The 57465-nt window shown below is 71.1% G+C and carries 50 protein-coding genes and 2 pseudogenes (1 of these 52 only partly in view); 21 read left to right on the forward strand and 31 right to left on the reverse strand.

Annotated features, from left to right (window positions below; genetic code table 11):
* The 11 genes from EJK16_RS03170 to EJK16_RS03220 form a co-directional block, all read right to left on the reverse strand.
* Positions 1 to 209 (reverse strand): CoA-transferase (locus tag EJK16_RS03170; RefSeq protein WP_304999936.1); only part of this gene is annotated, 209 nt, incomplete at its 3' end.
* 1 nt (position 210) lies between these two features.
* Complete coding sequence (locus tag EJK16_RS03175; RefSeq protein WP_127126281.1) at positions 211 to 1077, reverse strand: CoA transferase subunit A; 867 nt, start codon at positions 1075 to 1077, stop codon at positions 211 to 213.
* 92 nt (positions 1078 to 1169) lie between these two features.
* Positions 1170 to 2156 carry an ABC transporter substrate-binding protein gene (locus EJK16_RS03180; RefSeq protein WP_127126283.1) on the reverse strand — a complete coding sequence of 329 codons (987 nt, stop codon included), beginning with the start codon at positions 2154 to 2156 and terminating at the stop codon, positions 1170 to 1172.
* A gap of 71 nt (positions 2157 to 2227) precedes the next feature.
* Positions 2228 to 3172 carry a 3-keto-5-aminohexanoate cleavage protein gene (locus tag EJK16_RS03185; RefSeq protein ID WP_127126285.1) on the reverse strand — a complete coding sequence of 315 codons (945 nt, stop codon included), beginning with the start codon at positions 3170 to 3172 and terminating at the stop codon, positions 2228 to 2230.
* Between the two features lie 21 nt (positions 3173 to 3193).
* Positions 3194 to 5452 (reverse strand): hydantoinase B/oxoprolinase family protein, encoded by a 2259-nt coding sequence (locus EJK16_RS03190; RefSeq protein WP_127126287.1) that lies wholly within the window; start codon positions 5450 to 5452, stop codon positions 3194 to 3196.
* Complete coding sequence (locus EJK16_RS03195) at positions 5449 to 7578, reverse strand: hydantoinase/oxoprolinase family protein (protein ID WP_127126289.1); 2130 nt, start codon at positions 7576 to 7578, stop codon at positions 5449 to 5451. The genes EJK16_RS03190 and EJK16_RS03195 overlap by 4 nt, the downstream gene beginning before the upstream one ends.
* Before the next feature lie 150 nt (positions 7579 to 7728).
* Positions 7729 to 8655 (reverse strand): LysR family transcriptional regulator, encoded by a 927-nt coding sequence (locus EJK16_RS03200; RefSeq protein WP_127126291.1) that lies wholly within the window; start codon positions 8653 to 8655, stop codon positions 7729 to 7731.
* Between the two features lie 94 nt (positions 8656 to 8749).
* Positions 8750 to 9748, reverse strand: coding sequence for a VOC family protein (locus EJK16_RS03205; RefSeq protein ID WP_127126293.1), 999 nt, complete (start codon positions 9746 to 9748; stop codon positions 8750 to 8752).
* A gap of 160 nt (positions 9749 to 9908) precedes the next feature.
* Positions 9909 to 10922 carry an ABC transporter substrate-binding protein gene (locus EJK16_RS03210; RefSeq protein WP_164737183.1) on the reverse strand — a complete coding sequence of 338 codons (1014 nt, stop codon included), beginning with the start codon at positions 10920 to 10922 and terminating at the stop codon, positions 9909 to 9911.
* Between the two features lie 88 nt (positions 10923 to 11010).
* Positions 11011 to 12153 (reverse strand): S9 family peptidase, encoded by a 1143-nt coding sequence (locus EJK16_RS03215; RefSeq protein ID WP_127126297.1) that lies wholly within the window; start codon positions 12151 to 12153, stop codon positions 11011 to 11013.
* Between the two features lie 130 nt (positions 12154 to 12283).
* Positions 12284 to 13216, reverse strand: a complete 933-nt coding sequence (locus EJK16_RS03220) for a LysR family transcriptional regulator (protein ID WP_205739577.1) — start codon at positions 13214 to 13216, stop codon at positions 12284 to 12286.
* A 115-nt stretch (positions 13217 to 13331) separates the two neighbouring features.
* Between EJK16_RS03220 and EJK16_RS03225 the strand changes: the two genes are divergently transcribed.
* From EJK16_RS03225 to EJK16_RS03250, 6 genes are all read left to right on the forward strand, one after another.
* Positions 13332 to 14504 (forward strand): FAD-dependent monooxygenase, encoded by a 1173-nt coding sequence (locus EJK16_RS03225; protein WP_164737184.1) that lies wholly within the window; start codon positions 13332 to 13334, stop codon positions 14502 to 14504.
* Between the two features lie 198 nt (positions 14505 to 14702).
* Entirely contained in the window at positions 14703 to 16100 is a 1398-nt protein-coding gene (locus EJK16_RS03230) for a Rieske 2Fe-2S domain-containing protein (protein ID WP_127126301.1), read from the forward strand.
* 2 nt (positions 16101 to 16102) lie between these two features.
* Positions 16103 to 16696, forward strand: a complete 594-nt coding sequence (locus tag EJK16_RS03235) for an aromatic-ring-hydroxylating dioxygenase subunit beta (RefSeq protein WP_127126303.1) — start codon at positions 16103 to 16105, stop codon at positions 16694 to 16696.
* Positions 16693 to 16935, forward strand: coding sequence for a ferredoxin (locus EJK16_RS03240; protein WP_205739578.1), 243 nt, complete (start codon positions 16693 to 16695; stop codon positions 16933 to 16935). Before EJK16_RS03235 ends, EJK16_RS03240 begins: the two co-directional genes overlap by 4 nt.
* Entirely contained in the window at positions 16932 to 18146 is a 1215-nt protein-coding gene (locus tag EJK16_RS03245; protein WP_127126305.1) for an NAD(P)/FAD-dependent oxidoreductase, read from the forward strand. The genes EJK16_RS03240 and EJK16_RS03245 overlap by 4 nt, the downstream gene beginning before the upstream one ends.
* 69 nt (positions 18147 to 18215) lie before the next feature.
* On the forward strand, positions 18216 to 19064 hold the full coding sequence (locus tag EJK16_RS03250; protein WP_127126307.1) for an SDR family oxidoreductase: 849 nt from the start codon (positions 18216 to 18218) through the stop codon (positions 19062 to 19064).
* 72 nt (positions 19065 to 19136) lie between these two features.
* Here EJK16_RS03250 and EJK16_RS03255 read toward each other — a convergent pair whose 3' ends face one another.
* The 6 genes from EJK16_RS03255 to EJK16_RS03280 form a co-directional block, all read right to left on the reverse strand.
* On the reverse strand, positions 19137 to 20873 hold the full coding sequence (locus EJK16_RS03255) for a CocE/NonD family hydrolase (protein WP_127126309.1): 1737 nt from the start codon (positions 20871 to 20873) through the stop codon (positions 19137 to 19139).
* 13 nt (positions 20874 to 20886) lie between these two features.
* Positions 20887 to 21846: an MBL fold metallo-hydrolase gene (locus EJK16_RS03260; RefSeq protein ID WP_127126311.1), complete on the reverse strand. Its 960-nt coding sequence runs from the start codon at positions 21844 to 21846 to the stop codon at positions 20887 to 20889.
* A 29-nt stretch (positions 21847 to 21875) separates the two neighbouring features.
* Positions 21876 to 22799: an alpha/beta hydrolase gene (locus tag EJK16_RS03265; RefSeq protein ID WP_127126313.1), complete on the reverse strand. Its 924-nt coding sequence runs from the start codon at positions 22797 to 22799 to the stop codon at positions 21876 to 21878.
* A gap of 4 nt (positions 22800 to 22803) precedes the next feature.
* On the reverse strand, positions 22804 to 23913 hold the full coding sequence (locus EJK16_RS03270) for an FAD-dependent monooxygenase (RefSeq protein WP_127126315.1): 1110 nt from the start codon (positions 23911 to 23913) through the stop codon (positions 22804 to 22806).
* A gap of 64 nt (positions 23914 to 23977) precedes the next feature.
* Positions 23978 to 24928: a phosphotriesterase gene (locus EJK16_RS03275; protein ID WP_127126317.1), complete on the reverse strand. Its 951-nt coding sequence runs from the start codon at positions 24926 to 24928 to the stop codon at positions 23978 to 23980.
* Between the two features lie 44 nt (positions 24929 to 24972).
* Positions 24973 to 25962, reverse strand: coding sequence for a phosphotriesterase (locus EJK16_RS03280; RefSeq protein WP_127126319.1), 990 nt, complete (start codon positions 25960 to 25962; stop codon positions 24973 to 24975).
* Between the two features lie 337 nt (positions 25963 to 26299).
* Between EJK16_RS03280 and EJK16_RS03285 the strand changes: the two genes are divergently transcribed.
* Positions 26300 to 27658 (forward strand): deoxyribodipyrimidine photo-lyase, encoded by a 1359-nt coding sequence (locus EJK16_RS03285; RefSeq protein WP_127126321.1) that lies wholly within the window; start codon positions 26300 to 26302, stop codon positions 27656 to 27658.
* 140 nt (positions 27659 to 27798) lie between these two features.
* On the opposite strand, the gene EJK16_RS03290 is transcribed toward EJK16_RS03285, so the two are convergent.
* Both EJK16_RS03290 and EJK16_RS20395 read right to left on the reverse strand, forming a co-directional pair.
* The gene (locus EJK16_RS03290; RefSeq protein WP_205739579.1) at positions 27799 to 29034 is read right to left on the reverse strand and encodes an alpha/beta fold hydrolase; all 1236 of its coding nucleotides are present in this window, start codon (positions 29032 to 29034) and stop codon (positions 27799 to 27801) included.
* 245 nt (positions 29035 to 29279) lie between these two features.
* The gene (locus tag EJK16_RS20395; protein ID WP_255411463.1) at positions 29280 to 29414 is read right to left on the reverse strand and encodes a hypothetical protein; all 135 of its coding nucleotides are present in this window, start codon (positions 29412 to 29414) and stop codon (positions 29280 to 29282) included.
* A 97-nt stretch (positions 29415 to 29511) separates the two neighbouring features.
* Between EJK16_RS20395 and EJK16_RS03295 the strand changes: the two genes are divergently transcribed.
* Together EJK16_RS03295 and EJK16_RS03300 are read left to right on the forward strand one after the other, a co-directional pair.
* A complete protein-coding gene (locus EJK16_RS03295; RefSeq protein ID WP_127126325.1) occupies positions 29512 to 30525 on the forward strand; it encodes a GlxA family transcriptional regulator in 1014 nt (337 codons plus the stop codon).
* A gap of 496 nt (positions 30526 to 31021) precedes the next feature.
* Positions 31022 to 31489, forward strand: coding sequence for a hypothetical protein (locus EJK16_RS03300; protein WP_127126327.1), 468 nt, complete (start codon positions 31022 to 31024; stop codon positions 31487 to 31489).
* A 150-nt stretch (positions 31490 to 31639) separates the two neighbouring features.
* Here EJK16_RS03300 and EJK16_RS03305 read toward each other — a convergent pair whose 3' ends face one another.
* From EJK16_RS03305 to EJK16_RS03315, 3 genes are all read right to left on the reverse strand, one after another.
* Complete coding sequence (locus EJK16_RS03305; protein WP_127126406.1) at positions 31640 to 33649, reverse strand: cation-translocating P-type ATPase; 2010 nt, start codon at positions 33647 to 33649, stop codon at positions 31640 to 31642.
* An 11-nt stretch (positions 33650 to 33660) separates the two neighbouring features.
* On the reverse strand, positions 33661 to 34095 hold the full coding sequence (locus EJK16_RS03310) for a helix-turn-helix transcriptional regulator (protein ID WP_127126408.1): 435 nt from the start codon (positions 34093 to 34095) through the stop codon (positions 33661 to 33663).
* 409 nt (positions 34096 to 34504) lie between these two features.
* The gene (locus EJK16_RS03315) at positions 34505 to 35248 is read right to left on the reverse strand and encodes an aquaporin (protein WP_127126329.1); all 744 of its coding nucleotides are present in this window, start codon (positions 35246 to 35248) and stop codon (positions 34505 to 34507) included.
* A 46-nt stretch (positions 35249 to 35294) separates the two neighbouring features.
* Here EJK16_RS03315 and EJK16_RS03320 point away from each other — a divergent pair, with 46 nt between their 5' ends.
* From EJK16_RS03320 to EJK16_RS03330, 3 genes and pseudogenes are all read left to right on the forward strand, one after another.
* Positions 35295 to 36005, forward strand: coding sequence for an ArsR family transcriptional regulator (locus EJK16_RS03320; protein ID WP_127126331.1), 711 nt, complete (start codon positions 35295 to 35297; stop codon positions 36003 to 36005).
* A 16-nt stretch (positions 36006 to 36021) separates the two neighbouring features.
* Positions 36022 to 36432: an arsenate reductase ArsC gene (locus EJK16_RS03325; RefSeq protein ID WP_127126333.1), complete on the forward strand. Its 411-nt coding sequence runs from the start codon at positions 36022 to 36024 to the stop codon at positions 36430 to 36432.
* 14 nt (positions 36433 to 36446) lie between these two features.
* Positions 36447 to 36866, forward strand: a pseudogene (locus EJK16_RS03330) (NAD(P)/FAD-dependent oxidoreductase); the annotation flags it as partial.
* A gap of 104 nt (positions 36867 to 36970) precedes the next feature.
* On the opposite strand, the gene EJK16_RS03335 reads toward EJK16_RS03330, so the two are convergent.
* On the reverse strand, positions 36971 to 37624 hold the full coding sequence (locus EJK16_RS03335) for a TetR/AcrR family transcriptional regulator C-terminal domain-containing protein (RefSeq protein WP_240645746.1): 654 nt from the start codon (positions 37622 to 37624) through the stop codon (positions 36971 to 36973).
* Between the two features lie 340 nt (positions 37625 to 37964).
* On the opposite strand from EJK16_RS03335, the gene EJK16_RS03340 reads away from it, so the two are divergent.
* From EJK16_RS03340 to EJK16_RS03355, 4 genes are all read left to right on the forward strand, one after another.
* Positions 37965 to 38429 carry an STAS domain-containing protein gene (locus tag EJK16_RS03340; RefSeq protein ID WP_127126337.1) on the forward strand — a complete coding sequence of 155 codons (465 nt, stop codon included), beginning with the start codon at positions 37965 to 37967 and terminating at the stop codon, positions 38427 to 38429.
* 534 nt (positions 38430 to 38963) lie between these two features.
* On the forward strand, positions 38964 to 39938 hold the full coding sequence (locus tag EJK16_RS03345; RefSeq protein ID WP_127126339.1) for a diacylglycerol kinase family protein: 975 nt from the start codon (positions 38964 to 38966) through the stop codon (positions 39936 to 39938).
* Between the two features lie 402 nt (positions 39939 to 40340).
* Positions 40341 to 41219, forward strand: coding sequence for a hypothetical protein (locus EJK16_RS03350; protein ID WP_127126341.1), 879 nt, complete (start codon positions 40341 to 40343; stop codon positions 41217 to 41219).
* Positions 41216 to 41590, forward strand: a complete 375-nt coding sequence (locus tag EJK16_RS03355) for a GntR family transcriptional regulator (protein ID WP_127126343.1) — start codon at positions 41216 to 41218, stop codon at positions 41588 to 41590. Before EJK16_RS03350 ends, EJK16_RS03355 begins: the two co-directional genes overlap by 4 nt.
* A 191-nt stretch (positions 41591 to 41781) precedes the next feature.
* Here the strand turns inward: EJK16_RS03355 and EJK16_RS03360 are convergent, their stop codons facing one another.
* The gene (locus EJK16_RS03360; RefSeq protein ID WP_205739580.1) at positions 41782 to 42741 is read right to left on the reverse strand and encodes an EcsC family protein; all 960 of its coding nucleotides are present in this window, start codon (positions 42739 to 42741) and stop codon (positions 41782 to 41784) included.
* A 220-nt stretch (positions 42742 to 42961) separates the two neighbouring features.
* Between EJK16_RS03360 and EJK16_RS03365 the strand changes: the two are divergent.
* A pseudogene (locus EJK16_RS03365) lies at positions 42962 to 44157 on the forward strand (IS3 family transposase).
* A 191-nt stretch (positions 44158 to 44348) separates the two neighbouring features.
* Here the strand turns inward: EJK16_RS03365 and dnaB are convergent.
* Complete coding sequence (gene dnaB, locus EJK16_RS03370; RefSeq protein ID WP_205739581.1) at positions 44349 to 45704, reverse strand: replicative DNA helicase; 1356 nt, start codon at positions 45702 to 45704, stop codon at positions 44349 to 44351.
* 422 nt (positions 45705 to 46126) lie between these two features.
* On the opposite strand from dnaB, the gene EJK16_RS03375 reads away from it, so the two are divergent.
* Positions 46127 to 47437 carry an MATE family efflux transporter gene (locus EJK16_RS03375; protein ID WP_240645750.1) on the forward strand — a complete coding sequence of 437 codons (1311 nt, stop codon included), beginning with the start codon at positions 46127 to 46129 and terminating at the stop codon, positions 47435 to 47437.
* Positions 47438 to 47667: 230 nt separating this feature from the next.
* Positions 47668 to 48156, forward strand: a complete 489-nt coding sequence (locus EJK16_RS03380; RefSeq protein WP_127126350.1) for a VOC family protein — start codon at positions 47668 to 47670, stop codon at positions 48154 to 48156.
* 111 nt (positions 48157 to 48267) lie between these two features.
* Here the strand turns inward: EJK16_RS03380 and rplI are convergent, their stop codons facing one another.
* The 5 genes from rplI to EJK16_RS03405 form a co-directional block, all read right to left on the reverse strand.
* A complete protein-coding gene (rplI, locus tag EJK16_RS03385; protein ID WP_127126352.1) occupies positions 48268 to 48720 on the reverse strand; it encodes a 50S ribosomal protein L9 in 453 nt (150 codons plus the stop codon).
* Positions 48721 to 48735: 15 nt separating this feature from the next.
* Positions 48736 to 48972: a 30S ribosomal protein S18 gene (gene rpsR, locus EJK16_RS03390; RefSeq protein WP_127126354.1), complete on the reverse strand. Its 237-nt coding sequence runs from the start codon at positions 48970 to 48972 to the stop codon at positions 48736 to 48738.
* Between the two features lie 56 nt (positions 48973 to 49028).
* Positions 49029 to 49577 carry a single-stranded DNA-binding protein gene (locus EJK16_RS03395; protein WP_127126356.1) on the reverse strand — a complete coding sequence of 183 codons (549 nt, stop codon included), beginning with the start codon at positions 49575 to 49577 and terminating at the stop codon, positions 49029 to 49031.
* Positions 49578 to 49622: 45 nt separating this feature from the next.
* A complete protein-coding gene (gene rpsF, locus EJK16_RS03400) occupies positions 49623 to 49913 on the reverse strand; it encodes a 30S ribosomal protein S6 (RefSeq protein ID WP_127126358.1) in 291 nt (96 codons plus the stop codon).
* 328 nt (positions 49914 to 50241) lie between these two features.
* Positions 50242 to 52599, reverse strand: coding sequence for a transglycosylase domain-containing protein (locus EJK16_RS03405; protein WP_127126360.1), 2358 nt, complete (start codon positions 52597 to 52599; stop codon positions 50242 to 50244).
* A 402-nt stretch (positions 52600 to 53001) separates the two neighbouring features.
* On the opposite strand from EJK16_RS03405, the gene EJK16_RS20570 reads away from it, so the two are divergent.
* Positions 53002 to 53871: a PadR family transcriptional regulator gene (locus EJK16_RS20570; RefSeq protein WP_205739582.1), complete on the forward strand. Its 870-nt coding sequence runs from the start codon at positions 53002 to 53004 to the stop codon at positions 53869 to 53871.
* Positions 53868 to 54947: an inositol-3-phosphate synthase gene (locus EJK16_RS03415; RefSeq protein WP_127126362.1), complete on the forward strand. Its 1080-nt coding sequence runs from the start codon at positions 53868 to 53870 to the stop codon at positions 54945 to 54947. Before EJK16_RS20570 ends, EJK16_RS03415 begins: the two co-directional genes overlap by 4 nt.
* Positions 54948 to 54983: 36 nt before the next feature.
* Here the strand turns inward: EJK16_RS03415 and EJK16_RS03420 are convergent, their stop codons facing one another.
* Positions 54984 to 57465, reverse strand: the 3' portion of a protein-coding gene (locus EJK16_RS03420; RefSeq protein WP_127126364.1) for a cation-translocating P-type ATPase. The gene runs 452 nt beyond the window's last position; only the last 2482 of its 2934 coding nucleotides appear in the window; its start codon lies off the right edge, out of view — the gene reads right to left on this strand; it ends in the stop codon at positions 54984 to 54986.

Genomic DNA, 57465 nt, shown 5'->3' on the forward strand with positions numbered 1-57465 from the left:
CCCGCGTTGATCAGGTCCGGGTCCACGTCCGCGTCGGCCGGGTAGGGCCCCACGCCCAGGATCCCGTTCTCGGACTGGAGCACCACCGCCCGGCCCGCCGGGACATGGTTGGGCACCAGGGTCGGCAACCCGATCCCCAGGTTCACATAGCTCCCGTCGGCCAGCTCCAGGGCCGCCCGGGCGGCCATCTCCTGCCGGGACAGTGCCATCTCACGCCCCCCTCGTCGTCGTCGCGGCGCCGCCGCCGGCCGTGTCGGCCGGGCGGACGGTGCGCTTCTCGATCCGCTTCTCCACGTCCGGGCCCACGACCACGACCCGGTGGACGTACACCCCGGGCAGGTGGACCTCGTCCGGGTCCAGCGCGCCGGGCTCGACGAGCTCCTCGACCTGCGCGACGCACACCCGGGCCGCCATCGCGGCCAGCGGGGAGAAGTTCCGCGCCGCCTTGTTGAACACCAGGTTCCCGTGCCGGTCCCCCCGGACCGCGTGGACCAGGGCGAAGTCGCACGTGATCGCCTCTTCCAGGACGAACTCCCGCACCCGCCCGCCCAGGTCGAACGAGCGCACCTCCTTCGGCGCCGACGCCACCGCCACCCCACCCGCGCCGTCGTACCGGCGGGGCAGCCCACCCTCGGCCACCTGCGTGCCCACCCCGGTGGGGGTGAAGAACGCCGCGATCCCCGACCCGCCCGCCCGCAGCTTCTCCGCCAGCGTGCCCTGCGGGGTCAGCTCCACCTCGAGCTCCCCGGCCAGGAACTGCCGCTCGAACTCCTTGTTCTCCCCCACATACGACGCCGTCATCTTCGCCAACCGCCCCGCCCCCAGCAGCCGGCCCAGCCCCCAGTCATCCACCCCGCAGTTGTTCGACACCACCCGCAACCCACCCGTCCCCTGCGCGAGCAGCGCCTCGATCAGCGCCACCGGGTTGCCCGACAGGCCAAACCCGCCCACCGCCACCGACGCCCCGTCGAACACATCCGCCACCGCCTCCGCGGCCGAACCCACCACCTTGTCGAGCCCGGGGCCCGCACTCGACCCGTCCGTGGACCCCGTCGCCCTGTGATCTGCATCTGTCATGGCATTCATTCGTCGCTCCTGCGTGTGGCCAGTAGGTGACGCGGGTCGTGCCGCGCAGTTCGTGAGAGGTGAGTGGGGAGCCGTCGAATCGGTCAGGGCAGCAGGGATCCGACGTCGGCCTTGTTCTCGGTGATGCCCTGGCGCTGGGCGAGGTCGACGAGGAACTCGACGTCCTTGCGGTCGACGGTGTCCGGGAAGCGCGGCAGGACGAGCTTCTCGGCGACCGTCGGGTCCACCTTCATGTAGCTGCCGAGGATCGCCCGGACCTTCTCCGGGTTGTCCTGCGCGAAGGCCTGCGCCTCGCCCATCGCGGTGGAGAACCGCTCGACGAGGTCGGGATCGGACTTCATCAGGGCGGCCGAGGTGAAGTAGGCGGCGATGAGGAGCGTGGGGCTCGTCTCGACGTAGTTGGACGCCAGGACCTTGTTGCCCTGCCCCTGCGCGATGGTGGAGAACGGCTCGACGACCCAGGCCGCGTCGACCTGCCCCTCCGCGAGCGCGGCGAGCATGTCCGGGAAGGCGATCTCCACGAACTTGATCGCGTCGGGATCCCCGCCGGCCTTGGCCACGGTCTCGCGCACCGTGCTGTCGCCCACGCTCTTCATCGTGTTGACGGCCACCGTGCGGCCGGCCAGGTCGGCCGGCCCGGCGAGGTCGCTGTCGGCGGGCACGACGATGGCGGCCGTGTCCTCGCCGGCCACGCCGGTGGAGGCCGCGCCGGGGGCGACGATCGGGAGCTCGAGACCCCGGGAGTGGGCGCTGATGAGTGCGGGCGTGTTGGAGAAGCCAATCTGGAACTGGCCGCTGACCACGCCGGGGATCGTGGCGGCGCCGCCCTGACCGGAGTCGGTCAGCTCGAGCGTGAGCCCGTGCTCGGCGAAGATGCCCTCCTCGACACCCAGCCGGATCGGGGCGGTGTCGACGATCGGGATGACGCCGACGGTGACGGTTTGAAGCTCCCCCGAGGCGCCGGTCGTCGTCTCGGCCGGGGACGTTACGGCCGGGGCCTCGGTGCCGGAGGAGCAGGCCGCGAGCAGGAGGGCGGCGGCGCCGGCCAGGGCCGCGAGGGTCTTACGCATGGGGGTCCTTTCGTCCGCAACGCTGCGGAGCGGGCGCCGGGCTGGACCCGGCCGGGAGGGAGGACGAACGGTCATCGGGCGGAGGCCTCGGCCGCGGGGACGAGGCTCGTGAGTCCGAGGATCTGCCGGGCCTCCTCGGGCGTGGCCACCTCATGACCGAGCTCGTGGATGAGGCGCACCGCCCGCTCGACGAGCTGGACGTTGGTGGCCAGCTCGCCGCGCCGGTAGTAGAGGTTGTCCTCGAGCCCGACCCGCACGTGTCCGCCGAGCAGGACGGCGTGGGTGATGGCGGGCAGCTGGTTCGCCGCGACGGCGGAGACGCACAGCTCGGCGCCCTCGGGGAGCTCGTCGACCATCTGGTGCAGGATGCGCGGGGTGTAGGGCAGCGCGCCCTGGAAGTTCCGGTCGAGGCCGAGGACGACGTTGACCCAGTACGGCTGGGCGTCGAAGCCCGCGTTGATGAGGCGGGTGGGTTCCTGCCGGATGTGGGCGGTGCTCATGACCTCCCACTCCGGCTTGATGCCGAGCTCCGTCATCCTGGCCGCGAGCTCGTCGCACTGGGCCGGGGTGGTGAGGTTGACGATCTCGCGCCCGCCGGCGGTGATGACGAAGGACTCGGCGTCGAAGGTCGCCATCTCCACGTGCGGGGCCTCGAGCCCGCGCAGCCGCTCGGTGAAGTCGATGCGGAGCTCGCCGCGCTCGTTCTCCTTGATCATGTCGCCGGAGATGCCGCCGCCGGTGGAGATGTTGATGACGACGTCGGTGCGCGCGCGCACGGCCTCGTTGATCGCGCCGTAGACGTCGGCGCTGCAGGTGGCCAGGTCGTCCTCGGGGCGGCGCGCGTGGATGGCCGCCACCGAGGCGCCGGCCGCCACGCACGCGGCGATGTCGTCGGCGATCTCTTCGGGCTGCGTGGGCAGGTGCGGGTTCTGGGCCTTCGCGGCCATGCCCCCGGTCGGGGCGATGGTGACGATGACCTTGCGGGGCTTGACGTCCGCGGTCGTGGTGCGTGCCATGGGTGTGCCTCTCTTCGTTGGTCAGGCGTGCAGCGCGAGCTCGGCAGCCCGGCCGTCGAGGGACAGGTCCAGGTCGTCCAGCGGCTCCGTCCCCGCCAGGTGGACGTCCACCGCGAGGAGGTGACCGGTCACCGGACACAGCCAGCCCGTCACCGTGAGGTCCTCGTGGAGGGTCGCGCCCGCCCGCTCGGGCAGGTCGAGGGCGAGGCGCCGGGCGCCGCGCCGCCACCGGGTCGACCCGGTCGCCAGGACCGCGCCGTCGACGGTCTCCACCCGCCAGGTGCCGTCGGTCCCCCGGATGGCGCGGAGCCGGTCGGAGAACGGCAGCCACCGCTCCCCCGCCCGCAGGCCCGCCGGCGGCAGGGCCGGGTCGAGGTCACGTCCCGTCTCCGGCACCTGGTCGGCGCCGATCCCCAGCCGGTCCGCCCGCGCCTGTCGCCGCAGCCGCGCGGTGGCCGCCCGGTCCCAGCCGGTCGCGCGCCCGCCCTCGGCGAGCGTGAGCACGACGCCGTAGCTGTCCCGTGCGGCCGCCGCGCTGACGACGCCCCGGCGCGCGTCCGCCAGCACGGCGTCGGGGTCGCGGTCGAGCGGGTCGCCGATGCCGCCGCCGCCCTGCCAGGTCACGGCGAAGACGTCCTGACCGGTGATCGGGAAGGCCCCCGGCTTCGGGCCGAGGTTCGCGAAGCGGGGATCGGCCTCGGTGCGCCCGCGGAGCAGGTCGGCCACGTGGGCGGACTCGGAGGAGTCCCGCATGATCCCCGTCGCGAGGGACTGCCTGATGAGCCCGCCGGGCAGCCCGCCGGAGAGCCCGGCGGAGTTGGGCACCTCGGCGCCGTGGGTCATGACGAGCGCCTCGGCCTGCGGCACGGAGATGGTCAGCGCCACCTCGGCCCCCAGGCCGCCGCGCTGCCGGCCGGCGCCGCCGGTGTCCTGCGCGAGCCGGCGGTAGAGATAAACCAGCGGCGTGCCGAGCTCGTTGACCTCGACGTCCGCGATGGAGGGGCAGGGCGCGTTGATGGGGCCCGCGGCGTCCTGGCCGTCGTGGCTCGCGAACGCACCGAAGCCGCCCGCGAGGGGGTCCATGAGGTGCAGCCCGAAGACCTCGCCGAACTGGTTGCGGCCGCTGAGGTTGAAGGTCGCCATCGTGCCGCTGCTGACCGCCTGGGCGCGGTGGGCGTAGGCCGGGGTCGCGGCGAGGAGCCGGTTGAGCGCGCCGGAGACGACGTTGCTGACCACCCAGACCGTCTCCACGGTGGCGCTGCCCACCGGGGCGGGCGGCACCGCCGTGCAGATCAGCCCGTCGGGGGCGACGATCTCCACCGGCCGCAGCAGCCCGTCGTTCCACGGGATCTCGAAGCCGAGCGTGGGGATGAGCGCCCCGGCGACCCCGCCGGTGAGGCCCGCCCGGGAGCAGTTGACGAAGCCGGGGGCCTGCCCGGAGGAGCCGGAGAAGTCCATGGTGAGCCGGTCACCATGCTTCGTCAGCACGAGGTCGACGGCGTAGAGCTTGTCCGTGTGGCCGTCGTGCTCGAGGAAGTCGCGGGTGCGCACCACGCCGTCGGGGATCTCGAGCAGGCGACGGCGCAACCTGGTCTCGGCGTCGTCGACCATGGCCGCCATGGCCGTCTGCACGACGTCGGTGCCGTACCGGCGGCACAGCTCGACGAGCCGCTCGGCCGCGACGTTGAGGGTGGCGATGAACGCGCGGATGTCCAGGCCGAGCTGGGCGGGCAGCCGTGAGGCGGACAGGATCATCTCAAGGACGTCCTCGCGCAGCTCCCCGCCGGAGACCAGGGTGACGGCGGGGATGCGCAGGCCCTCCTGCCAGATCTCCGTGGCCTTGGGCGACCAGGAGGCGAAGTCCATGCCGCCGATGTCCGTCTCGTGGGCCATGACGCCGGCCCAGGCGACGAGCTTGCCGTCGACGAACAACGGGGCGCACATCTGCAGGTCGTTCTGGTGCAGCGCCCCGACGAACGGGTCGTTGCCGACGATGCGGTCGCCGTCGCGCAGGGCGCGGCCGCTGCCGAGCAGGTGCCGGATCAGCGCCCCGACCGGCGGGGCCTCGAAGGTGACCTGGTGGCCCATGGTCGCGAAGGACCCGTCGGGCAGGTACAGGCCGGTGAAGAAGTCGCTGGCCTCGGTCACCGTGGGGCTGCCGCTGACGGACTGCAGCGCCAGGCGCATCTGGTCGGTGATGGCCACCAGCCGGCTGCGGACCACCTGGGCGATGACCGGGTCGGTCGTCGTGGCCTGGGCCGAGAGGTCGAGGGTGCTCATGCCTGTCCTACCTTCACGTGGATGGTGCCGGCGTCGTCAGTGGTGGCGGTGCCGCCGGGCGGGACGACGACGACGCACCCGGGGAGCTGGATGAGGGCGGGGCCGGCGATCTCCTGGCCCGCGGCGGGCCAGTCGCAGCCGTAGACCACTGTCTCCTCCGGCGCGTGGGGATCGTCGAACACGACCGGGCGGACGTCGCGGACCTCGAGCGGCTGGCCCGAGGAGGACGACGTCGACGTCGTCGAGCGCACGGCCGCCACGGCCCGCACCGACAGCACCTCGAAGCCGGCCTCGCGGAACCCGGCGCCCTCGCCGAAGAGCTTCTCGTACTCGCCCTCGAAGCGGCCCAGGAGCGAGGCCAGCGCAGCGACGTCGGGCGCGGCCTCGACCGCGATGTCGAGGTGGTGCGTCTGGCCTCGGTAGCGGACGGCCGCGGTCTGGGTGACGTCGGCGTGCGCCGCGTCGGGGAGGGCGCCCAGGGCACGCTGCTGGGCGTCCTCGAGGGCCGCCGCGAGCACGGCGACGTGCGCCGCCTCCGGCTCGGTGCCCGGCGAGAGCCGGAGGTAGCCCGTCCGTGAGGCGGTGGTCCGCAGGTCCGACGTCCCGGCGCCGAAGGCGGACTGCGCCGTGGCGGTGGCGGGCACGACGAAGCCGTCAAGGCCGAGCTCCCGGCACAGCTTCCACGCGTGCGACGGGCCGCTGCCGCCGCCCGCGACGAGGGTGAACTCGCGCGGGTCGTGGCCCCGCTCGATCGTCACGGCACGCAGCAGGTCGGCCATGGCGGCGTCGAAGACCTCCCGCACGGCGCGCGCGGCCTCGATGGCGGTCAGGCCCAGGGGATCGCCGATCTTCTTGGCGAGCGTGGCGCGGGCCGCCTCGACGTCGAGGCGGATGCCGCCGCTGCCGAAGCGGTCGGGGTCGAGCACGCCGAGGACGAGGTCGGCGTCGGTCGTGGTGGGCTCGGTGCCGCCCTTGCCGTAGCAGACCGGGCCGGGGTCGGCCCCGGCGCTGCGCGGCCCGACGGTGAGGAGGCCGTTGGCCACGGCCGCGATCGAGCCGCCACCGGCGCCGATGCTGGCGATGTCGACGCTGGGCACGCGCATGTCCGCGCCGCCGAAGGTCACCTCCTCTCGCAGCAGCGGCGCGCCGTCGACCACGACGCCGACGTCGAAGCTGGTCCCGCCCACGTCGAGCGTGAGGATCTTGGGTCGGCGGAGGCGCACGCCCAGGGCCTGCCCGGCGACCACGCAGGACGCGGGCCCGCTGAGCAGGCCGCGCACGGGCGACGCGGTCAGGGACGAGGCAGGGACGACGCCCCCGGCGCTGGTGGTCATCATGATCGGCGCGGTCATGCCCAGGGCGTGCAGCGCGGCCTCGAGGGTGCCGAGGTAGCCGCCGGCGATCGGGCCCAGGGCCGCGTTGGCGACCGTGGTCGAGGCGCGGGCGTACTCGCCCACGGTGGGCGCGATGTCGTGCGAGACGCTGACGAACGCGTCCGGGAGGATCTGCGCCGCCAGCTCGGCGAGGGCGGCCTCGTGGTCGGGGTTCTCCGTCGCCCAGAGCAGGCAGATGGCCACGGCCTCGACGTCCGCCTCACGCAGCGCCTCGAGGGCCTGGCGGGCCGAGCCTAGGTCCAACGGGGTGACGATCTCCCCGGCCGGGTTGACGCGCTCCGTGACCTCGACGACGAGCTCGCGGGGCACCAGAGGCGCGGTCCGGCCGCGCAGGAAGTAGTTGCCGAGGTCGAGGCCCTGCAGGCCGGCGGTGCCGCGGCGCAGCCGCCCGATCTCGAGCACGTCACCGAACCCCAGCGTGGTGACGAGGCCGACGCGGGCGGTGCGCCCCGTCAGGAGGGCGTTGAGCCCCACGGTGGTGCCGTGGCCGAAGCGGGTGACCTGCCGGCAGAGCTCCTCGGTGCCCAGGCCGGCGGTGCGGGCGGCCAGGTGCACCGCGTCGACGACGCCGGTGACGACGTCGGCCGTGGTGGGCGACTTGCAGACGTAGGACTGCCCGTCCGGACCGCGGAGCCACAGGTCGGTGAAGGTGCCTCCGACGTCGGTGCCCACGGCCCAGCCGGACGCCCGCGTCCCGTTGTCGGTCGCGGGTGCGTCAAGGATGGCGGTCATGAAACTCCTCGGGTGCGGCGAGCATGGGGACGACGTCGCAGGTGGTGGGACGTCGTCGTCGCGGGGGAAATGCGTCCGTGCGTTTCCCGATGAGCCGACTCTAGGAGCGAGGAATCAATTTATTCAAACAATACTTGGCAATGTTAGATATCAATGATGTCGATACGCGGGGGCCAGCTCGCGGGCAACGGCGGCGGCCCGCCGCCGCAGCCAGCGATGCCCGGGATCGTCGTCGACGTGCGCGCCCCAGATCATCACCATGGTGATGGGCCCGAGCTCCACGGGCGGCTCGAGGAGCCGGATCCCCGCCTGGTCGCGGATCATCAGCCCGAGGCGTTCCTGGATGTGCATGACCATCCGGGTGCCGCGCAGGAGGAACGGGGCCACGAGCGGGGCCTGGATGGTCAGGTGGGTGTCGCGCAGGATGCCCCGCGCCTCGAGCCGCAGCTCGGCGGAGGAGGGCAGCGCGCCGATGTTGACCGCGAGGTAGGGCAGGGCGCTGAACTGCGCAGACGGGAGCTCCTCCCCGACCTCCGGGTGATCGGCGTCGACGGCGCAGACGTAGCGGTCCGCGAAGAGCACCTCGTGCGGGTAGGTGGCGTGCTCCGGGAAGACCTCCTTGGGCATGATCAGCAGGTCTGTCTGGTGCCGGCGGAACTGCTCGGCGTAGTCGTCCCGGGTGGCGTTGACCTCGAAGGAGACGTGCGGCGCCTCCTGCGCGAGCCGCACGAGCAGGGGCCGCAGGAAGAGCGTGGAGACGTAGTCGTTCGCGGTGAGGGTGAACGTGCGTCGCGCGGTGGCGGGGTCGAACTCGTCCCGGGCGGCAAGCAGCGCCTCCGTCCGCGCCATGATGTCGCGCAGCGGGACCACGAGGGACTCCGCGAGGGGCGTCGGCGCCAGCGTGCGGCCGCGGCGCACCAGGATCTCGTCGCCGAAGACCTTCCGGAGCCTGCCCAGCGTGGCGCTCATGGCGGACTGGCCCACGCACAGGCGGTCCGCCGCCCGGGTGACGCTGCGTTCGTCGAGCAGCGCGTCGAGGGCCACGAGGAGGTTCAGGTCGATGCGGTGCAGGTCCATCCGTCTTCCCTTGTCGGCGGGCGCTGTCCGCAGGATAGGGCGCTCACGAGCCGGCCCCCGCACGCCGGTGGCGGGCGGGGGCCGGGCCGGTCCCTCAGGAGTTGATCAGCGCAGCCCGCATGTCCGGGTGCACGCCGTCCTCGGTGGCCGTCAGGCCGTCGGCCGGCGGGAAGGACTCGAAGATGGACTGCGGCGTCGGGGCGTTGCGGTAGAAGTTGTTGCCGCCCAGGCCGGGGGTCCAGGTGTTGGCCTCCCAGTCGGGCACGTAGTTCCGGTACCCGCCGGAGTTCAGCTCCACCCGCAGCCCGCTCGGCTCGCGGAAGTACAGGTACTGCTGCTCCCCGATGCCGTGGACCCCGGGCCCGAACTCCATCGGGGTGCCGTTCTCCATGAGCACGTCGGCGCTGATGAGCAGCTCCTCGTGAGTATCCACCCAGAACGCGATGTGGTTGACCCGGCCGGCGCGCGCGGAGTGGTCCAGCACCACGGCGAGGTCGTGGGACTTCTCGTTCGTGGTCAGGACCGAGAAGACGCTGACGTTGGTGTCGTCGAGCTGGGTGCGGGCCATGAGCCGGAAGCCGAGGACGTCCCGGTGCCAGGCGGCGAACCCGTCGACGTCGGTGCTGGCGATCGTCACGTGGTCCAGGAACCGCGGGGCGCCCGCGTGGCTGGAGCGCTTCTCCGGGCGGTCGGGGAAGATCGACGCGTGCTCGGCGTCGGCCTCGAAGCGGTCGACCTCCCAGAACAGCCGGATCGGGTGGCCATACGGGCCCTCGAACTCGAACGCCCGGCCGTAGCCCGGGCCGCCGTCGGACCAGGCGCCCTCGACGCCCACGTCTCGGACGCGGCCGGCGGCGGCCTCCAGCGCCTCGGCGCTCGTGGTGCGCCACGCCATGCGGGTCAGGGCGGGCTCCGGCCCCTCGGTGACGATCAGGCTGTAGCGGTAGTGGTCGCCCCAGCAGCGCAGGTACACGTTGCCGTCGATGCGGTCGACGGCCCGCATGCCGAACTGCTTCTCGTAGAACGCGGCCGACGCCTCGACGTCCGGGCTCGCAATCTCGAGGTGGGACAGGTGGGACAGGAGCTTTTCCATGGGGATGCCTCCGGGGCTGTCTGGGTGCGCTCGTCGGCGAGCGCTCTTCTCAACTGTGGGCCTGGCGGTGCCGGCCCGGAAGGAGCCGATGCCGGATGCCGCAGATCGATGCGGTCGATGTGTTTGGCTGACGAGATGGACGACGCCGGACGACCGCGGGTCAGCGTCCGGTGTCGAACTTCGCGATGTCGACCGGCTTGGACACGAGCGCGTCGTCGTGCGCGAGCCCGGCGAGGGTGCCGAGCGCCTCGAGGTTGATGGCCGTCGAGAACCGGTCCATCCGCACCCGCTCCGCGAGCGCGGGGTCCATCTCGAGCTTGTCGACGAGGACCTCGCGCAGTCCGGCCTCGTCCTCGCCCGCCGCCTCCAGCACCTCGGTCAGGGCCGTGGTGAAGCGCTCGAGCAGCTCGGGATCCTGGTCTGCCGCGGTCACCATGACCTGGGTGGACAGTCCCGGCGCGGACTCGGCGAAGTTCCAGGAGACGACCTGTGCGCCGTTGCCCTGGGCGATCGTGATGAACGGCTCGACCTCCCAGATCGCGTCGACGTCGCCGGCCTCGAGGGCGCGGATCATGTCCGGGTAGCGGATCTCGACGAAGTCGATCTCCGCCGGGTCGCCGCCGGCCGCCCGGACGGCCTCGCTGATGGTGAGGGTGCCGGCGGAGCTCAGCGTGTTGACCGCGACGGTGTGCCCGGCGAGGCCGGCAGCGTCGGTGATGCCCGAGTCTGCCTTGGCGAGGACCGCGGAGATGTCCTCGCCGCCGCCCTCCCACGCCTGGCTGAAGCCCGAGGCGACCTGGACGGGGACACCGGCGTCGAGGGCGACCATCATGGAGACGGAGTTGAGCGTCACGAAGTCGACCTCGTGGGCGAGCGCGGCGGCGACCATCGTCTCGCTGCCGACGCCCGTGTCGACCGTGACGTCGAGCCCGTGCTTCTCGAAGATGCCCTGGTCGACGCCGTACCAGAGCGCGGACGTCGCGACGATGGGGAGGGTGCCGACCGTGACCGGCACCATCTCCCCGTCCTTCGTGGCCGCCGACGTGGTGGACGCCGCGGGCTGGGTTGTCGGGTCGCTGCTCGCCCCGGAGGTGCCGCAGGCGGCGAGCATGAGCGCGGCCAAGCCGAGGACGGCGGCGCGGCTGGTCATCGTGAGGCGCGGAGAGGTCGACATGGTGCTCCTAGTCATGGAGGATCCCCCGGGGCGTCGTCGCCACGGGTGGTCGTGCGGGTGCGGGTGCGGGTACGGCAGCGGCCCGGCGTCAGAGGGTCTCGGACACCCAGTCGGCGATGAAGCTGGTGGCGACGGGCTGGTTGTCGGCGCTGACGTGCTCGACGCCGCCCTCGCGCCGGGTGAAGATCTTCAGCTCCCGTTTGGGGCTGTTGACGGCACCCTCGTACTGGGCGTGGGCGTAGTCGAGCGGGATCTGCCGGTCGTTCTCCCCGTGCGTGACGAGGAAGGGCACGGTGATGTTCCCGACGACCCCGACGAGGGTGACACTCGGCGCGAAGCTCATGAACTCCTCGAGGGAGTTTTTGCCCCACACCCACTGGACGTGCTCCCAGTAGTGCGGGACGGGGTTCTCGCCCTCCCGCTCGAGGCGCCGGCGCTGGAGCTCACCCCAGTTGTAGTTGGCGCCCCAGGCGACGCAGACGGCGAACCGCTTCTCGAACGCCGCGGCGCGCGGCGCGTAGTAGCCGCCGAGGGACCAGCCCATCACGCCGATGCGGTCCGGGTCGACGTCGGCACGGCCCTGGAGGTAGTCGACGCACGCCGCGCCCCAGCGCTCGCTCTCCGGGAAGGCGGTCAGGCCGCGCAGGCGCAGCGCACCGCCGGTGCCGGGGTGGTCGACCATGAGGGTGGACACCCCGCGACGGGCGAGCTCCTGGCCGATGCCGGACCAGTAGATCATCTCCTTGGTGCTGTCCAGGCCGTTGAAGTGCACCATCACCGGCGCCGGGCCGTCCGTGCCCCGCGCGCGGACGAACAGCGCGGGCAGCGTGGTGCTCTCGTAGGGCACCTCGACGAGCTCACAGTTGTCCCGCCCCAGGCGCACCGACCGCTCGAAGGCATCGAGCATCTTGCGGTACGCCTCCGTCCGGGGTGCGAAGTCGCGGGCCTGCATGCGCTCCGCCACCTGGTAGTAGATGGCCGCGCGGCGGAGCCGGGTGGCGGCGCTGAGCGGCCGGCCGGCCGCCTCGTTCTCGTCGGCGAGCTCGACCTGCCGGTCGGCGACCGTGCACCAGGACCCGAAGAAGTCCTCCGTCCCCGGCTTCTCGCCCGTCCCGGCCGCGTCGAGCAGCGGGCGGCACGCCTCGAGGATCTCCTCGATCTGCCCGCCGCTGCTCAGGGCGATGTTGGCGGACAGGTTCCAGACGTACTTGTCGGGGAAGATCTCGAACACGAAGGCGCCTCTCTGCAGCGGTCGGTAGCGGTGGCGCTGTCGACGTCGACAGGCGGCCTCCTGCCCGGGACGCTAAGGGCGGGCGCCCCTCACCGGAAGGCGAGATTCGCGATGCGGGGCATCGATGCGGTCAATGCGAGCCGCCTGCGGTGACCTCCGCCGCCAGCTCGAGGAGGCGGCCGCGGAGCCACTGGTGGCCGACGTCGGCGGTGTGCCGGGACGTCCACACCATGACCTCCTGCAGGGCCACGAGCGGCATCGGCGGATCAAGGAGTCTCAGGCGTGCCTGCTCGGCGAGCAGCCGGCCCAGGCGCTCGTGGATGAGCATGATCAGCCCGGTGCCGCGGAGCAGGAACGGCGCCACGACGAAGGACTGCGCGGTGACCTGGAGGTTGCGGGGGATCTGCTGCTGGTCGAGCTGAGTCTCCGGCAGGCCGATCAGGGCGCCCGCGCGGTAGGCGAGGTACGGCAGCGCGCTGAACTGCTCGACGGTGATCACGTCGCCCACCTCGGGGTGGTCCCGGTCGACGGCCACGAGGTACCGGTCCGCGAACAGCGTCTTGTGCGGGTAGCCGACGTCGGCCCCCAGCAGCTCCCGCGGGAGGATCAGCAGGTCGGTCTCGTTGCGCCGCAGCGCGTCGGTGAACCCCACGGGGTTGATGGGGAGGATGTTGACCCGGACGTTGGGCGCCTCCTCGTTCAGGCGCTCCAGGAGGGGCCGGAGCAGGACGAGGGCGATGTAGTCGCTCGCGCTGATCGTGAAGGTGCGCTGGTCTGTCGTCGGGTCGAAGTCCGTGCGCACCGCGAGCACGGACTCGACGATCGACAGCGCCTCACGGACCGGCGCGGCGAGGGACTCGGCCAGCGGCGTGGGCACGAGGACGCGGCCCTGGCGCACCAGCAGCGGGTCGTCGAAGAGCCGCCGCAGCCGGGCCAGGGTCGAGCTCATGGCCGACTGGCCGATCATCAACCGCTCGGCGGCACGCGTGACGCTCCGCTCGGCGAGCAGCGCGTCGAGCGCGACCAGCACGTTGAGGTCGACATTCGCCAGTTTCTCCGACAACGTGACTCCTTCTTTCAAGGTGCATCGATCCGGTCGATGTGTCGCATCGTCAGCATCTGTTTCCGCGAAACCGCCACCTCCCCTATCTTCCGAGCATTCGAAGGAGAGGGTGGCAATGACGCCTGGTCAGACTTCCCTGGTCATCGGTGCGGGGATCGGCGGCCTGGGTGCCGCCGTCGCCCTGAGGCAGCAGGGTATCGACGTCGACGTCGTGGAGATCAAACCGGACGACGGCGTGGTCGGTGTGGGCATCAACCAGCCGGGCAACTCCCTGCGCGCGCTGGACGTGCTGGGGGTGCTCGAGGAGTGCCTGGCCGTGGGGTACCAGTTCGACAGGAACGAGCACTTTGACTGGCAGGGCCGGCAGATCCTCGTCACGCCGTGCTCGCTCGGCACCGACCGCGTGCCGCCGAACAACGCCATCGCGCGGGCCGACCTTCACCACATCCTCGGTGACGCCGCCCGGCGTGCCGGGGCGCGCGTCGCGTACGGGGTGGGCGTGGCGGACCTCGTCGACGACGGCGACGGCGCAACCGTCACCTTCACCGACGGGCGGGTCGGGCGCTACGACGTCGTGGTCGGCTTCGACGGGATCCGCTCCCCGATGCGCCGGCGGCTCTTCGGGGAGGCGGCCGAGCCGGAGTACACCGGCTTCGCGGTCTGGCGGGTCACGCTCCCTCGCCCCGCCGAGGTCACACACACGATGCTCTTCCACGGCGACCGCTCCAACACCGGGGTCATCCCGCTGTCCGAGGACCACATGTACCTCCTGCACGTCACCGCCGAGCCGGAGGACGCCCGGTACGGGCCGGCCGACCTCGCCGCCCTGCTCCGGCAGCGCCTCGCCGGCTACGGCGGCCTCGTCGGCCGGCTCCGGGAGTCGCTGCCGGACGACGGCGTCGTCTACAGCCCGATCAGCGAGGTCCACCTGCCCGCGCCGTGGCACAAGGGCCGGGTCATCGTCCTCGGCGACGCCGCCCACGCCTCGGCGCCGAACCTCACCCAGGGCGCCGCCATGGCCCTCGAGGACGCCGTGGTCCTGGCCGACGAGCTGCGGCGCGACCGTCCGGTCGAGGAGTCACTGGCCGCGGTGTCCCACGTGCGGTTCGCCCGCACGAAGCTCGTCCAGGACGTCTCGCACGGCATCCTGGCCACCGAGATGGCGATCACCGCCGACCGCCTCGACGACTTCGCCGCCAACCTCCGCGAGCACCTGCCCGGACAGGCAGCGTTCGTCGAGTCCCAGCTCAACGCACCGTTCCGCCTCGCCGACCCCGCGTCCCTCTGACCCGTGGCGGCAGATGCGCCGCAACCAGCATCGACCCGGTCAATGCCGGGCATCACGATTCATTTGTTCCTCCCATGTGACCCGGCTCGTAGGGTCGAACCACCCAGCGCCCGGCACACGCCGATACACCGCCCGGACGCGAACCGAGTACCGATCCCGGACGCCGCCGGTGCACCCAGTCAAAGGAGACAGCGGGACATGACCCAGACCGAACCCCACCGCCCCATCACGTCGGGCGACCCCCTCGACGCCATCCTCGACCGGGTCGAGGCCGGCCTGGCCGACGACCTCGTGCCCGTCGAGATCTTCAACGACGAGGCCGTCTTCCGCGCCGAGATCGACCGGATCTTCACGAACAGCTGGGTGTTCGTCGCGCACGAGAGCGAGATCCCCAACCCCGGAGACTTCGTCCAGCGGCGCGTCGGGCTCGACCCGGTCATCGTCACCCGCGACGGCAAGGGCGGCATCAACGTGCTGTCCAACTACTGCCGCCACCGCGGCACGCAGGTGTGCCAGACGGACAGCGGCAACTCGCGGTTCTTCAAGTGCCCCTACCACGGCTGGACCTACAACAGCGAGGGCCAGCTCGTCGGCACCCCGCACCTGCAGGACGCCTACGGCGTGCGCCTGGACCCGGACGACTGGAGCCTGCTGCGCGCCCCCCGGGTCGACACCCGCAAGGGCTTCATCTTCGCGTCGCTCTCCGACGACGTCCCCACGCTCGACGAGCACCTCGGCGGCGCCGGCTGGATGCTCGACCTCATCGTCGGGCTGCACCCGAAGGGCATGCGCGTGGCCGGGCCGCCGGACCGCTACCGGGTCAAGGCGGACTGGAAGACGGCGGCGGAGAACTTCTCCGGCGACGTCTACCACCTCGACGTACTGCACTGGGGCACCGAGGAGATCCACGTCTCCCAGGGTCTGCAGGCCTCCTGCGAGATCGCGCGGAGGTACGACTTCGGCAACGGCCACAACTTCACCGGTCACGCCTGGACCAAGGCGATCCACCCCGGCTACGTGCTGTGGGGCTACCCGCCGGAGATCACGTCCCACTTCGACCTGTCCGGCCTCGACGAGGCCCAGCTCCACGTGGTCAACCACGAGCCGCCGACGGTCGGCACCATCTTCCCCAACCTCAGCTTCATCCGGTTCAACACCCCGGCGGTGCCGGGCGGCCCGATGTCCGTCGTCACCAGCTTCCGGCAGTGGCAGCCCGTGGGCCCCGGCGAGATCGAGCTGTGGAGCTGGCAGTTCGTGTGGGACTTCATGTCTCCCGAAGAGGTCGAGGAGCACTACGTCACCGGCGAGTTCGTCTTCGGCTCCGCGGGCATCTTCGAGCAGGACGACACCGTGGCGTGGGAAGGCATCCCCCGCGCCGCCGCCAGCCCGTGGGCCCGCAAGGCCGGGATGCAGTTCAACTTCCAGCAGGGACACAACAGCGAGGTCGACCAGTCGCCCGACCCCACCTGGACCGGCCCGGGTCTGAGGCGCAACACCGGCTACGGCGAGCACTCCCAGCTCGCCTTCTACCGGCACTGGCTCAAGGTGATGCGCGGCGCCGGCGCCGCGCAGGCCGCACCCACCGAGGGGAACTGACGATGACCACGACCGAGACCACAGGCACCGCGGCCGCCGCGCCCACCGCGGCCGCCACCACGACCGCTGCGCCCGCCACCCCGCGTACGGGCGCCGCCACCGACGCCGAGCTCCGGGCCGTCATCACGCAGTTCCTCGCCACGGAGGCCCGGCTGCTCGACGACGGGCGTGAGGAGGAGTGGTACGGGCTCCTGGACGACGACCTCGTGTACGAGGTCCCGGTCCGGCAGGCCACCGAGCCGCGCAGCCGCGAGTTCAGCCAGCGTGGCATCCGGGTGCGGGACACCAAGGCGCACATCCGCACGCGGATCGACCGGCTGGGCACCGGCCTCGCCTACTCGGAGGTGCCGCCCTCGCGGACCCTGCGGGTGGTGGGCAGCATCGAGATCCGGGGCACCGACTCCCCCGACGTCGTCGCAGTCTCCAGCGCCCTGCTGCTCTACCGCCAGCGCGGCATCGACCCCTACTTCGACCTCATCCCGGTGCGGCGGGAGGACACCATCCGGCTGACGGCCGCCGGGCCCCGGCTGCTGTCGCGCCGCGCCCTGACCACCGAGACCTCCCTGGCGACCCCGAACCTGGCGGTGTTCCTGTGAGCGAGACCAAGGCCGTGGCCGCTGCGCAGGTCGCCGTCCGCCTGGACACTTCCAAGTGCCGCGCCTACGGCATCTGCGTGGGCATCATGCCCGACGTCTTCGACCTGCCGAAGGGAAGCCCGGTCGCGGTGCTCCTCAAGGACGTCGCCGACGGCGAGGACCTGACGGACCTGGAGGAGGCGGTCTTCAACTGCCCTGCCTCCGCCATCTCCCTGGCACGGCAGGAGGACCACGAATGACGGCCAGGAACGTCGTCATCGCCGGCGCCTCCGTCGCGGGGCTCAGCGCCGCGGACGCGCTGCGCGACGGAGGGTTCGACGGCTCGGTGACGATCCTGTCGGATGAGCGGGAGCTCCCCTACGACCGCCCGCCGCTGTCCAAGGAGCTGCTGTCGGCGCCGGAGCAGCCCGAGCCCGTCGCGCTGCGGCCGGCGGAGCACTACGCCGCCAAGCGCCTCGACCTGCGGCTGGGTCACGCGGCGGTGGGCCTGGACATCGACCGCCGCTTCGTGGTCACCTCCGACGGCGCAGCCCTGCCCTGGGACGCGGTCGTCATCGCCACCGGCAGCCGGCCCAAGCCGCTGCGCACGGCGGGCGGCGCGGCGCTGCCGGTGCTGCGGACGCCGCAGGACCTCCGCGCCCTGCGGCTGGCGGCGGCGCTGTACGGCGACGTGACGCTGGTGGGGTCGAGCTTCATCGGCCTCGAGATCGCCGCGAGCCTCCGGGCGCGCGGCGTGGACGTGACCGTGTTCGGGGCGACGCCCCTGCCCCTCGGCGACGTCGTCGGGCCCGAGGTGGCCGCAGACATCCGGGACCTGCACGTCAGCCACGGCGTCAGCATGCGGACCGGGGTGCAGGTGCTCTCGGTCGACGGCGGCCCCGGCGCCTACACGCTGCACCTCTCCGACGGCACCGAGCACCACGCCCCGCACGTCGTCGCCGGCATCGGCGTGCAGCCGAACGACGAGTGGCTCGTGGGCTCCGGCGTCGAGCTGGACGCCGGCGTGCTCTGCGACGCCGCCGGGCGGACGAACGTGCCGGGCGTCTACGCCGCGGGGGACATCGCCCACTTCGAGCACCCGCTGCTGGGCGGGCGCACCCACGTGGACCACTGGACCAACGCGGTCCAGCAGGGCCGGCTCGTGGCGGCGAACATCCTCTCCGGCGGCGCCGCCCCGCACAGCGGCCTCCCGTACTACTGGACGGACCAGTACGGCCGCCGGTTCCACTCCTACGGGCGACGCCGGCCCGGCGACGACGCCGTCGTCGTCGAGGGCGCGCTCGGCACGGAGGAGTACCTCGTGCTGTACGGCAGCTCGGGCGAGTTCCACTGCGTGCTCTCGTGCGGGCGGGAGCGGTCCCTGCGGGGCTACCGCAAGCTCCTCCAGCGCGGCGCCACCTGGGACGAGGCGCTGCAGCTCGCCGGGCGCAGCGCGGGCGTCACCGCCTAGCCCTCCGGGCGGGCAACCGCCGGCGCCTCGCGTCCGGCCCTTTCGCACAGACCACCACAAGGAGATGCAGTGCAGCTACTCGATGACCACGTCGTCCTCGTCACCGGCGGCGGATCCGGCCTCGGCCTGGGCGTCGCCCGCCAGTGCCTCGCGGAGGGCGCGCAGGTCGCGATCCTGGAGATCGCGCCGGAGAAGGTGGACCAGCTCCGGGCCGAGTTCGGGGACGAGGTGCTCGTCCTGCAGGGCGACGTGCGCCGCGTCGCCGACCTCGAGGCCACCAGGGCCGCCGTCGTCGAGCGCTTCGGCAGGCTGAACGCGCTGATCGGCTGCCAGGGCATCTTCGACGGCAACCTCCCGCTGCGCGAGACCCCGCTGGACCGCATCGACTCACTCTTCGACGAGGTCTTCCACGTCAACGTCAAGGGGTACGTGCTCTCGGCGAAGATCTTCGTGGACCTTCTCGAGGAGAGCGACGGCGCCATCGTGCTGACGTCCTCGACGGCCGCCTACGCCGCGGACGGCGGCGGGCTGTTCTACTCGGCGAGCAAGGGCGCGGTGCGCAGCATCGTCAACCAGTTGGCGTTCGAGTTCGCCCCCCGCGTGCGGGTCAACGGCGTCGCGCCGTCGGGCATCGCCAACAGCCAGCTTCAGGGGCCGGCGGCGCTCGGGCTCGAGGGGTCGAAGCAGTCCGACATCCCCAAGGAGGACTTCCTCACCCAGTTCCGGATGCTCATGCCGCTGCAGCACCTGCCCACCCCCGAGGAGTACGGCTGGCTGTACGCCTTCCTGGCGTCGCGGCGCAACACGCTGGTGACCGGCCAGACCATCGTGGCCGACCAGGGCCTGTTCAACCGGGCGGTGCTCAGCTCGGGCAGCAAGGCGGGCGGGATCCCGGTCGACGTGCCGGCGACGGCCTGAGCGCCGCGGCGCACCCGCCGGGACGTCCAGACCTTCCTGGACGTCCCGGCCGGTGCGCCCTGCCGGGCAGGGTCAGCTCGGCCGCTCCGCCGTCGGGCGTGTCGTGAGCGGCAGCACCAGCCGGGACGTGTGGGCGGCGTCGCGGTAGATCTTGTGCGTGACGGGCCGGCCCACCGGCAGGTGGAAGGCGTCCGGCGGCAGCAGCGAGTTGTGCTCGTCGACCAGGGGCTCGTCGTTGGACAGCTCCACCGTCAGGCGGTGCCCCGGGTTGAACGTCGCCGCGAACGGGTAGAGGCGCAGCACGTACTCCTCGATCGTGCCCGGCTCCACGGGCACGGCGCGGGTGTGCGGGTGGTACGGGTTGCCCTCGGTCGTGCGCTCGTCCAGCTCGCGGTGGGAGGCCTTGAGGTAGCCGCTCGTGATCAGCTGGCGCTTGCCGCCGGGGGCGACGTCCCACAGGCGCAGGATGAAGTTGGTGTCCTCGGCGTCGATCTCCGCGAAGATGTGCGCCGCGCCGGCGCCGATCATCTCGGTGGGCTGCTCGAACGGCTCGGTGCTCCAGCTGAGGATCTCGACCTTGTCGGTCACCGTGAGGGGGGCCTGGTAGAAGCCGTCCGGGGCGGCCTGCTCCGCACCCATCAGCTCGGGCTCCGGGGACAGCTTGCGGCGCGGGCGCAGGTACAGCGACGTGTACTCGACGTCCTTCGGCGGCCACTGCTCGGCGGTGACCACCTCGCGGGAGCCCTCCACGAAGACGCTCACGGCCGGCTCGTCCATGATGCCGTTGTCGATGCCCTTGAGCCAGTACTCGTACCAGCGGAACATCTTGTCGTGCTCCTCGACCCAGGGACGCGACTGCATCGGGGGGTAGGAGCCGATGTCCAGCCGCTTCGGTCCCTTCAGGACGTTGAAGAGCTCGATGTGGCCGTCCAGGGTCCACCCGCGACCCTGGTCGATCTGCAGGTAGACCGGGATGTCGATGTTCTCGGCCAGGTTGACGGGGTTGCGCTCCTCGTACCACTCGCCGTCGAGCTCGTTCATCACGATGTCGAACCAGGCCTCGTGGTTCGTCGGGTAGTTGAGCGTGTGCACGAGGTTGGGCCAGGCCGCGACGTCCGGGTCCCGCAGGCGCTCGGCGACGCGCTCCTTCACCTCCTCCGGGGAGTACGTCTCCAGCATGCGGGACTTGATGCGGTCCGTGAACGCCCAGCCGGAGTCACCGCCGCGACCCTCACGGGCGGCGCGGGGCATGAGCCACATGATCCCGCCGTGATAGGTGGTCTCGTAGAAGTCGTAGTGGCCGCCGCTGACGAAGATCGCCTTCAGGTGCGGGGGCCGCTCGGCCGCGGCGAACACCTGCATGGAGCCGAAGTAGGAGATGCCGATCATGCCCACGTTGCCGTCGCACCACGGCTGGGCGGCGACCCACTCGATGAAGTCGTAGGCGTCCTGGCCCAGCGAGACGCCACCGGCGTTGTAGTTGCCGATGTGCTCGCCGCCGGACGCGCCGGACCCACGCAGGTCACCGATGACGTGCACGTAGTCCTCCTGGACCACGCGCGCGATGTCACCGGCCTCGATGCAGCCGTCCCACATCGGGCTCGGGCGCCGCTGGGGAGGCATGGTCAGGGCGAGGGCCTGGAGCTCCTTGCCGTACGGGCTCAGGGCCACCAGCGCCGGCCGCGGCTTGTTCTCGGGGCCGTGGTAGGCGTCTGCCGCGAGCTCGACCCCGTCCCGCATCGGGACCCGGAGGTCCTTGCGGATGTGGATGGTCTGCGCGCCCGCATCCCAGGTCGTGAAGTCAGCCATCAGAGTCTCGGAATCAGCCATCAGAGCGGGGCTCCCTTTCAGCGTTGAACTGTGCGGCATAGCCGTGAAGCGTCGTGAAGAACGGAGACGGTTCCAGCGTGGGGTCCTTCTCGTAGCCAAACTCCTCGGCGACCCGGGCGAACGGCGAGTACACCGAGTCCGTCTCGCGCACACCGCCCTCCAGGTACCGGTGGGCGACGTCCGCGATGCGGGCCTCGAGGTCGAGGCTCTCCTGGAGGGCCCGCCGAGCCTGCTCGCTGTCCAGCTCGACGCCGTGCGGCACCCCGTCCGCCCCCCGGTAGGGGTGCCCGAGGTACAGGTGCTGCGGGCGGACCTCGTCCCGCAGGTGCCGCAGGCTCGCCCGGTAGCCGGCCGGGTCCTCGTAACCGGGGAACCCGTTGGCGGCCCCGTGGATCTGCACCGCGTCGCCGACGAACACGTCGTCCTGGCCGTCGACGACGTAGGCGACCGATCCGGCCGTGTGGCCAGGGATGGCGTGCACCGAGACGGTGACGTCACCGCCCAGGGACAGCGTCTCGCCGCCGCGGACGAGCACGGTCGGCTCCATCTCGCCGGAGATGACCTGCGCGGCCGCCGCGGTCTGCTTGGCCTCGCCCTCCGGGTCGTTCAGGTACTGCCGGCGCACGTCCAGGTACTCCTGTACGTGCGCGCGCCGCGCGCGCAGCAGGGGCGCGTCCGCCTCGTGGATGACGACCTGGGCGCGCCGGCCCGTGAGCTCCCACAGGGCGTGCGCCCCGCCGAGGTGGTCGATGTGGCCGTGGGTCAGCAGGATCCACCGGACGTCCTCGATGCGCCGGCCGAGCGCCTGGAGCGCCGGGGCCATGCCGTCGGCGGGCGACGAGGCGATCCCGGTGTCGACGATGGCCGGCTCGGGCGCGTCGATGAAGAAGCTGTACAGCCCGAAGCGGCCCCACGGGGACACCAGGGGGTGGACAGGAACGTGTGGCGTCATGACTCTCTTCTCACGTGGGGCCCGGCAGATCAGCGGAGGCCGAGGAACACGGCGGTCTCCTCGAAGGCCCGGTAGTAGTCGGGGATCCACGAGAAGTTCTGCACGAACCCGTGGTTGGCGCCCGCGTACCGGCTGACCGTCGCATCCACCCCGGCCTCACGCAGCCGCGAGGCGTACAGCTCGCCCTCATCACGCAGCGGGTCGTGCTCCGCCGTGACGACGAGGGCCGGCGGCAGCCCGGAGAGGTCCTCGCGCTTGATCGGGGAGACGCGCGGGTCCGCCGGGTCCGCCCCGCTGTCGATGTAGAACGCGTTGAAGGGCGCGAGCCCGGCCGTCTCGAGGCCGTACCCCTCCGCGTTCTCCCGCAGGGAGGCGTAGCGGTCGACGTCGAAGTCGAGGTCCAGCGACGGGTAGAACAGCACCTGGTGGGTGATGCGGTCGAACCCCTCGTCGTGGGCCATCCCGGCGACCGCCGCGACGAACGTGCCGCCGGAGCTGTCGCCGGCGATCGCCAGGGTCCGGCCGTCCCACCCCAGGGCGTCGCCGTTCTCCGAGGCCCAGCGGACCACGCCGTAGCAGTCGTCGAGGCCGGCCGGGAAGGCGGCCTCCGGCGCCCGACGGAAGCCGACGGAGATGACCTTGAGGCCGGTCTCCTTTGCCAGGGACCGCGCGACGTGGTCGTGCGTGTCCAGGCTACCGAGGAAGAACGCGCCGCCGTGGAAGTACACGAGCAGTCCGTACGCGTCGGCCTCGACCGGTGTGTAGATGCGCACGGGCACGTCACCGGCCGGGGTGTGTGCGGTGGCGTCGTCCACCGCGTGGAGCGGCAGCCGCTCCGCCGGCGGCGGGACCATCGCCTCCTCGCCGGCGCGCAGCACCGCCGGGTCGATCGGGCCCGGGGGCGGCGCGGGCAGGGTCGCGACGATCTTGGCGATCTCGGGGTGGAGCGTCATGATGTCAGGCCTCCTGCGCCGCGGGCTTCTGCCCGGGGAAGACGTCGTCCAGCTCGTCCTCGGTCCAGCCCTGGCGGGAGATGCGCTGCAGCTCGTCGGTCACCGGCTTGCGGGTCGCCTGGTACGAGGCGAGCGCCTCCTTGACGGACCCGGTCTGCGCGAGGGCGTCGGCGAGGGCGCCGGCGTCCTCGATGGCGGAGTTCGCGCCCTGGCCCTGGTGGTGCAGCATCGAGTGGGCGGCGTCGCCCAGGAGGACGACGGAGTCCGAGTGCCACGTGTCGACCGGGTCGATGTCGTAGACGGCGCGGATGCTGACGGTGTCCATGTCGAGGTTGCGAGCGATGTTCACGATCCGCTCGTCGAAGCCCTCCACAGTCTTCACGAGGTCGTCCTTCGTGATGTTGGGCGCCCAGGTGCTGTCCGGGCACAGCGCCGTGATGTCGAACGAGACCTGGTTGCGGTGGCGCAGGGGCAGCAGGTAGACCTTCGTGCCCTTGCCGATGTACATCCGCAGGTTGTCGTCGACGACCATCCCGTAGGCGTCGTCGGCGGAGATCACCGCGCGGTAGGCGTGCTCACCGGAGAACACCGGGCCCTTGTCGCTGAACAGCTGCTGACGCACCACCGACTTGATGCCGTCGGCGCCGACGACGAGGTCGGCCTCGACGGTCTCGCCGTTCGCGAACGTCAGGACGGAGCGGTCGCCCTTGTCCTCGACGGACTCCAGCCTGTGACCGAGGTGCACCATCCCCTCGGGGAGCACGCCCAGGAGGGCGTGGATGAAGTCCCTGCGGTGGATGAGGTGGGTCTTGGTCTCCTCGCCGAACTCCGGCCAGGTGTCCTTCATGATCGGCTCGCCGGTCGCGGTGAGGATCTCGAAGTAGTCGCTCGGCGAGGTCACCTCCGCGATCGCGTCGAAGATGCCCCACTGGCGGAACCGGGCCATGGTGGCGGGACGCAGGCCGATGCCGGCGCCGACCTCGCCGGTCTGCGTCGCCTGCTCGTACACGGTGACGTTCGCCCCGAGCAGGCTCAGGGCCTTGGCCGCGGCCGCGCCGCCGTACCCGGCGCCGACGATGGCGACGTTCAGGTTCTTCAGGTCTGAGGTGTTCACGGGAGCTACCTTTCGAGCTTGGCGCGTCGATGCGCCTGGGATGACTGGGGGGAGCGCGTGTGGATCAGTTGCGGATGGTGAGGAACTCAGCGGGGTTGTCGACGAACAGCTTCGTGATGGTGGCCTCGTCGACGCCCGCCGCGCGCAGGTCGGGGAAGAGGTCCTCGAAGATGTAGTTCACGGTGTGGCCCTTCACGCCCGGCCAGCCCAGGGGGCTGCAGTTGGCGTCGGCCGAGGCGAGCGCCTTGTCCAGGTGCTGCCCGATGAACCGGAGGAAGTGGTCGAGCCGCTCCTTGCGCGGCCGCGCCCAGAACGGCGGGTCCTCGAGCTCGGTCTCGTAGCCGAACGTGTCGAAGCCGACACGGCCTCCCTGCTCGGCGATCCAGGTGTCGCGCGTCTTGTCGAAGTTCACGCCGTCGTCGACGTGCCCGAACAGGACGCGGTCCAGCGGCAGGCCCTCCTCGGCGAAGATCGCGATGGCGTTCTCGGCGTCGATCGCCAGGTGGGTCAGGATCGGCACCCCGGTCGCCAGGGCGGCGCGGGCGGCGGCGCGGTAGATGCGCTTGTCCAGGTCCGTCATGCGCCCGCCGCGGCTCACGCCGACCTTGATGACACCGGCGCGGCCGCCGGTGTCACCGATGCCGACGGTGATCTCGTGGACGAACTGGCGGGTCAGGTAGTCGACGGTCGCCCGGGCGAAGTGCGGCAGGGCGGTGTCGCCGCCGACGAAGCCGGTGCAGGCGACGATGTGGACCCCGGTCTTCGCGGACAGGGACTTGTAGTAGTCCACGTCGCGGCCGTTGCAGATGCCGGTCGCGTCCACGAACGTGCCGCCGCCGTACTCGTGGAACTGGCGCAGCTTCGGCACGGTCTCCTCGTACCGCTGCTCAGGCGTCTTCCACCACTTCGTGTCCAGCTCGGAGCCGGGCATCCCGTACCCGATGTGCTCGTGGATGGCGACGATCCCGAGCTCCTCCGTGGGAACCGTCCCCAGGACGGTGTTGACCTTTGACATGCTCGCACTCCAATAAAGTCAAATGAACGGGTCGACGTGGTGGCTCAGCGCAGGGTCAGCAGGTCCCGCGGGTTGTCCACGAGGATGTGCCGGGCGTCCTCGTCGCTGAGACCCAGCGACTTGGCCAGCGGCACGAACGCCCGGGAGGCGTAGCTGTACGGCAGGTCGTAGGCGGGCTGCCCCTTGGCCACGCCGATCGCGTTGCTCGAGATCAGGATCCGGTTGCCGTGGCCGGCGTTCACGAGCTCCACCACCAGCGCGGCGCGCTCCCGGTCGGTGAGGTGGGCGTCGTCGTCGTCCAGGCCCACGTGGTCCAGGGCGACGAAGGCCCCCCGGCGGGCGACCTCGAGGGGCGCACCGGCGGCGACGGCGTCCTTGCGGTCCAGGTCGCCGACGACGACCCGGTCGGCGCTCAGCCCCTCGTCGAGGACGACGTCGAGGTCGTGCAGCGCGTCGGCCCCGAACCGGATGGACACCGGCACGCCGGTGGCGAGGGCGGTCCGGGCGGCGCCGCGGAACAGGCTCTCGTCGGTCGGGGTCATGCCGTCGCGGGTGGCCGTGGTGGTCACGAGTCCCGCGGCGCCGCGGCGCTCCACGCGCGGGACCACCATGCCCTCGGTGACCTCCTTCGTGAAGAGGTCGGCGAACTTCTCGGCCGGCCACGGGGTCGGAGGATTGGTCTGCGGCGTCAGGAAGTAGCCGCCGAGCATCTCCTCAGGTCCCATCCCCGTCGACGCGACGATGTGCACGCCTGTCGAGCGCGAGAGCGCCTCGTACAGCTTCACGTCGCGGCCGTGGAACATGCCCGTGCTGTCGACGATCGTCTTCCCACCGTGGTCGCGGAACTCCGTCAGCTTCCGGGCGAGGATCTCGAAGATCTCGGCGCGGTCGATGGTGATGTCATACGCGTGCTCGGCACCCGGGACCACGAAGAGTAGTGCCTCGTGGACCGAGACGACCCCAAGGTCGTCGGCGGCGACGGGGCCGAGCACGGTGTTGACGGTTCTGCTCGCGGCAGTCTGTACGTCCGTCATTGGATACCTTTCATCGGCGTCACGCCGGCTGTGGCGTCACGCGTTGTGGAGGATCACGCACCACGACATCTGGATCAAGTCCTCGCCGAGGTCGGTGTGGGCGGCAGTCAACAAGGACGGCAGCGCACCGGGGAGCCTGCCGCCTGCCCTACGGGCCGTGGCTCACTGCCTGGTATATGTGACGCCCCTTACGTCTGGTCCACTAAGTTGACACGCTGTCATCCCAAAGTCAAGAGGGTTTCAGCGCCTGGGCGGGCCACTCCGAGCGCCCGTGCCGACGTGCCGACGTCCTCGCGCTGACGGGCGTGTTGCTGGCCGGGCCCGGAGGATAGCGGTCATGACCGCCTTGTTGTGGCTCCGCCGGGATCTTCGGCTGCACGACCTGCCCGCGCTGCTCGCCGCCCACGAGGCGGGCGGCGACGTTGTGCCGGTGTTCGTCGCGGACCCGACATTGCTGGCCTCGGCGGGGCCGGTGCGCCGCGCCCACCTGTCCGCGGCCCTGGCCGCCGCCCAGGAGTCGTACGACGGTGCACTGGTGGTGCGCGCGGGCCGCCCCGAGACCGAGATCCCCGCCCTGGTCCGGGAGGTCGGCGCCGCGAGCGTCCACGTCAGCCGGGAGACGACGCCGTACGGGCGGCGCCGTGACCGCCGGGTCGAGCACGCACTGGGCGATGTCCCGCTCGTGGCGACCGGCACGCCCTACGCCATCGGCCCGGGGGTGGTGCGCAAGGCCGACGGCGAGCCGTTCCGGGTGTTCACCCCGTTCTCCCGCGCCTGGTGGGAGCACGGTTGGCACTCCCCTGCGCCGGTCCCGGCCCGCCTCGTGTGGCACCAGGGAGCCGACTCGGCGCCGCTCCCCGGGGCCGAGGGGCCCGCCGTCGCGGTCGTGCCCATGGGTGAGGCCGCCGCGCGGGCTCGCTGGGAGCAGTTCCTCGAGGACGACCTGGCGGGCTACGACGGCAACCGGGACCGCCCGGATCTGGACGCCACGTCCCAGATGTCCGTGCACCTCAAGTACGGCGCGATCCACCCGCGGACGATGCTCGCCGACATTGCCGCCCACCCGGCCGCACGCTCGGAAGGCGCGCGGCGGTTCATGGCCGAGCTCTGCTGGCGGGAGTTCTATGCCGACGTGCTGTGGCACCGCCCGGACTCCGCCTGGGCCGACCTGCGCGAGGACCTGCGCGGCATGACGTACGAGGACCCGGCTGGCGCAGCGGCGGGCTACGTCCGCGCGTGGGAGGAGGGCCGCACGGGCTACCCGTTCGTCGACGCCGGCATGCGCCAGCTCCTCGCCGAGGGGTGGATGCACAACCGGGTGCGGATGGTCGTGGCGAGCTTCCTCGTCAAGGACCTGCACGTCTGGTGGCCGCACGGCGCGCGGTACTTCCTGGAGCATCTCCGCGACGGCGACATCGCCTCGAACAACCACGGGTGGCAGTGGGTGGCGGGCACCGGCACGGACGCCGCACCCTACTTCCGGGTGTTCAACCCGGTCACCCAGGGCGAGCGGTACGACCCGCATGGAGCGTATGTCCGCCGGTACGTACCCGAGCTGGCTCACATCCCCGGAGTCGCGGTCCACCAGCCGTGGCGGGTGCCGGACGGCCTGACCCACGGGTACCCGACACCGATCGTCGATCATGGCTCGGAGCGCGCGGAGGCGCTAGGGCGCTACGAGGCCGCCCGGAAGTAAGCAATGAAGACGCACCCGCGGCAGAACTTGCCGAGGACGCCTCGTTCCTGCAAGGAATGACCCCTCCGCGGGGTCCTGCAGCCGCCCCCGTGTTATCACCAGGGGGTCCACTTTCACCCGCCGTTGCCAACGTCGGCGGATCACCTGGCCAAGGGCCGTGCGCTCTGGACGGAGGAGACGACGTCAAGGATCGCTCGAGTGGTAGCAGCGGCGCCCTTCCCGTCCGCGATCATCCCTGGGTGGTCGACGCCGTTGACGACGCGGTGGACGCTGTCGGTCGACAAGGTGGCCAGAGCGTTCTGCTTCGTCGACCAGTCGGCGGCATTTCCGCTGCCGGCCGTCAGGACGACCAACGGCTTGTCGGCGAAGTCACGCAAGGATGCCGCTTCCTCCACGGAGGCGTTCGCCTGGACGTACTCGTCGATCGTGCTGCGGAGATGGCTTGCGGTCGGCACGCCGACCAGGCGGCCCAGACTGAGGCGGGCAGAGGTCGAGACCAGTGCCGAGACTCGGCCCGTGAGGTCGTAGGAGCCCCCGTCACCAGGCGGTGTTGACCTCGGCTTCGTCGCCGATGCCGGTGCCGGTGCGGTGGAGTCCACCAGCACCATTCCGGCGACCTCGTCGGGGTAGCGGGCGGCGAAGGTGAGCGTGTAGAGGCCGCCGAAGGAATGGCCCGCCAGCACGTACGGTCCGGGAACGTCTCCGCGGTGCAGCAACGTGTGCAGGTCGGTCGCGATCTGCGTGGCGTCCTGTGGGGTGTCGGCGGGCTCGCTCCACCCGCGGCCCGCACGGTCATACACGCAGACTCGGGTGTCACGAGCGACGACAGGAGTCACTGACCCGAGGTCGGAGGACACCCCGCCCGCACCCGGTTCGAGGACGACCGTGGGGCTGCCCGAGCCGGTGCAGCTCAGGTGCAAGCGGTGTCCGCCGACGTCGATCAGCTGACCAGGCATGGAGTAGGCCCCGGCATCCGCCGCTTCACGCACGGTCTGGTAGCCGCCGCCGACCGAGGCGAGAGCCAGCACCGTGAGCACTGGGTAGAGCAGCCAGCGTCCGCTCGGGCTGCGAAGCTGCCGACGGGTGCGGACGAGCATCCAGACCACCAACGCCAGGACGGCGGGAGGCCACACCCAGGTGAGGACCTCGTGCACCGAGGAGCCGAAGACAACCAGGAGAAGACCGCTCAGCCCCATGAACAGTGCAGGGGCCGCGGCCCATGACTGTGGCTGATCGGTGAACCGCACCGAGAGCACGGCCAGCATCGCCCAGCCCAGCGCCAGTCCGCACAGGACTGCGCCGGTGACCCCAGCCTCCGTTGGCGGGATGAACGGGGCGGCGACGAGGAGCGCTGCAGCGAGGAGCCCTGTGGCCAACGAGCCAGCCACGATCCTACCGATGTGTCCCCTCGACCCGGCAGCAGGGCTAGCCGGACGGTCCTGGCCCTGGCCCTGGGGATGTGCCGTGCCGGTGGCCGCAGGCGCGTTGTCGAGCTCGTGCCTCATGCAGGTCCGCGACGGAGGGCCTTCGGGAGCGGACGAGGTGGCGATCCTGTTCATGTCTGCCTTCCGACGACTTCGAGGAGACGTCTAGATTCGGCGGTGCGTGTGATGGTGGAGCTCTACTCGCCGCTGGCGAGGAGCGGGGCGCCGAGGTCGCCGGCGTCATTGGTGCCGGGTGGCGCGGCGAAGACCTGGAAGGCGCCCACCACGTCGAGTGCGGTGAACCGGGGATAGAGCAGGTAGGCGACCTTCATGCTCCCAGCGTGGGGCCGCAGGAGGCCGGCCACCAGGACACGTTGTTGACGATGTCGGCCACCGCATCCCCACGTACCGTCGACACATGGACTACCGATGACCGGGTCGAGGAACTCGGGCTCGAACGAGCCGACGTTCGCCCCGCTCGTCGAGCGGGGCGTGGTCATCGTGACCTTCGATGCGGCCCAGATCCTCGACGTCACCGGTCCGCTCGAAGTGTTCTCCAGCGCCTCCCGCTTCCTGCCCGCCGCGCGGTACCTCACCCAGGTCGTGACCACCCGGGGCGGCCCTGTGCGTGCCAGCTGCGGGCTGGAGTTCGCGTCCATCCCGGTCGCCGAAGTCGTTGGGCCCGTCGACACGCTGCTCGTTGCGGGTGGCGCCGACATGGACGCCGCCGTCGCGGACACGGAATTGCTCGCCCATGTCCGGCGGCTCGCCGCCGACGCCCGCCGCGTCACCTCGGTCTGCTCCGGCGCGTTCGTGCTCGCGGCAGCCGGCCTGCTGGCGGGACGACGTGCCACCACTCATTGGTCGGAGTGCGGACTCCTCGGCTACACCTACGCGGATGTCACGGTCGACCGCGACGCCATCTACGTCCGCGACGGGAACGTGTGGACCTCCGCGGGCGTCACCGCTGGCATCGACCTGGCGCTCGCTCTGGTCGCCGACGACCACGGCCACGAGGCCGCCGCCACCATCGCGCGACAGCTGGTCGTCTACCTCCAGCGCTCCGGCGGACAGGCGCAGTTCTCAGCGCTCCTGGCCGGGCAAGCCGCCGACACCAAACCGGTTCTCGACCTCCTGTCCTGGCTCCGCGACCACCTCACCGACGACCTCTCGGTGGCCGCGCTCGCCCGGCAGCTCAACCTCTCCGAACGACAGTTCACCCGCGTCTTCAAGGCAGAGGTTGGTGCCACCGCGGCAGATCACGTCGAAGCCGTCCGGCTCGAGTCCGCATGTCGGCTCCTGGAGACCACCAACAGGACCATCGAACAGATCGCGAAGGCGTGCGGCTTCGGAACTCCCGAGACCATGAACCGGGCCTTCCGGCGACGGCTCAGCACGACCCCAGGCGAACATCGCCACCACTTCCGGGGGACACCCCCGTAGTCGGGCACGAATATCACACCTAGTCACGAACCCGTAGTCGATGGGCCATTCGCGACTCGTTGGCAGAGCGCGCGCGATCACCCGGTTGTTGATGTCGCCGGCGAGTGACCGTCTCGAGGGCGGGGCGGTTGCCGCTGCTCCCCTGGCGCCGGCCGGTAGAGCCGGATATCGATGAGGCGCGAGTAGACCTTTGAGGTCGAGCTTGCCCGCGTGGCTGCGCAGGCGGACGAGGCTGTGATGCGCCTCGGTCACCAACGAGGAGCACCTGCAGTCTCAAGCCGGGCTGGACGCAGCCACCGCGGAGGCCGAGCAGGCGCAGGTGCAGGCCGACGCCGCCGCCGAGCTCGAGTTGGCGCGACGCGCGCTCGGGCAGGTGGCGCCGCGATGGTTCCAGCGGGCTTGCGCAGATCGTGCGCATCTGTCGGCGGAGATTCTTGACGACGCCTTGGCCCGCACAGCCACGCTTGACCGGCTGAGTGCCCGGGCGGACACCTAGGTGCAGAGCTTCGAGGCGGTGGAGCAGGTCGCCACCACGTTGCAGCGACGAGCCGAGGGAGCCGCCGTGCAGGGGGAGGCCGCGGCGATCCTGTCCGGGGCAGCGGAGACAGCCGAGAGCAGCGCCGCTGCGGCGCTGACCCAGCTCAGCCTGTCCACCGAGCGCCGCGACCAGCTCATCGTCGAGCTCGCCGCGCAGCGCAACACCACTGTCGAGCTCGAGCCGGGCCGCCAGGACGACCTCGCCGCGGAGCAGACCGCTCGGCAGGAGTCCATCGCCCAGGCCGAGGCGCTGGTGGCACCTGATCAGCCCGCGGGCGAGAGCGCTGCCACGCCGGCCCACGCGCCGTCCGCCCCCAGCACATCCCCGGCACCGGAAAGCGCCCCAGCGCCGGCGCCCACCTCCACGCCCACGCCCACTTCGATGAAGGTGTTACCTAAGCGCGGCAGGCCGATATTCCGCCTGTAGCGTCGGCATCGCTTCCTGGACTCCGCCGTCCGGAAGTGCCCGGGCGGAGACCCAACCCTGCCACCGCCTGGGTCCTATCCGATCCGACCAGTGGCAGGGACGGGGTACCCACAGCGTTGCGGTGAGGGGCGCCGTCGAAACCTCGTACCGTCAGCTGTGGACCACCACGGGCGGGGCAGTGGACGCGACGGCGGCGCCGACGGTGCGCAGGGTCGTGGACCGGCCCGCCCGCACCGCATTGAGGATGATGAAGAACTCCGACAGCTCGTGGGCCAGGACCACCGCGGCCAGCCCCAGCACGCCGGCGAAGGCGAGTGGGATCAGCACCGCGATCAGGGCGAGCGAGACCACGACGTTCTGCAGGATGATCCGCCGCGTGCGGCGGGCGTGGGCGAAGGCCCCGGGCAGCAGACGCAGGTCGTCACCCATCAGGGCCACGTCGGCGGTCTCGATGGCCACGTCGGCGCCCATCGCCCCCATCGCGATGCCGAGGTCCGCGGTGGCCAGCGCGGGGGCGTCGTTGACGCCGTCCCCGACCATCGCAGTAGCCCGGCCGGAGTCCCGGAACTGACCCACGAGGCGGGACTTGTCCTCCGGGCGCAGGTCGGCGTGGACCTCGGTGACACCGGCGTCGGCGGCTAGGGCCCGGGCGGTGGCGACGTTGTCGCCGGTCAGCATCGCGACCGTGTAGCCCTGCTCGCGCAGGTGGGCGACGACCTCGCGCGCCTCGGGCCGCAGCTCGTCGCGCACCGCGATCGCGCCGGTGACGGAGCCGTCGACCTCGAGAAGGACGGTGGTGGCGCCTGCCTCCTGCATCCGGGTGACGTCCCCGGCGAGGGCGCCGGAGTCCACCCAGCCCGGCCGGCCCAGCCGCAGCGCCTGGCCAGAAACCGTACCGGTCAGGCCGGCGCCGGTCACGGCCGAGACGTCCTCGGCGGCGGGCACGGTCTGGGTCGCGGCGAGGATGGCGCGAGCGAGCGGGTGCTCGCTGCGCGCCTCCAGTGCGGCGGCCAGGGACAGGACCTCCTCGCGGGTGTGGCCGGGGGCGGCGATGATGTCGACGACAGCGGGCTCGTTGCGGGTCAGGGTGCCGGTCTTGTCCAGGGCGATGGTGCGGATCTTGCCGAGGGTCTCCAGGGCGGCGCCGCCCTTGACGAGGACGCCATGCTTGCTGGCGGCGCCGACGGAGGCGACGACCGTGACGGGCACCGAGATCGCCAACGCGCACGGGGAGGCCGCGACGACCATGACCAGGGCGCGCTCGAGCCACAGAGCGGGGTCACCGAAGATTGCGCCCAGGACGGCGATGAGGACCGCGGCGATGAGGATGCCCGGCACCAGCGGCTTGGCGATCCTGTCGGTCAGGCGCTGGGTAGTGCCCTTGCGAGACTGCTCGGACTCGACGATGTGGACGATCCGGGCCAGGGAGTTGTTCTCGGCCGTGGTGGTGACCTCGACCTCCAGGGCGCCGGTGCCGTTGATGGCCCCGGCGAAGACCTCGGCCCCGGGGCCGGCCTCGACCGGCATCGACTCCCCGGTGATCGCGGACAGGTCCAGGGCGGTGCGTCCGGACCGGACGATGCCGTCGGTGGCCAGGCGCTCACCGGGCCTGACGACCATGAGGTCGCCCACGACGAGCTCGGCCGGGTCGACTACTTGCTCGGTGCCGCCGCGACGCACGGTGGCCTCGCGCGGGACCAGGTCGAGCAGGGCGCGCAGGCCCTTGCGGGTCTTGGCGACGGAGTACTCCTCCAGGCCCTCGCTCAGGGAGTACAGGAAGGCCAGCGTCGCGGCCTCCTCGACCTGGCCCAGCGCGGTGGCGCCCACGGCGCCGATCGTCATGAGGGTGCCGACACCGATCTTGCCCCTGAGGAGCTTTTCGATGGTCTCGGGCACGAACGTGGCGCCGCCGGCGACCAGGGCGGCGATGCTCAGGCCGAGCGCCCAGCCCTCCTGGCCGGCCCGGCCGAGGAGGAAGCCGGCGAGCAGGAGCACCCCGGAGAGCACGCCCAGGCGGATCTCGCTGACCTGCCAGACGTGGTCGACGTCCTCATCGTCGTCATCGTCATCGTCGTCGTCATCGTCGTCGTCATCGTCGTCGTCACGGGCGGCGTTGAGGTCCTCGGCGAGGTCCTCGTCGTCCGCGTCGCGGCGGGTCATCCTGGTATCGCTCACTGGTCGCTCTCAGCGCTGTGGTGAGTCTTGAGGTCGGCGGGGTCGGGGTTGTCGGTGGTGCCGATGCCGTAGTTCGGGCACAGCGCGACGGCGTACCCGGTGGCCGCCAGCAGCTTCTCCGCGGTCGCGAGCACCTCGAGCAGCTCCGGCGCGGTGGTCAGGGAGAACATCGACGCCCGCCCCTGCGGGCGCGAGTCCACCAGGCCGCAGTCGCGCAGGCAAGCCAGGTGCGCGCTCACCGTCGACTGCGCCAGGCCCAGGTGCTCGGTCAGGTCCCGCACCCGATGCTCCCCGACCGTGAGGTGCTGCAGAATCGCCAGCCGAGTCGGGTCCGACAGCCCGTGGAACAGCGTAGCGGCCGGCGCCAAGGCCCCCGGCTCAACCGCCCCACTCTCAACGATCACATCGGTTTTATTCACTGGTATCGCCATAACCCGATAGTAACGATAAGCGAACGTCACAACAGGGAGATGGCCGCCCGCGCGCTGGATCTCCACCTTCCCGAGATCGGGGTGTGCTCGATGAGCCTGCCGGTCATGGATGCCCACGGCACCGCGCACATCCCCCCGCAGGCTCGTGCTGCGGCCCCACCACGCCCGCACCGGCCTTCATCGGCTTCCCCGCGGGGCCGATGCACGGCCGTTCCGCGGACTGACTCCAGAACATCGCCCGACATCCTGCCCAAGAGCTCGGGGTCGAGAGACGCTGTCCCCGGGCGGTCCCGCCCACGTCGACAACCCCGCGGCCCGGCGACGCGGCCCGCAAGCCAGCGGGCTCTCGCCGGGCATGCCCACCGGCTGCGTCAAGAGCCCTCAACCCGGCGGTCTGCGGCCCGCGCCGCTACCGGACGAGGGCGGCGGCGGCGACCGTCTCGGGCTGCCCCGCGGCCGGGCCGGGGTAGAGGACCAGGACGGCCGCGATCCCCAGCGCCGCGCCGAGCAGCTGCGCGAGCACGAACGGCGCCGCGCCGGCGGGCGCGATGCCAGCGAAGGTGTCGGTGAAGATGCGGCCCAGCGTGACGGCGGGATTCGCGAACGCGGTGGAGCTGGTGAACCAGTACGCCGCCCCGATGTACGCACCGACCGCCGGCGCGACCAGCGCCGCGCGGCCCGAGCGGGTCAGGGAGAAGATCACGACGACCAGGCCGGCGGTGGCGACCACCTCCGCGACCAGCAGCCCCGTCCCGGTGCGCTGCGTCGTCGCCAGCGCGGTCGGGACGTCGAACATGACGTTCGCCAGCACGGCGCCGGCGACGCCGCCCGCGCCCTGCGCCGTGACGTAGGCGCCCACGCCGCGCAGGGTCAGCCCGCCGCCGGTCTTCCGGGAGAGGTACCAGTCGGCGAGCGAGACCACCGGGTTCAGGTGCGCCCCGGACACCGGACCGAGCACGACGATGAGCACCGCCAGTCCCAGGGTGGTGGCCAGGCTGTTCTCCAGCAGCTGCAGCCCCACGTCGCCTGGCGAGAGCCGCTGGGCGGCGATGCCCGAGCCGACGACCACGGCCACCAGCGCCCCGGTCCCCACGAACTCGGCGACCAGCCGGCGACCCCAGGACGGCGTGGCCGCCTGCTCAGAAGTTTTCATGGCCCCATGGTTGACACACGACGGCACCTCAGTCAACATTGAGGCAATGAACACCGAGCGAAGTGACGCGCTGCGGCGTCGTGCAGCGCTGCACGCGGCGCTGGCCGACCCAGCCCGCCTGCAGATCGTCGACACCCTTTCCCTCGGCGACGCCTCGCCCTCCGAGCTCGCCGAGGCCGTCGGCATGCCGTCGAACCTGCTCGCCCACCACCTGAAGGTGCTCGAGCGTGAGGGCGTCGTCGGCCGCACCCGGTCCGAGGGCGACAAGCGCCGTTCATACGTCCACCTCGTCCCGGGCGCGCTCGACGACCTCGCCGCCGGCCGGTCGCGGCCGGTGCCGCGGGTGCTGTTCGTGTGCACCGCCAACTCCGCCCGCTCGCACCTGGCGGCTGCCCTGTGGCGCCAGGCCAGCGAGATCCCCGCCGTCTCGGCCGGCACGCACCCCGCCGAGACGATCGCGGCGGGCGCCGTCGACACCGCCCGCCGCCACGACCTGTTGCTGCCCCAGGTCCGGCCCCAGCACGTCGACGGCGTGCGCGCCGACGGTGATCTCGTCATCACGGTCTGCGACCGCGCGCACGAGGAGCTCGACTTCCCTATCGACGTCCACTGGTCGATCCCGGACCCGATCCCCTCTGGCACCCCGGAAGCGTTCGACCACGCCCTCGAGGAGATCGGCCGCCGCGTCGGCAACCTCGCCCCCCGCCTGGCCCTGCTCACCAACCCCACCAACCTCGCGCCCGCCGCGACCCACTGACCCCAAGGAGAACCCCATGTCCGAGCGCCCCAGCGTCATGTTCGTCTGCGTCCACAACGCCGGCCGGTCCCAGATGGCCGCCGCCTGGCTGGCCCACCTCGCCCAGGGCGCCATCGAGGTCCGCTCCGCCGGCTCCGCGCCCGCCGACCAGGTCAACCCCGCCGCCGTCGAGGCCATGGCCGAGGTCGGCATCGACATCGCCGCCGAGAAGCCCAAGGTGCTGACCACCGAGGCCGTCAAGGAGTCCGACGTCGTCATCACCATGGGCTGCGGCGACGCCTGCCCCATCTTCCCCGGCAAGCGCTACGAGGACTGGGAGCTGGTGGACCCGGCCGGCAAGAACGTCGACGGCGTGCGTCCCGTCCGTGACGAGATCAAGACCCGCGTCGAGGAGCTCATCGCCAGCCTCCTGCCCGCCAACGCCTGAGCGGAGGAGCACCCATGACGCGGGAGACCAGCACGCCCGAGATCCGCGACGTGATCATCGTCGGGTCCGGCCCGGCCGGGTACACCGCCGCGGTCTACGCCGCGCGTGCGAACCTGCGCCCGATCGTCTTCGCCGGCTCGGTCACCGCCGGCGGGGCGCTGATGAACACCACCGAGGTCGAGAACTTCCCCGGCTTCCCCGAGGGCGTCCTCGGCCCGCAGCTGATGGAGAACATGCAGAAGCAGGCCGAGCGCTTCGGCGCCGACGTCCGCTACGAGGACGTCGTCGCCGTGAACCTGGGCGGCGAGATCAACACCGTGACCACCGACGACGACGAGACCTACTCGGCGCGCGCCGTCATCCTGGCCAACGGCTCGGCCTACAAGGAGATCGGCCTGCCCGAGGAGAAGCGCCTGTCCGGCCGGGGCGTGTCCTGCGGCAAAGAAATGGCGACCACGCCGAGCAGCAGGTCGTTGCCGGCCTGAACAGAACTCCTTCAGTTGTGCGGTCGCGGTGTGGCTGCGTCGCTTGCCGAGCATCATCTCTGTCGGGCAGGGATGCGCAGGTGGCCGTGCAGCCCGGTCAGAAGGATGTCGAGGCCTTGTTCGAGCTCGGTGGCGCCGTCGTAGTCGGCCAGCGAGGAGGCGAGCTGCCGTACGTGGGGGAACTCCCTCGGCGGGAGCCGGTGCAGGCCGAGTCGGAGGAGGTCGTCGCTCTCCTCGGGGTGGGCGACCACCTCTTGCAGCTCCGTGAGGACGTGACCGTAGAGGAATCCGAAGTAGGCCCGGTAGACGTGCAGCGCGCCTTCGGGTGAGAAGCCGGCGTCGACCAACAGCGCCAGGAGCATCTCGAGAGGGCGCAGGGTGCCGAGCGGGCGAAGGCCGAGGGGCGTCGACAGCGGCCGCGTGACCAGGAGTGGCACCACGTGGGGGTGCGCGAGCGCGAGGCTGCGGAACTCGTGCGCGGTTCGCCGAAGCTGAGCCTCCCAGTCAGGCCCGTCGGGAGAGATCACCAGATCGGCGATGACGATCTCCACGACACCGTCGAGCAACGCGTCCCGGCTGGCCGCGTAGCGGTACAGCGCCATCGCGTTGCAGCCCAGCTCTCGCGCCAATCGGCGCATCGTCAGCGCGTCGACACCTTCGGCGTCCACGAGACTGAGCGCGGCCGCGAGCACCCGTTCCCGGCTCAACGGCTCACGCTCACTTCGCGGGGCGCCCTGCTGCGACGCTCCCCCATCATCGGGCTTTCGTGACTTGGGCACTGCACTCCTTACCGAACCGCTCGGGACCCACCATCGAAAAGTGGCCGCACTTGCGTAAGTGTACAGCGTAGACTTACAGTGCAATCAACGCGTGATACCACGCTCCGCCAGTGGGCACCGACCCGCTCAGCACTACTCACAAGTTCCGCGTCCTGCCTGGCCCCAGCCGAAGACGGACTTGACGGAAAACGCTTTTACCGTGCATGGACTCGCGTCCATCGCCTATACCAACCGACGTGGACTGCCCACCTCGGGAAAAGAGGCCACCATGGCTGCCAGCTCCGCGCCCCCCCAGCCCGAACCCGGCACCGTCGCGCTGCTCGTCTTGAAGGATCGTGTCCGTCTCGTGCTCGCCGGCGAGCACGACCTGGCCACCAAGGCAGAGCTGCACGAAGCCGTCCGGGAGGCCGTGCGGTACGGCCGGCCAGTCGAGGTCGATACCCGCCACGTCACGTTCATGGACTCCTCAGCCATCGCCACTCTCAGCCGGCTCATCCAGCACACGAACGACCGCCCCATCTTCATCAGCCCGCCCGACGTCGTCCGCTTCCTGCTCGACGTCACCCAGATCGCCGAGCTCGTCGAGCTCATCGACCACGACGGCGATCTCCCCGCGACCACCACCGGCGAGCCCACGCCGCTGGCCGATGCCGGCCTCAGGCAGATGGCTGCCTCCGGGCCGCACGCGCCACCCGCCCGCGAAGCCGGAACCCACGACGACGGCTTCATCTGACTTGACCGAAGATGCGCCCACGGTCATGCAGACAGGCGGTAAGCCGCACGCGACGGGCCGGGACCAGCAGGCTCGCCGTGGCCGCCGTGGCCGCCGTCGGCATCATCATCTTCAAATCTCGCCGTTCGTGAACTCGGTGAACCCCGACGACGGTGCCGACCCCCGAGCCGGTCACGAGACCGACTCCGTCGCCCCCTTCGTCCGCCTACCTCGGCCTGCGCCTACACCCTGGCGTACGCGGCCAAGCGGGCCCGCCGCGGTCAGCACCGCGGCCGCACCCTCGTCACGATGGCCATCGGCATCGCGGCGACCCTCCAGTGCCTCCGTGCGACGAGCACACCGACAACTACACGCACGAGCTACCGCAGTCACTGACACACGAGGGGGCGCCTCGCCGTGGCCTCTCTTCCTGCGGCGAGCGGCAGAAAGAGCCGCTCGCCTCGGTCTCTTGCCGACAATCCCTGATCAGAAAAGGCGCTACCTGTGGATACGAATCTCAATGAAGGCGCGCACGCCGCCGCGGGTGCTGGCGCGGTGAGCGACCACCCTGAGCCCGCCGACCGGCAGCGCGTCAAGCACGGCGGGCCCCTGCGCACGGCGGTCGTGGTCAACCCGGCGCGGGTCGAGGGCCTGCGCGGCCTTCGCGCCACCATTGAAGAGGCGCTGGCTGAGGCCGGCTGGCCGGGCCCCCTGTGGTTCGAGACGACACCGGAGGATCCCGGCGCCGGCCAAGCCCGCCGCGCCGTCGCAGAAGGCGCCGAGGTCGTCTTCGTCAGCGGCGGAGACGGCACCGTCCGCTCGTGCGTCGAGGGCCTCGCCGGTACCGAGGCCGCACTGGCCGTGCTCCCCGCCGGCACAGGCAACCTCCTGGCGACGAACCTCGGCCTGCCCGACGACCCCACCGAAGGTGTGCGGCTCGCCGTCGAACGCGGACGCCACCTCCTCGACATAGGCGAGGTCGACGGCCAGGCCTTCGCCGTTATGGCCGGCATGGGATTCGACGCCAAGCTGCTCGAGGACGCCTCGACCACCCTCAAGGCCCGCATCGGACCACTGGCCTACGTGCTCTCTGCTCTCAAGCACCTCCGCGACCGCCCGATGCGCGTCAAGATCCGCATCAATGACGGCCCACCCCTCCGCCGACGCGCACGTTCCGTCATCATCGGCAACGTCGGCCGCCTCCAAGGCGGCGTCCGACTCCTCGCCAACGCCGAACCGGACAACGGCCAGCTCGACGTCGCCATCCTCACCCCCCGCCACCTCGCCCACTGGGCGGCCCTCGCCTGGGGCGTCCTCCGCCGACACGAACACGTGCCCCGGATGGAGGTCCTGCGCGGCTCACACATCACGGTCACCAGCGACCGCGACCAGCCCTGCCAGCTCGACGGCGACATCATCGAACCACGTCAAACCCTCGCGGTAACGGTACGACCCGCAGCGCTGTGGCTGTGCGTCTACCAACCCGACCGCAGCCCCGACCTCACGGAAGGCTCACCCAAGAAGCGCTAGCGCCGCCGACCACGCCGTCACAGTGAACCGCCCCAGGTTCTCTGCCGCCCTCATATGGGTTGCGGCTCTCGGTTGAGGGCCTCGTAGTGGGCGTCTGTCGGGGTCCCATGGGCGGCCTGTCCGTGGTGCCGGGGAGCTCCCGGCAGGACTACGTGCAGTGCGCTGCGACCACCGCTGCATAGCCGCCCAGCAGAGCAACCAGCACAGTCGGCCCCGAGCGCGCCCGCCTGAAAACCGGCATAGATCCCAAGACTGTCGTCAGAGTTTGAGCACCCAAGGATCGCTAGGTAGAGGTGACGCCCCGCAGACGACGCTTGTTTGTGTCGAACTCTTGACACAAATGCCACGGCGAAGCCACCCTGTGTTTGTCGCAAACATGTGACACAAATGATCGGGGTGTCTATGTCACTGCTAGTCCTTCTGGTCCTCATCGGCGGACCCTTGCTGGTGACGGTGATCGCACTAGCCGCACAGTCGTTGAGCCGCGGACGCATCGACACGCGCCAGGAGTGGAAGTGGGTTCGCCTGACGTGGGCTTCCGCCCTTGTCGTCGGCGGCGTGGCCGCATGGCTAGTCAACGGCAGCCTTGACCTTGGCCGGGGGACGATGCTGGTCCCCGCCGTACTGGGTCTCTTCGTCGTCGCCGGGGTGGGCCTCGCCGAGACCGTGGTGCGACCGCAGCGTCCGACCGGTCCCCGTACTGCTTCGCTTGCTCCTCGGCAGGTGTTCGACTACCTGCCGCGGGCACTCACCACCGCAGTTGGGGGCATCACAGCGCTGCACCTTGCCACCCTGGCATTGACCACGGCGTCTGCCTCCACGGACGACATGGGACGAGCCGGACGGCAGATCGCAGCCCAGTGCGGCAACACCGGCAGCGGAGCCGGTCCCTACCCGGGCAGCTTCTACTCCGTCCCACTCACAATGCTGCTCCTAGTCATCGGCCTGGCCACCGTGGCAGCGCTGATGGCTGTCGTGCGCCGGCCGCGCGGCTTCGCGCCCGACGACGTGGGGGACGACGTATTGCGTCTGCGGTCCACGACACGGGTTCTGGCTGCGGCAGGTGCAGCCGTGGCTGCCAGCCACGTAGGCATCGCATTCTTCGCCGGGACGGCACTGCTCAGGATGGATTGCCAACGCGCCTGGATGGACCCGGTCGGCTGGGTACTGGTGGCGACCATGCCCGCAGCCCTGCTGCTGCTTGGCTGGTTCCTCGGCCGGATCGTCGTCCCCGGAGTACTCCCCACTCCCTCACCTGCCCACCCAGCGGAGACGCTGTGAGCCTCGTCCTCACCCTCGACCCTGACGACCCGACTCCACCGTACGAGCAACTGCGGCGCCAGCTCGCGGACCTGATCACGGCGGGACAGCTCGGTCCCGGCGATCGACTGCCCCCGCTGCGCCAGCTCGCCGGCGACCTCGGGGTCGCCGTCGGCACGGTCGCGCGCACCTACCGTGAGCTCGAGCAAGAGGGACTGCTCACCTCTCGTCGCGGCGGCGGCACCCGCGTGGCCACGACCGGACGGGCACCCGCCATGGACCGGCGCCAACTGCTCGGTGGCATGGCGGCGGACTTCGTCGCCCGTGCCCGAGGCCTGGGATTCACCGACGAAGAGATCGTCCTCGCCCTGGATCGCCAACTCGCCTTGTAGCGTCCGATAAAAGGACAGTCGCGTCGATCGGACACGAGCACGGCCTGCGCCGTCGGTCACTTCGGTTCGGCCGACCTAGGCGACGAGGCTGGGTCGTTCTGCGCGGGCTCGGCGGTGGCTGAAGCCTCGGCGTGCAGCGGCATTGCGCACGTCGGTCGGCCATGGCGCGAGCGAGACCGTGGCAAGCCGGCTCAGCTCAGGGCGGGTTCGAAGTCCTCACGCAGGGGTTTTGGCAAATCCAGGGCGTACTTCTCGGCCAGGAACCGGGTCTGGCAGTACTTCTGTGCGTCGCTGGTGACCTGGCCGAGCAGATGCGAGTTCGTGCCCGCCCCGACAACCGAACTGACGAACGGCAGAGCCTTGGCGACGTGCTGCACCGGGACATGAGCGCGGGGATACCACTGCTTCATCAGCCTCTCCAAAGCGGCGACGAGCTTCTGATCGTCACGGAGCTTCCGGCTCCACCGCACGCGCCCCCGGATCGCCCGCGCGGCCTCAGCCGTCTCCTTCGTAGCCTTGGCCTTGGCCCCCTGGGCGATGAAGGACCTGGTGATGATCTGCTGGATGAACTCCTGCTCCTCCGGGTCGCGAGCGTCGATCCCGTAGGAATGGGCAACCCTCGTGGCGATGGCGGTGCTCATGATGTGGATGACCACCAGGTCTGCGCTGATCGCGATCGCTGCACCGACCCCGGGTGCGGGAATCAGAGTGAGCAGCCCTAGGGATGCGCCTTCAACGGCGCCGACGGTGCGCCATTTCAGCGCAGTGCGGGTGAGAAGGGCGTCGCAGGCTTTCAGGTCGAGGGTGCGCAGGTCGTTGATCGAGTCGATCTGGTGACCGTGTTTGCGGGCCAGTTTGACGACCCCCTTGGGGTCCATAAGCTCCTGGCTCCACTCAGAGATGAGTTCAAGCAGGTGGGTCACGCCCTTGACGGTCGGCATGATCGCGGTGTCCGCGGCCCATCCGGCCGCGCCCTTGACCGGGGTTGGAGTGACTTCCAGGATCTTCCGGCCGGCCTTGGTCGCTGTGGCGACGACGGTGTTTCCTGCGTCGGTGAGCCAGTCGGGCATCTGAGGCAGTTGGCGCCGATTGGCGCGCTTGATCCAGTGGCTATTGAGTGAGGCCCAGGCTCGGGCTTCGTAGTCGCTCATGGTTGCCATCGCGACCATCTCCTTGTAAGCCGTGACCGTCCGTATGGCTCTCATCATGCCTGTCAGGTCCGGATCTCGGTGCTGCTTCGTCGACCTAGCCGTCTCTGGTGCAGTCCGCACCGGTTCGTTCTGGCGGGTCACCGTCGCCCATAAATGCCAGTGGTCCATGGCCAGCCTCGCGCTTTGGCTATGCGGCCCGGGCGTTGGAAGGATGTTCACCGTGCCCAGGCCCGACCCCAAGGAGTTCCGCGACGACGTGGTTCGCGTCGCGAGGGACCGTGATCCGGGTGTCCATCTGAAGCAGATCGCTGCCGACTTCGGCATCAGCGAGTCCTGTCTGGCGAACTGGATGAAGCCCGCCGACGTCGAGGACGGTGTGCCGCCCGGGACGACGGCGGCCGAGAGCGCCGAGCTACGTGAGGCCAAGAAGCGGATCCGGCTGCCGGGGAGCAGGAGAACGAGGTCCTGCGCCGCGCGGCGGCCTACCTCTCGCAGGCGAACCTGCCGGGAAAATGATGTCCCCTCTCGTCCGCGAGCTGGCCGCCGACGAGATCCCCGTCGCGGTGACGTGCCGGTACTCAAGATCGCTCGCCAGCCGTACTACCGCTGGCTGGCGAGCCCGGTCACCGACGCCCAACTGGTCGCCGCCTATCGCACCACCGCCCTGTTCGACGCGCACCGGACGACCCGGAGTTCGGATACCGGTTCCTGGTCGACGAGGCACGCGCGGCTGGTGAGTAGATGGCCGAGCGGACCGCGTGGCGGATCTGCTCCAACCTGGGCCGATGGGGCGCGTTCGGCAAGCCCAAGCGCGGCAGGAACGCCAGGAAGCCCGGGCCGCCTGTGCACGACGACCTGTGCGCCGTGGTCGACGACACGGGGCGAGTCAGGCACGAGTGCACCGCGGACGCGACGAACCAGCTGTGGCTGGCCGACATCACCGAGCACTGGACGGGCGAAGGCAAGCGCTACGTCTGCGCCATCAAGGACGTCTGCTCCCACCGGATCGTGGGCTACTCGATCGACTCGAGGATGACGTCGCGGATCGCGGTGACCGCGCTCAACAACGCCGTCGCCCGGCGCGGTGACGTAGCCGGCTACGTGCTACGCACCGACCGCGGGGCGCAATTTCGCAGCCGCAGGCTCGTGCACGCGCTGAACCGTCACGGCATGGTCGGACACATGGGCCGCGTCGGTACGGCCGGCGACAACGCTGCCATGGAGAGCTTCTTCTCGCTGCTGCAGAAGAACGTCCTCGACCGCCGTTCCTGGCGCACTCGCGAGGAGCTCCGGATCGCGATCGTGACCTGGATCGAGAGGACCTACCACCGACGCCGTCGACAGGCCGCCCTCGGCCGACTGACCCCCGTCGAGTACGAGACCATCATGACCGCGCCAGCCACTCAGGCCCCGTGACCCGACCTGTCACCAGTTCGTGCAGCAGTCCCGTGGTAGCTGACGACTTAGCGCGTCGGCTACCACACGGACTCGACATTCTGCCTCGGTGGCGAGCACCCACTTGCAGAAACAATCTGCGAGAACAGCAGATCTTGCAGATCTTGCAGTTTCGAGGTCCAGATTGCAGATTCAGGGCATCCTCGGCACGACTACCGCGCCATGTCCACGAATCGTGAGTAGTGCCCCTGGAACGCCACGGTGATGGTGTCCGTCGGGCCGTTACGGTGCTTGGCGACGATGATGTCCGCCTCGCCGGCGCGCGGGGACTCCTTCTCGTAGGCGTCCTCGCGGTGCAGCAGCATGACGACGTCGGCGTCCTGCTCGAGGGAGCCGGACTCACGCAGGTCGCTCATCATGGGCTTCTTGTCCCCACGCTGCTCCGGGCCACGGTTCAGCTGCGCGACGGCGATCACCGGCACCTCGATCTCCTTCGCGAGGAGCTTGAGCGCACGCGAGAACTCGGAGACCTCCTGCTGGCGGGACTCCACGCGCTTGCCGGAGCTCATCAGCTGGAGGTAGTCGACGACCACGAGCTTGAGGTCGTGCTTCTGCTTGAGCCGGCGGCACTTCGCGCGGATCTCCATCAGGGACATGTTCGGGCTGTCATCGATGAACATGGGCGCCTCGGAGACCCGGCTCATGGCGGTGGCCATGCGCGTCCAGTCCTCCTCGCGCATGGTGCCCTTGCGCATGTTCTGCAGCGGCACCGCGGCCTCGGCGGAGAGCAGGCGCATGGTGATCTCGGTGCGGCCCATCTCGAGGGAGAAGATCACCGACGTCTGGTTGTTCTTGATCGACGCCGAGCGGCAGATGTCCAGCGCGATCGTCGACTTACCGATGGCCGGTCGTGCCGCGATGATGATCATCTGGCCGGGGTGCAGGCCGTTGGTCAGAGCGTCGAGGTCGGCGAAGCCCGTGGGCACGCCGATCATGCCCTCGCCGCGGTCGGCGGCGTGCTCGATCTCCTCCATCGTGGGGTTGATGGTGTCCCGCAGCGGCACGAAGTCCTCGCTGGTGCGCCGCTCGGTGACGGCGTAGACCTCCGCCTGGGCCGAGTTCACCAGGTCGTCGACGTCGCCGCCGTCGGTGGAGTAGCCCAGCTGGACGATGCGGGTGCCGGCCTCGACGAGGCGGCGCAGGACGGACTGCTCGCGCACGATCCGGGCATAGAACCCGGCGTTCGCGGCCGTGGGCACCGAGGAGATGAGCGTGTGCAGGTACGGCGCGCCGCCGATGCGGGCGATCTCGCCGCGCTTGGTCAACTCGGCCGAGACCGTCACGGCATCGGCCGGCTCGCCGCGGCCGTACAGGTCGAGGATCGCCTCGTAGATCATCTCGTGGGCGGGCCGGTAGAAGTCGTTGCCGCGCAGCTCCTCGACGACGTCGGCGATCGCGTCCTTCGACAGGAGCATGCCGCCGAGCACGCTCTGCTCCGCGGCGACGTCCTGCGGCGGCGTGCGGTCGTAGGCCTCCCGAGTTCCAACGTGCTCGTCGACGAGAGACACCCGACCTCCTTCTTCCCGCGGCGGCCAGGGGGCCGCTGCGGTTTCAGTTCTATCGCCCACCACCCACACGGGAGGCGGACCGGCGCGCCCAAGACGTGCGCACGCCCGGACGCTACGTCTCCTGCCCGCCGGCTGCGAACCGCCCCTGTGCATCCAGGGCCCCTATCCTGTGGACGGCATGTGGACGTCATCCCCAGAGTTGTGCACAGTCGGTGGATAACTATGTGGAGAAGGCGTCCCGCAACGCCGTCGGGGGCGGGATACCGTCCCCAGGGCGGTGCACAGCCTGTGGACAAAAAGAGGGACGCACATCAGTGGACGACACGCCCGAGGCCCAGACTGGGCCCCTCCCCCGGCCCGGTGACGCGCCTCACGACCGCGGCGGCGACCCGCACCCGCCCGGTGGCGCGGCCCCCAAGGTCCTGGACCGGCAGATCCTCTCGCTGGCCCTTCCCGCCCTCGGGGCGCTCGTCGCGGAGCCGCTCTTCGTCCTCATCGACTCCGTGATGATCGGCCACCTCGGCACCGCCGAGCTGGCCGGCCTCGCCCTCAGCTCGACCCTCCTGACCACCGCGGTCGGCGTCTTCATCTTCCTTGCCTACGCGACCACCGCCGCCACCTCACGCCGCGTCGGCGCCGGGGACCGTGCGGGCGGCGTCTCCGCCGGGATCGACGGCATGTGGCTGGCCCTGGCGCTGGGCCTGGTCACCGCCGTCGTGGCGTTCGTGGCGGCGCCGTGGATCGTCACCGTCATGGGCGCGCCCGCCGACGTGGTCCCCCACGCCGTCGCCTACCTGCGCGCCTCGGCCCCCGGGCTGCCCGGGATGCTGATCGTCCTGGCCGCCACCGGCACCCTGCGGGGCCTGCTGAACACCCGCACACCCTTCGTCGTCGCCGTGGCGGGCGCGCTGTCCAACATCGGCTTCAACGCCGCCCTGATCTACGGCCTGGGCCTCGGCGTCGCCGGCTCAGGGCTCGGCACCGCGCTGGCCCAGACGGGCATGGCCCTCGCGCTCGGCGTCGTGGTGCTGCGCGGCGCGCGGGGCATGGGCGTGAGCCTGCGCCCGCACGCGGGCGGCATCTGGACCGCCGCGCGCGCGGGCACGCCGCTGATGGTCCGCACGCTCACGCTGCGCCTGGCGATCCTCGCGACGGTCGCCGTCGCGACGTCCCTGGGGGCGGTCACGCTCGCCGCCCACCAGGTGGTCAACTCCATGTGGGGCCTGGCGGCGTTCGGGCTGGACGCCCTGGCCATCGCCGCCCAGGCCCTCGTGGGCCGCGGCCTGGGGGCCGGCGACGTGGGACACGTCCGGGCGGTCATGCGCCGCTGCCTGCAGTGGGGCACCGGCGCCGGGGCGCTGCTCGGCGTCCTGTTCGCCGCCGCCGGCTGGTTCGTCGCCCCGCTGTTCACCGGCGACCCCGACGTCCGCCTGGCGGCCGCCGTCGGCCTGGCCGTGGCCGGCGCGTGCCTGCCCGTCGCGGGGTGGGTGTACATGCTCGACGGCGTGCTCATCGGGGCGGGCGACGGGCGCTACCTCGCCTGGGCCGGGGTCGTCACCCTGGTGGTCTACCTGCCGCTGGCCTGGGCCGTCGGTGAGCTCGCGCCGGACGGCCCCGCCGGGCTGGCGTGGCTGTGGGCCGCGTTCGGCGGCGCCTTCATGCTGGCGCGGGCCGTGACCACCGGGGTGCGGGCGCGCGGCACGGCGTGGATGGTGCTCGGCGCACGGCGGTGAGATCCGGGGCGCGCCGCACGTCGAGCCGCCGCGCGCTCACGTCGAGCCGCCGCGCGCTCACGTCGATCCGTACGGCGCCTCACGTGGATCCGCGCGGCGCGTCATGTCGATCGGTGCCCTGCCCGTTCGACGTACGGGCAAGGAGGCGGCCGACCCCGGAGGGGGCGGCCCCTCCCCACGCCACCGGTCCCGCGGGCCCCGTCCCGGGGACGCAACGAGAGGAGACTTCGGTGCAGAAGATCATCCCCAACCTCTGGTTCGACACACAGGCCGAGGAGGCCGCGAACTTCTACATCTCCGTCTTCGGCGACGGCAAGATCACCTCGGTCATGCGGTACGGCCCCGACACCCCCGGCCCGGAGGGCACCGTGATGAGCGTGTCGTTCGAGCTGCGCGGGCAGCAGTTCGTCGGGATCAACGGCGGCCCGCTGTTCCCGTTCACCGAGGCCGTCTCCTTCGAGATCGACTGCGAGTCGCAGGAGGAGATCGACCACTTCTGGGACGCGCTCGTCGAGGGCGGCGAGCCGGGCCCGTGCGGCTGGCTGAAGGACCGCTACGGGCTGTCCTGGCAGATCGTCCCCACCGAGTGGAACACGATGATGACCGACCCGGACCCCGTCAAGGTGCAGCGCGGCATGCAGGCGATGCTGGCCACCCAGGGCAAGTTCGACGTCGCGGCGCTGCGTGCGGCCTTCGAGGGGGTCGACCAGCCCGCCTAGCCCCGCGCCGGCCCTGGTGCCGGCGCGGGGAGCCACGCCGTCACCGGCCCCGGCAGCACGACGGCCCGGCCCCCGTGAGGGGACCGGGCCGTCGGTCGAGCCGAGACTCTGCTACTTACCGGGGACGACCGTGATCTCGATCGTCGCCTGGACGTCCTCGTGCAGACGCAGGTGAACCTTGTGCTCGCCGAGCGTCTTGATCGGGCGCGGGACCTCGATCTTGCGACGGTCGACCTGCGGGCCGCCGGCCGCCTTGACGGCGTCGGCGATGTCCGCGGTGGTCACGGCGCCGAAGAGGCGGCCGTTCTCGCCCGAACGCACCGCGATGTTCACGGTGGTGGCCTGGAGGCGGTCGCGGACGTCGCGGGCCTCCTCGATCGTGGCGATGGCGCGCGACTTGCGTGCGGCCTGGATCTGGTCGACCTGCTTCTGGCCGCCCTTGGTCCAGCGCGTCGCCAGGCCACGCGGGACGAGGTAGTTACGGGCGAACCCGTCCTTGACCTCGACCACGTCGCCGGCAGCGCCGAGCCCGGACACCTCGTGGGTCAGGATGAGCTTGGACATCAGTGCCTCCTAACCTCAGCGAGCCGAGCTCGAGTACGGCAGCAGAGCCATCTCGCGGGCGTTCTTGACGGCCTTCGCGATGAGTCGCTGCTCCTGGACGGACACGCCGGTCACGCGGCGGGCGCGGATCTTGCCACGGTCGGAGATGAACTTCCGAAGCAGCGCGGTGTCCTTGTAGTCGATGTTGTTGATCTTCCCCGCCTTGAGCGGGTTGACCTTCTTCTTGGGCTTGCGAAGAACCGGCTTCGCCATGTTGGTGCTCCTCGATGTTCCGAGCGGCGCCCCGTGGGGCGCACGCCACAAGTTGCTTAGAAGGGGGGCTCGTCGTTGAAGGCGCTCGAGCCGCTCGTGGCCCAGGGGTCGTCCGCCTGGCCGCCGCCGGGCGCGTTGCCGCTGCCCTGCCTGCTGCCGGAGAAGCCGCCCTGCTGGCCACCGCCGAATCCACCCTGGTTACCGCCGGAGCCGCCGCCGAAGCCACCGCCACCGCCGCCGCGCTGCGAGCGCGTGACCTTGGCCGTGGCGTAGCGCATGGACGGACCGACCTCGTCGACCTGCATCTCCACGACCGTGCGCTTCTCGCCCTCGCGGGTCTCGAAGGAACGCTGGACCAGCCGGCCCTGCACGATCACGCGGGTGCCCTTGGTCAGCGACTCCGCGACGTTCTCCGCGGCCTCGCGCCAGACCGAGCAGCGCAGGAACAGGGTTTCCCCGTCCTTGAACTCGTTCGCCTGGCGGTCGAAGGTGCGCGGCGTGGACGCCACGGTGAAGCTGGCCACGGCCGCCCCCGAGGGGGTGAAACGCAGCTCGGGGTCCGCCGTCAGGTTCCCGACGACGGTGATGACGGTCTCTCCGGCCATGCTGTAGCTCCCTGGTAATGGAAGGTGGTGCTCAAAGAGCGACGCTCAGTGAGCGTCCGGACGCATGAGCTTGGTGCGCAGGACGGACTCGTTGAGGCCGAGCTGGCGGTCGAGCTCCTGAGCGAGCTCCGGCGTCGTGGTCATGTCGACGACGGCGTAGATCCCCTCGGAACGCTTGGCGATGTCGTAGGCAAGACGACGCTTGCCCCAGATGTCGACCTTCTCGACGGTGCCGCCACCGGTCTTGACGACCGTGAGCAGCTTGTCGAGCGACGGGGCGACCGTACGCTCGTCGACCTCCGGGTCGAGGATGATCATCAGTTCGTACTGGCGCATGCTGTTACCCACCTCCTCTGGACTAGAGCGGTCACGGTCCTTCCGTGACAGGAGGGTGTGCTGCGTTGTCGGCCCCGGGCACGCACACGGGTGCGCGTAGGGACCAACGAAGAACATTACCGTAGGCGTCCCGCCGCTCGCGCCGCGACCCTCGTCACACCGCTGTGGATGACGGCGTACCTGTGGGCGACGGCGGACCTGTGGGCGATGCCGGGGCGGCGGGGCTGCGGACGGCGGCGAACGGGCCCGTTACGTACGAGGGGGCGACGACGGCACCCATGTGCCGACGTCGCCCCCACGGCGCGTCAGTTGCCCGCCGGGACCCCCGTCAGGAGTTCACGCCCGGCGGCCACTCGCCGCCCCAGGCCGAGCCTGGTTGGCCGCCATCACCGTTCCCGTTCCCGTTCCCGTTGCCGGGCGCCGGGACCGTAGGTGCGTCCGTGGGCAGCTCGGTGGGCATGTCCGTGGGGGGCCCGGTCGGCTTGGGCGTCGGCGTGGGCGTGGGCGTGGGGGTGGGTTCCGGCGTCTGTGTGGGCTCCGGCGTCGGTGTGGGCTCCGGCGTCGGCGTCTCGGTGGGCGCCTGCTGGGTCGGCCGCTCCGTCACGGCGGGGGCCGGCGCGGGCTTGCGGGCCTTCTTCGTCGGCTGGGGGAACTTCTCGACCGGCATGCCGTCGGTGGCGACCTCCATGTAGTCGCGCCACACCTGTGCCGGGAACTGGCCGCCGCCGATGTACTTGGTGCCGCCGAACCCGCTCAGCGACTCCTCGCCGCCGTCCGCGCCCACCTGGTACATCGTGACCACGGTGGCGAGCTGCGGGATGTACCCGGCGAACCCGGCGGACATGTAGCCCGAGGAGGTGCCCGTCTTGCCGGCGATGGGGCGTCCGAGCACGTTGACCGCCTTCGCGGTGCCCGTCTTCACCGGGCCCTGCAGGGCGTAGGTGGTGTCCGCCATCACGTCCTTGTCGAAGGCCTGCTGACCCTCGACCGGGCCGGTGTAGACCGGCGCGTTCTTGGCGTCGCGCACCTCGGCGACGATGTGCGTGTCGTGGCGCACGCCCTGCGCGGCGAAGGTGGCGTACGCCGTCGCCAGGTCGATCGCCCGGGGCGAGGACGGGCCGAGGACGTTGGCCGCGTCCGCGACGAGACCCGGGGTGTTCTCGGGGATCCCGGCGCGCACGGCGGCGTCGATCGTGTTCTTGGGGCCGACGTCCACGTTGAGCTGAGCGTAGGCCGTGTTGATGGACCCCGCGGTGGCCTCGAGGAGGTTCACCCGGCCGTGGTTGCGGCTGTCGTAGTTGTTGACCTCCCAGCCGTTGACGTCCATCGGCGTGTAGCTCGAGTACGTCTTCGTCAAGGGGATGTCCTGCTCCAGCGCCGCCACCAGCGTGAAGGGCTTGAACATCGAGCCGGCCTGGGACACGTCCTGGGTGGCGGCGTTGCGCGGCTGCGACACGAAGTCGGGGCCGCCGTAGAGCGCGACGATCCCGCCGGTGCGGGGGTCGACGGAGACCAGGGAGACGCGGTTGTTGGCGGGCCGGTCGTCGGGCAGGTTGTCGACCGCCTCGACGGCGGCGTCCTGGTCACGCTTGTTGATCGTGGTGACGATCTTGAGGCCCCGGGTGTCGATCTCGTCCTCGGGGATCCCCGCCTTCGTCTCGAGCTCCTTGCGCACCGTCGAGAGCAGGTAGCCGTTGGGGCCGCCGTAGGCGTTCTCGGTGTTCGGGGGGATCGTGGTGGGGTAGACGGCGGAGTCGTGCTCCTCCTGGGTGATCCACCCGTCCTTGAGCATGAGGTTCATGTCCCGGGTCCAGCGCTGCTGCGCCTTGTCGGGGCTGACGGCCGGGTCCCAGGCGCTGGGCGCGGGGATGACGCCGGCGATGAGCGCGGACTCGGAGATGGTCAGCTCGGCGGCCGGCTTGCCGAAGTAGGCCTGGGCGGCCTTCTCGATGCCGTAGGCGCCGCGGCCGAAGTAGATGGTGTTGAGGTAGTTCTCGAGGATCTCGTCCTTGGTCTGGGACTGGTCGATCTTGAGGGCGAGGATCGTCTCCTTGAACTTGCCCAGGTAGCTCGTGGTCGTGCCGGTGTAGTACCGCTCGGCGTACTGCTGGGTGAGGGTGGAGCCACCCTGCGTGGGCAGGCCGCGCACGTTGTTCCACAGCGCCCGGGCCAGGCCCTTGGGGTCGATACCGTTGTTCTGGTAGAAGTTCCGGTCCTCCGACGCGATGACCGCCTGGCTGACGTGGTCGGGCAGCGTGTTCAGCGCCACGACCTCCCGGTCCACCTTGGAGAAGGACCCCATGGGGGTCGTGCCGTCGGCGTAGTACACCGTGGTCGACTGGGCCAGGGCGAAGTCGTCCGGCTCGGGCACGGTGGTGGTCGCGTAGGCGACGACGAACACGCCCAGCACCGCGGCCATGCCCGTGAGGACCGTGCCCAGCACCACGCGCCAGCTCGGCAGCCAGCGGTGGATGGGCCCCTTGCCCGCCCGGGGGTAGTCGAAGAATCCCTTCTTCTGCGGGCGCCGGCCGGTGGGGCGCCGCCCGCCGGGGGCGCCCGAGCTGCTCGAGCGGCGGGTGCCGCCGCTGGGCGCGGAGCGCCGGGTGCTGCCGCCGTTCTGGCCGGCCGGGGTGCGCCGGCCGCTCGCCGGGGCGCCGGTCGATGACCAGGAGGGGGTGCGTGCCACGCAGGCCTGCCTTTCGCCGTGCCGCGCTGGGGTCAGCGCGCGTAGGGACTCGTGCGCCCGGGGCGAACCGGAGGGCGGGGTCTCGCTCACCACCGGGCATCGCGCGGGCAGAACGCCTTTCAGTATGCGGCAGCGGCGCCCGAGGTCACTATTGGGCGCGTCACACCCCGCCGGACGTCACAGCACGCCCACCGGGGCCCGGCGCTCGCCGTCGAGCGCCTCGCGGCCGCCGTTCCTCAGCCGGACGCGCCCCCGCCAGCCGGCCCCGCGGAGGCGGCCCGGCGCGCCCGGGCGACGCCTGTTCGCCTCCGATATATCAGCGCGATATATTCACCCGCTATGGCCGGTCGTTCGGCCGGGCCGGCGGGACACCCCTGCGGGACGACGACGGAGGAGGTCGGCATGAGTGCACGCACGCAGGTGCTCGACCTCGCCATCCTCGGCCGGCTCAGCGGCACCCCGATGCACGGCTACGAGATCCGCAAGCAGCTCAACGCGACGCTCGGCGCCTTCCGCACGCTGTCCTACGGCTCCCTCTACCCCGCGCTGAAGTCGCTCACGGCGCGCGGGTTGATCGTCGCGGCCGACTCCACGGACGTCACGCCCCCGCTGGCCGGGCGCCGGGCGCGCATCGTCTACCGGATCACCGACGCCGGGCGCGCCCACCTCGAAGGCTCGCTCGCCACCGCCGGGCCGGCCGCCTGGGACGACGACGCCACCTTCGACGTCCGCTTCGCCCTGTTCGGGAGCACGGACGCGACCACCCGCCTGCGCATCCTCGAGGGCCGGCGCGCCCGCATGGTCGAACGGATGGAGAACCTGCGCCAGTCCTTCGGCCGGACCTCCCGCCGCATGGACGCCTACACCGCCGAGCTCGCGCGCCACGGCCTCGAGCAGGTGGAGCGGGAGGTCGAGTGGCTCGAGCGGGTCATCGACACCGAGCGCGGGACCCGCGGCGCGCTCGACTACGGCGGCATCGCGGGCGCGACGCCGGACCTGGCCCAGGCGCCTCCGGTCGCGCGGGCGGCCGCTGCGGCCTCCACCACGGTGCCGCCGGCTGTGGCACCCACCACGGCGTCGGCGGCACCCACCACGGCTCCCACAACAGCGGCACCTACCTCGCCGCCGGCGACCTCGGCACCCACCGCGCCGCCCGCGACCGCGGCACGGCCGCCCATCAGCGCGCCCCGGCGCGACAACCTCCCGGCGGGCGCCCCCGGCGTCCCTGTCCCCACAAGGAACGAAGTACCGATGAACAAGGAGCAACCATGAGCGCCATCCGAGTCGCCATCGTCGGCGTCGGCAACTGCGCGTCGTCGTTGGTGCAAGGTGTGCACTTCTACGCCGACGCCGACCCCGCCGCGACCGTCCCCGGGCTGATGCACGTCCAGTTCGGCGACTACCACGTGCGCGACATCGACTTCGTGGCAGCCTTCGACGTCGACGGCAAGAAGGTCGGCACGGACCTGTCCGAGGCCATCAACGCCAGCGAGAACAACACCATCAAGATCTGCGACGTGCCGCCGCTCGGCGTGCCCGTCCAGCGCGGCCACACCCTCGACGGCCTGGGCAAGTACTACCGCGAGACCATCGACGAGTCGTCCGCGGCGCCCGTGGACGTCGTCGCCAGCCTGCGTGAGACCAAGGCCGACGTCCTCGTCTGCTACCTGCCCGTGGGCTCGGAGGAGGCTGCGAAGTTCTACGCCCAGTGCGCCATCGACGCCGGAGTCGCCTTCGTCAACTGCCTCCCGGTCTTCATCGCCGGCACCAAGGAGTGGGCGGACAAGTTCACCGCGGCCGGCGTGCCGATCATCGGTGACGACATCAAGTCCCAGGTGGGCGCGACCATCACGCACCGCGTGCTGGCGAAGCTCTTCGAGGACCGCGGCGTCGTGCTGGACCGGACGTACCAGCTCAACGTCGGCGGCAACATGGACTTCAAGAACATGCTCGAGCGCGACCGGCTCGAGTCGAAGAAGATCTCCAAGACGCAGGCCGTGACCTCGAACCTGCAGCACGACCTCGGCGCCAAGAACGTGCACATCGGCCCGTCGGACTACGTCCAGTGGCTCGACGACCGCAAGTGGGCGTACGTGCGCCTCGAGGGCCGCGCCTTCGGCGAGGTGCCGCTCAACCTCGAGTACAAGCTCGAGGTGTGGGACTCCCCCAACTCCGCAGGCATCGTCATCGACGCCGTGCGTGCGGCCAAGATCGCGCTGGACCGGGGCATCGGCGGACCGCTGCTCTCGCCGTCCAGCTACTTCATGAAGTCCCCGCCGGAGCAGCGCCCCGACGACCTCGCCCGCGAGACGGTCGAGGCGTTCATCGCCGGCGACATGGAGAGCTGAGGGCACCCGCCCCACGGCACCACCCGGGAGGCCCCGTCACGTCGTGGCGGGGCCTCCGGCGTGCCGCAGCCGGTAGACGAGCTTGCGCAGCTCGTCGAACCACAGCACGGACGACGCCGTCGCGACGGCCACGGCCCAGTGGGCGAGGTCCAGGGAGGCGGTGCCGAAGGCGGCCTGAAGGAACGGCACCTCGACGACGGCCACCTGCAGCGCCGCGGCGAGCAGCACCGACGCCCACAGCCACCCGTTCGAGAAGAGGTGGCGGAACGCGCTCGTGGTCTCGGAGCGGGAGTTGAAGGTGTTGAAGAGCTGGGCGAGCACCAGCGTGGTGAAGCCGGCCGTGCGGGCCACCTCCAGGGAGTCCGAGCCCTCGACGAACCCGCCAGGCAGGAAGATGTCCATGGTCGCCAGCGTGGCCAGCCCCATGACCAGCCCGATCGACAGGATGCCGGTCCACATCCGCCGGTCGATGATCCGCTCGCTCATCCGCCGCGGACGCCGCGCCATGACGTCGTCGATCTCCGGGTCCACGCCCATCGCGAGGGCCGGCCCGGAGTCGGTGACCAGGTTGATCCACAGGATCTGGGTGGCCAGCAGCGGCACCACCACGGCCTCGTCCGAGGCGCCGGCCAGCCCGATGACGCCGGCGAAGACCACGCCGAGGAAGACCGTGAAGACCTCCCCCATGTTCGAGGAGAGCAGGTAGCGCAGGAACTTCTTGATGTTGTCGAAGATGACCCTGCCCTGGCGGACGGCCGCGACGATGGTGGCGAAGTTGTCGTCGCCGAGGACCATCTTCGCGGCCTCCTTCGTCACCTCCGTCCCCGTGATGCCCATCGCCACGCCGATGTCGGCGGACTTCAGGGCGGGGGCGTCGTTGACACCGTCGCCGGTCATGGCCACCACGTGGCCGTCGGCCTGGAGGGAGTCGACGATCTGGAGCTTGTTCTGCGGGGCGACGCGCGCGTACACCGACGTCGTGCGGGTCACCTCTCGCAGCTCGCCGGCGGACAGTGCGTCGAGCTCGGCGCCCGTGACCGCCCCGGCGCCCGGCGCGACGATCCCGAGGTCCTCGGCGATGCGCGCGGCCGTGGTGGGGTGGTCGCCGGTGATCATCATGACCCGGATCCCAGCGCGGTGGGCCTCCGTGACGGCGTCGGCCACTTCGGCGCGCGGCGGGTCGATGATGCCGACCACGCCGACGTAGACGAGGTCACGCTCCGCCTCCTCGTCCAGCTCACCCTCGGGGGCGGCGCCGTCGCCCACCCGGCGGTACGCCACGCCGAGGGTGCGGAACGCCTGGGAGGAGAGGTTCTCGACGTCGGCCAGTGCCTGCGCACGGCGCTCCTCGTCGAGCGGCACGACGTCCTCGCCGACCTGGAGGCCGGTGCACCGCTGGAGGAGCACGTCGGGGGCGCCCTTGGTCACGATCGCCCACGCGCCGTCGTCGTCGGGGTCGACCAGCGCCGACATCATCTTGCGCTCGGAGGTGAAGGGCACCTCGCCGCGACGCTCGAAGGTCTTGACCCGCTCCACGGTGCCGTCGAGCTTGTGGGCGGCGACGAGGAACGCGGCCTCGGTCGGGTCGCCCTGGATCTGCCACTCGCCGTCGCGCTCGCGCAGCTGGGCGTCGTTGGCCAGCGACCCGCCGCCGAGCACCAGCCGGGCCTCGTGGACGAGGGCGGGGTCGGTCAGCTCGTGGCCGCCGGCCAGGGCCACTCCCTCGGGCCGGTAGCCGACGCCGGTGAGCTCGACCTCACCGGACGCGGTGACGACACGCTCGACGGTCATCTCGTTCTTCGTCAGCGTCCCGGTCTTGTCGGAGGCGATGACCGAGGCCGAGCCGAGGGTCTCCACGGAGTGGAGCTTCTTCACGACGGCGTTGCGCCGGGCCATCCGCTGCACGCCGATGGCCAGCACCACGGAGAGGATCGCCGGCAGGCCCTCGGGCACGGCGGCGACGGCGAGGGAGACGCCCAGGAGGAGCACGGTGACGAGGTCGCTGAGCGAGGAGACCTCGTTCACGAGTGCCGTGACGGCCATGACCACCACGGCGATGACGATCACGGTGATGCCCAGGAGCTTGCTGACCCCGGCGATCTCCTTCTGCAGCGGCGACGGCTCCTCCGCGGTGGCGTCGAGCATCTCGGCGATGGCGCCCATCTCGGTGCCCATGCCCGTGCCGGTGACCACGGCGCGGCCCACGCCCTGGGCGACGGCGGTGCCCTTGTAGACCATGTCGCGCCGGTCGCCGAGCGGCACGGGTTCCGGCAGTGTCGCGGGGTCCTTGGTGACGGCCTCGCTCTCGCCGGTCAGCGAGGCCTCGGAGATGCGCAGGGCGTTCGCCGTGAACAGGCGCGCGTCGGCGCCCACCTCGTCCCCCTCGCTCAGCACGAGGACGTCGCCGCGGACGAGCTCGGCGGACGGGACGGTGCGCAGCTCGCCGCCGCGCAGCACCGTGGACGAGGCCGCGGTCATCGACTGCAGGGCCGCGACGGCGTTCTCCGCCTTGTTCTCC

It is taken from the genome of Georgenia sp. SYP-B2076 (assembly GCF_003991205.1).
Taxonomy (GTDB): domain Bacteria; phylum Actinomycetota; class Actinomycetes; order Actinomycetales; family Actinomycetaceae; genus Georgenia.

Excerpts from the sequence above, each read along its gene's own strand:
- EJK16_RS03260 (WP_127126311.1), bottom strand. The coding sequence starts at position 21,846 with ATGACGCCACACGTTCCTGTCCACCCCCTGGTGTCCCCGTGGGGCCGC.
- EJK16_RS03415 (WP_127126362.1), top strand. The coding sequence starts at position 53,868 with ATGAGCGCCATCCGAGTCGCCATCGTCGGCGTCGGCAACTGCGCGTCG.
- EJK16_RS03255 (WP_127126309.1), bottom strand. The coding sequence starts at position 20,873 with ATGGCTGACTTCACGACCTGGGATGCGGGCGCGCAGACCATCCACATC.
- EJK16_RS03275 (WP_127126317.1), bottom strand. The coding sequence starts at position 24,928 with ATGTCAAAGGTCAACACCGTCCTGGGGACGGTTCCCACGGAGGAGCTC.
- EJK16_RS03185 (WP_127126285.1), bottom strand. The coding sequence starts at position 3,172 with ATGGCACGCACCACGACCGCGGACGTCAAGCCCCGCAAGGTCATCGTC.
- EJK16_RS03295 (WP_127126325.1), top strand. The coding sequence starts at position 29,512 with ATGACCGGGTCGAGGAACTCGGGCTCGAACGAGCCGACGTTCGCCCCG.
- EJK16_RS03360 (WP_205739580.1), bottom strand. The coding sequence starts at position 42,741 with ATGAGCGACTACGAAGCCCGAGCCTGGGCCTCACTCAATAGCCACTGG.
- EJK16_RS03200 (WP_127126291.1), bottom strand. The coding sequence starts at position 8,655 with ATGGACCTGCACCGCATCGACCTGAACCTCCTCGTGGCCCTCGACGCG.
- EJK16_RS03180 (WP_127126283.1), bottom strand. The coding sequence starts at position 2,156 with ATGCGTAAGACCCTCGCGGCCCTGGCCGGCGCCGCCGCCCTCCTGCTC.
- rpsR (WP_127126354.1), bottom strand. The coding sequence starts at position 48,972 with ATGGCGAAGCCGGTTCTTCGCAAGCCCAAGAAGAAGGTCAACCCGCTC.
- EJK16_RS03205 (WP_127126293.1), bottom strand. The coding sequence starts at position 9,748 with ATGGAAAAGCTCCTGTCCCACCTGTCCCACCTCGAGATTGCGAGCCCG.
- EJK16_RS03325 (WP_127126333.1), top strand. The coding sequence starts at position 36,022 with ATGTCCGAGCGCCCCAGCGTCATGTTCGTCTGCGTCCACAACGCCGGC.
- EJK16_RS03235 (WP_127126303.1), top strand. The coding sequence starts at position 16,103 with ATGACCACGACCGAGACCACAGGCACCGCGGCCGCCGCGCCCACCGCG.
- EJK16_RS03315 (WP_127126329.1), bottom strand. The coding sequence starts at position 35,248 with ATGAAAACTTCTGAGCAGGCGGCCACGCCGTCCTGGGGTCGCCGGCTG.
- EJK16_RS20395 (WP_255411463.1), bottom strand. The coding sequence starts at position 29,414 with ATGAAGGTCGCCTACCTGCTCTATCCCCGGTTCACCGCACTCGACGTG.
- EJK16_RS03395 (WP_127126356.1), bottom strand. The coding sequence starts at position 49,577 with ATGGCCGGAGAGACCGTCATCACCGTCGTCGGGAACCTGACGGCGGAC.
- EJK16_RS03175 (WP_127126281.1), bottom strand. The coding sequence starts at position 1,077 with ATGACAGATGCAGATCACAGGGCGACGGGGTCCACGGACGGGTCGAGT.
- EJK16_RS03190 (WP_127126287.1), bottom strand. The coding sequence starts at position 5,452 with ATGAGCACCCTCGACCTCTCGGCCCAGGCCACGACGACCGACCCGGTC.
- EJK16_RS03280 (WP_127126319.1), bottom strand. The coding sequence starts at position 25,962 with ATGACGGACGTACAGACTGCCGCGAGCAGAACCGTCAACACCGTGCTC.
- EJK16_RS03350 (WP_127126341.1), top strand. The coding sequence starts at position 40,341 with ATGTCACTGCTAGTCCTTCTGGTCCTCATCGGCGGACCCTTGCTGGTG.
- EJK16_RS03245 (WP_127126305.1), top strand. The coding sequence starts at position 16,932 with ATGACGGCCAGGAACGTCGTCATCGCCGGCGCCTCCGTCGCGGGGCTC.
- EJK16_RS03210 (WP_164737183.1), bottom strand. The coding sequence starts at position 10,922 with ATGTCGACCTCTCCGCGCCTCACGATGACCAGCCGCGCCGCCGTCCTC.
- EJK16_RS03310 (WP_127126408.1), bottom strand. The coding sequence starts at position 34,095 with ATGGCGATACCAGTGAATAAAACCGATGTGATCGTTGAGAGTGGGGCG.
- rplI (WP_127126352.1), bottom strand. The coding sequence starts at position 48,720 with ATGTCCAAGCTCATCCTGACCCACGAGGTGTCCGGGCTCGGCGCTGCC.
- EJK16_RS03340 (WP_127126337.1), top strand. The coding sequence starts at position 37,965 with ATGGCTGCCAGCTCCGCGCCCCCCCAGCCCGAACCCGGCACCGTCGCG.
- EJK16_RS20570 (WP_205739582.1), top strand. The coding sequence starts at position 53,002 with ATGAGTGCACGCACGCAGGTGCTCGACCTCGCCATCCTCGGCCGGCTC.
- EJK16_RS03320 (WP_127126331.1), top strand. The coding sequence starts at position 35,295 with ATGAACACCGAGCGAAGTGACGCGCTGCGGCGTCGTGCAGCGCTGCAC.
- EJK16_RS03285 (WP_127126321.1), top strand. The coding sequence starts at position 26,300 with ATGACCGCCTTGTTGTGGCTCCGCCGGGATCTTCGGCTGCACGACCTG.
- EJK16_RS03225 (WP_164737184.1), top strand. The coding sequence starts at position 13,332 with ATGACGCCTGGTCAGACTTCCCTGGTCATCGGTGCGGGGATCGGCGGC.
- EJK16_RS03305 (WP_127126406.1), bottom strand. The coding sequence starts at position 33,649 with ATGACCCGCCGCGACGCGGACGACGAGGACCTCGCCGAGGACCTCAAC.
- EJK16_RS03265 (WP_127126313.1), bottom strand. The coding sequence starts at position 22,799 with ATGACGCTCCACCCCGAGATCGCCAAGATCGTCGCGACCCTGCCCGCG.
- EJK16_RS03195 (WP_127126289.1), bottom strand. The coding sequence starts at position 7,578 with ATGACCGCCATCCTTGACGCACCCGCGACCGACAACGGGACGCGGGCG.
- EJK16_RS03230 (WP_127126301.1), top strand. The coding sequence starts at position 14,703 with ATGACCCAGACCGAACCCCACCGCCCCATCACGTCGGGCGACCCCCTC.
- rpsF (WP_127126358.1), bottom strand. The coding sequence starts at position 49,913 with ATGCGCCAGTACGAACTGATGATCATCCTCGACCCGGAGGTCGACGAG.